This is a genomic window from Bacteroides sp. 1001136B_160425_E2 (assembly GCF_015559655.1).
Classification (GTDB): domain Bacteria; phylum Bacteroidota; class Bacteroidia; order Bacteroidales; family Bacteroidaceae; genus Bacteroides; species Bacteroides luhongzhouii.
In genome coordinates this window covers 1-57,671 of the sequence record NZ_JADMQH010000026.1, presented here as the reverse complement: position 1 = coordinate 57,671, position 57,671 = coordinate 1, and the positions used below count along the sequence as shown (strand labels likewise).

Sequence of the window (57,671 nt, the reverse complement as noted above, 5' to 3'; positions counted from 1 at the left end):
AGGAAAGAATAAAAAGAATGTGGAACTTTTGGTAGCTATCGGAAACGCATATCTGGATGCTGACAAACTTCCCGAAGCGCAAGAATATGCAACTCTTGCCAGAAAAGCGAATGGTAAATCAGCTCTTGCTTCTGTATTGGAGGGAAATATCGCCATGAAACAGAAAAACGGAGGTCTTGCTTCTCAAAAATATGAAGAGGCGATTTATTTCGATCCGAAATGTACGGAAGCTTATCTGAAATATGCAGATGTTTATAAGTCAGCCAATGCAAATCTTGCCATTGAAAAGCTGAACCAATTGAAGGCCCTGGAACCGTCCAACACAGCCGTAGACAAAAAACTAGCCGAGATTTATTATTTAAAAAATGATTTTAGCAAAGCGGTGGAATCTTATGCGAATTTTGCAATGGGACCTACTGCCACAGAAGAAGACTTAGTGAAGTATGCGTTTGCTTTATTTTTGAACCATGATTTTGAAAAATCACTCGAAGTGGCTAATATGGGATTGCAAAAGAATGCCCATCATGCTGCGTTCAATCGTTTGGCAATGTATAACTATACTGACTTGAAGCGTTTCGACGAAGCGATAAAAGCGGCAGACATCTTCTTCAATGAATGTGAAAAAGCCGATTATTCTTATTTGGATTATATGTATTATGGACACTTGCTGGAAAGTCTGAAAAAATATGATGACGCAGTAATACAATATGAGAAAGCGGTAAAGATGGATCCGACAAAGACGGATTTATATAAAAATATCTCTTCTGCTTACGAACAGAAGAATGATTATAAAAAAGCAATCAGTGCTTACCAGAAATATTATTCATCCCTTGATAAAGAAAAACAGACTCCGGACTTACAGTTTCAGGTTGGTAGACTTTATTACGGTGCTGGTACGCAACCTGATTCATTGACAATCACTGTTGAAGAACGCAAGCAGGCGTTGATGTCCGCCGATTCTGTTTTCCATGCAATTGCAGAAGCGGCACCGGACAGCTATTTGGGTAACTTCTGGAGAGCACGTGCCAATTCAGCACTGGATCCTGAAACCACTCAAGGGCTTGCGAAACCTTTCTATGAGGAAGTGGCTGCTTTATTGGAAAGCAAAAATGATCCTCATTACAATTCAGCTTTGGTTGAATGTTACAGTTATCTTGGATATTACTATTTGTTAGCGATCGAGAATCCGGCATTGAAGGCCGAAGCAAGGGCTAATAAAGATAAATCCATAGAATACTGGAATAAAATTCTGGCTATAGACCCCGCTAATGCTACTGCTAAAAGGGCATTGGACGGCATCAAATAGTGAATAATTTTAGTTGTTTGTCGTGACAGGAGGAGTGGAGAGTGATCTTAGCTCCTCCTTTTTTTGCACTTTTTTCTCCTTTTCTATTGGAATATTCAAAAGATTATCTACTTTTGTGGTGTACTATTACACTAATACACTAAAAGATCATTATTCATTAAACAGAAATACTATGATTACAGTAGAAAATCTTTCATTTACTTATCGTAAATCGAAGCGTGCGGTACTACATGATTTTTCGCTTTCGTTCGAGTCCGGCAGGGTATATGGCCTGTTGGGAAAGAATGGCGCGGGAAAGTCTACTCTTCTCTATCTGATGTCCGGGTTATTGACTCCTAAAAACGGCAAAGTGGTGTTTCACGATACAGATGTGCGCCGTCGGTTACCGATTACTTTACAGGATATGTTTTTAGTCCCCGAAGAGTTTGAATTACCTTCAGTCTCTTTGGTCAGCTATGTGGAGTTGAACAGTCCTTTTTATCCCCGTTTCAGCAAGGAAGAGATGATTAAATATCTCCATTATTTTGAGATGGATATAGATATTGATCTCGGATCACTTTCTATGGGACAGAAAAAGAAAGTATTCATGAGCTTTGCGCTTGCTACAAACACTTCTCTTTTGTTGATGGACGAGCCGACCAACGGACTGGACATTCCCGGCAAAAGTCAGTTCCGTAAGTTTATCGCATCGGGTATGTCGGATGATAAGACGATTGTAATTTCTACGCATCAGGTTCGTGACATCGATAAGGTGCTCGATCATGTATTGATTATGGACGACAGCTGTGTATTGCTGGATGAATCTACAAGTAATATTTGCGACAAGCTTTTCTTTGTGGAGAGTGACGATCGGGAATTGGCGAAAAGTGCTCTTTTCGCAATCCCTACTATCCAGGGAAATTACCTGATACTTCCTAACGAAGAACAGGAAGAATCGGAATTAAACCTGGAACTTCTTTTTAATGCTACGCTGGCGGCTCCTGAAGAGATAGCCCGATTGTTTCACACTCAAAAATAAAAGACGATGATAAAAGATACTTTTTTCAGTTTGCCTCGTTTTATAAATCTCTGCCGCAAGGAGATGGTGGAGAATTGGAGATCGAATGTGCTTCGTATGGTGTTGATGTATGGAGTGATGGCAGTGGTAATGGTTTGGAATGGATATTTTGCGTATAGAGGTACTTATGATTATGAGAACGATCCGGCATGGGTATTTCTTCTGGTTGTTTTTATCTGGGCTTTATGGGGCTTCGGCGGTTTGAGTGCTTCGTTTACAATGGAAAGGATGAAATCGAAAACGAGCCGCACTTCCATGTTGATGGTTCCGGCAACTCCTTTTGAGAAATTCTTCTCCAGATGGTTTGTATTCACAGTGGTGTATCTGGTTGTTTTCCTGATTTCTTATAAGTTGGCAGACTATACACGTTTGATTATCTATTCTTTAGCTTATCCGGAAAAGGACTTTATCGCCCCTGTTGCTTTGTCGCATTTGGTTGGAGACGAAAAATATTATACTTTGTGCAACAGCGGGTTGGAATTTGGAGCACTGATGTCAGGCTATTTCTTTGTTCAATCTTTATTTGTGCTGGGTAGCTCTATTTGGCCAAAGAACTCTTTCCTGAAAACATTTGCGGCAGGAACAGTGATAGTTATGGTGTATTTTTTAGCCGGCATTTTGATGAGCAAGATTCTGTTGGAAAACGGCCAATATTATTCGGGCGGCATATTCGAGTCCAAAGATACTATTTTGTCGATCATAATTGTTGCCGGCATCTTTTTTGCGTTGATGAATTGGACACTGGCTTATTTCCGCTTTAAAGAGTCCGAAATTATTAATCGAATGTAATACTTAGCCTATGAATTTTAAAGAAAGTAAAGCTATTTATTTACAGATTGCAGATAGAATCTGTGATGAGATATTGCTGGGGCAATATCCGGAAGAGGAGCGAATCCCTTCTGTCAGAGAGTATGCTGCTATTGTGGAGGTGAATGCTAATACGGTGATGCGTTCCTTTGATTATCTTCAGGTGCAGAGTATTATTTATAATAAACGTGGCATTGGGTATTTTGTAGCTTCGGGAGCGAAAGAGCTGATTCATTCTCTCCGTAAGGATACTTTTTTAAAGGAAGAACTGGACTATTTCTTTCGTCAGCTGTATACGCTTGATATACCGATAAAAGAAATAGAGACAATGTATCATGAGTTTATAAAAAAGCAAAAATAGAATAAAGACGAATATTATGAAACGTACTACTTATATATTTATAGGCCTTCTCGTTTCGGGATTGATTGTAATTGTGGCAACAATTATTTTCATATCTATGTCAGGGAAGTCGTATCGGGAAAATGGAGCCTTTTTGGGTGATGAACAAGTGACAATGGACTTGAATGGCGTGCATGTTGTTAAGGTATTTGTCAGCCAGGATGGAGTACCCGAAGAGAGACGTGTGTTTGTAAGCGGAGAAATGAAAATAGAATCTCCTTCCGCTTCGTCAGGGAAAGAGCAAATTTCGTATCCTGGGGGGAAATATTTGAATGTAATCCAAAAGGATGATACTCTGTTTATGAAGCTGGATTTTAGTGCGAACAATATTCCTGATAAGTTTCAACACCAAGATTATATTTACTCAACTGGTTTTAACGTAAAATTGGCTGTGGACTCGCTGGCTGGCATAATCACTGATACGGAAGGTTTGAAATTAAACCTGAAGGGTGTTGAAATGGATTCATTGATTGTCCGTGGGCGCTATAATGTATTGCTTGATTCTTGCCAATTTCGTTCGCTTGATATTCAGGGGAATGTGAGGGAATTTCATGCAAAAGACAGTAAAATAGAAAACTTCTATCTGAATTTAGATGGTGTGTGGAGATGGACATTTGCGAATACGGAGGTAGGAACGGAATATCTGGCTGGTAGCGGTCGTCATTCTAACGATTTGCAAAAAGGAGAATGTAAGCGGGTTGTCTGGACTCCTCTGACAGAAGATGCATGCTTGCAGATGAATATAGAAGAAAAGGCGGAGATTACAATAACGCCGGAATGAATGAAGCGAAATAGGTATGAAGATATAAAATATTGCACGAATTACTAGACAGTATCTAAACTGGAAAAGGAGCAATAATGGCTTTTAAAGTGCCTCCTAAAAGTAAGATGAAAAACTTTTAGGGGCATCTTTATTCCGTTGTTGCTCCTTTCAATATTGAGGGTTATATCGTCAAATTACAATGCTTTTGTCAAAGTGAAGCAATCGATATCCGGTGCCCAGTTGTAACTATTACCCATGCGAATGGTGTTGTAACCGGCTTTTAGCTCAACGGGAACTGTGATTTCGTTGTGGTTATTATCCTCACCCAAAGAATCGATTTTGGTAATAATACCGTTGACATCCAATTCTATCTGGCGACCTTTACCGTAGGAGTAATGAATAGTCATGTTATAGCGTCCGCCATCTCCGCTGTACACTTCCTTCCATTCGGCATAATTTTCCGGTTGTCCACCCAGGAAACCTACTTTCATTTTGCCGGAAGCTTCCTTGTCATTGGCATAAAGAATACCTTTAGGATTTTTGCCAAGGTCGTTGAAAAGAGGCAAGTAAGCCCATTCCGCTTCGTACAAAGTCGGTTCCAGACGTGTTTCGCCTTCCATGCGGAGGAACATGGCACTGTGTGCCGGAAGCGTTTGTTCGAAAGCATCGGAGAAGTTGCCTAAATCGCTATGTTTTACGAGATCACGTACTTTTACGTTTCCTCCAAATTCCAATGAAGAGAACGGGACGGAGAAACTGCATACGGTATCGGAAGGATTGTAGAGAGCCACAGCACGTACGTTTCCACGTTTCTGCTCAATATCTTTCACGAGTACATAACCTTCATTTTCATGTTGCGCTACATAGGCCTGCAAGCCCAGCGGGTCTTGGTTGAGGGCAATCAATTCTTTATTTTTCAGCAGTTCGAGAGAAGAGTCCGGTATGTTTTCCAGGTTACATCCGATAAGCAAAGGAGAGCTCATGATACACCATAAACCGAAATGAGCTTCTTCTTCTGTCGGGGTAAGACCTTGTCCGCCCACTTTGCTGTCGTTACGGAATCCGATAACCATCATATCCATGTCATTGTAATGTCCGTTGCCGGCATAGGCAGACAGGTAAAGATTCTTGCCGACTACATATTTTAATGAGCCCCAATGTGCGTTAATATCCCCGCTGATACGCCAGGAGGTTGCTGCATCTTTAGCCCAAGTGCCCGGGAAGGCCCATCGGCAGATATTGATGGAAACATCTTTGTTTACTTTGTCTATACTGTTCCGGATTGAGGTGTAGCGTTCCTTTTCACTGAGTCCCAGCGCGTCTCCTCCGCAATAATCAATTTTGATAAAATCGAACCCCCAATCGCCAAAGTATAATTGGGCGTCTTGCAGTTCGTGTCCATAGATGCCTGCTCCTATACCAGCTGTGTCACTGTCCCACATGGAACCGCACGTACTATTACCCGCATCGGTATAAAGGCCGGCTTTCATTCCCAGGCTGTGAATATGGTCCGCTACCGGTTTCATGCCGTTCGGGAACCGTTTTTCATTTCCAAGCATAATTCCGTTGTCGTCACGTTTTCCGAAATAGCCGTCATCGATATTGACATAATGATATCCGGCATCTTTCAGACCTTTTTTCACCATCAGGTCAGCCTGATTTTTGATAATGTCTTCACTGATGTCTACACGAAACGCATTCCATGAACTCCATCCCATGATAGGAGGATTGACTGCCTTTTCATTTTCCGAAAGAGTGGTTTGAGTCTTTGTGCAGCTGATGCACATAAAAGAAGTTACTGCTACTGTAAAGAGATAAATACTGTTTTTCATGATATAATAGGTTGGTATTTTCTTTTGTATAGCCGTCCCGATTTCGTCCCGGTGAGTAAATAGAAATAAAGGGCAACTTACTGTATTCCAGAAAGCTACCCTTTATTTTGTCGGAATGAGGCGACTCGAACGCCCGACCCCTACGTCCCGAACGTAGTGCGCTACCAACTGCGCTACATTCCGATTGCTTACGAAGTGGTGCCACCAGGAATCGAACCGGGGACACAAGGATTTTCAGTCCTTTGCTCTACCAACTGAGCTATGGCACCTTTCTCGTTTGCGGGTGCAAAGATAAGTATATTTTTTAATACCGCAATAACTTAGCGGGAAAATTTCGCCAAATTCTGACCGGTGAAAATATAAATGTATTTTTGTTGGAATAAATATGTAGATACCCCATTATTTATGCAACATATTTTATAAATTTACGCACTGAAACTATCAAAACATTATAAACACTCTAATCCTATGTCATCACTGGCAATTATTATTATAATAGTTCTATTAGCTGCCTTTATTTATGTGTGGGCAAAGTGCCAGTCACTCCAAAAAGAGGTACATTCGAAAGAAAACAAAGAGAATGAACTTAAAAAGTTGGCTTTGGTTTTGCAGAACATCAATGCCTACTTCTTATTGATTGATAAGGATTTGGTAGTCTGTGACACTAATTATTATTCTTTGAACCGTCTGCCTGTTCAGGTAGGTGGAGTTACAAAAAGAGTGGGGGATTTGTTGCATTGTAGAAACGCGATTACAGCCGGTGTATGTGGTCGGCATGAACAGTGTAAACTATGTTGTATTCGTGCGTCTATCGGTAAGGCTTTTTACAAGAAAGCAAGCTTTAAAAATCTGGAGGCTTCGATGAAGCTGTTGAGTGAGGATGAGACGACAGTAACTCCTTGCGATGTATCGGTATCGGGTACTTATCTGAAGATTCATGGCGAAGATTATATGGTGTTGACTGTTTATAATGTGACGGAACTGAAGAATGCGCAAAGGTTACTGACCATTGAAAGAGAACATTCCATTTCTGCCGATAAATTGAAATCAGCCTTCATCGCTAATATGAGCCACGAGGTTCGTACGCCATTAAATGCTATTGTCGGATTTTCCGGTTTGATGGTGTCGGCATCCAGTGAAGAGGAGAGAAAAATGTATGCTGATATTATTGTAGAGAATAACGAACGGTTGTTGCGCTTGGTGAATGATATTTTCGATCTTTCTCAAATAGAATCGGGGACAGTTGATTTTGTTTATACGGAGTTTGATGTCAATGATTTATTGAGAGAGTTGGACGGAATATTTAAGATGAAATTGAATGACTCGTCGGTGGAATTGATTTGTGAGGCACATGTAGAACCTATTATGATGTATTCGGAACGGGAACGCATCATTCAGGTATTGTCTAACCTCTTGCATAATGCGATGAAATTCACCACGTCGGGTGAAATTCGTTTTGGTTGCCGCCTGGAAAGCACGGACGAGATTTACTTTTTTGTGTCCGACACCGGCATTGGTATACCGGAAGAAGAACAGAAAAAGATATTCTCACGTTTCATAAAACTCGATCGTGAAATGCAGGGGACGGGACTTGGACTGACTCTTTCGCAAACAATTATCCAAAACCTGGGCGGAAATCTTGAACTCGATTCGGAAATTAACCGGGGATCCACTTTCAGCTTTGTGTTGCCACGGGTGATTAAGCCGGAATTGATTAAGCCCGGCCTATAAAGTAAATCGCCCTTACTACAGTTGTAAAGTGTATCTCAAAAGTGTTAAATCTGACTTTTGGGGTGCAGTTCACTTGACTGTAGTGAGGGTGATTTTATAAATTCAAGGCTTTTCGAATTGTCTTGAACTTCTTGATGAACAAGATGAATGTTTAGTCTTTACGACTTAGGTACATCCTTATCTTTGTCTCCGGTTCCCGGAGATGCTTTGCTGGCAGAGGAACTTCCACCGGAAGCGGTTGCGCCGGGTTTAGCTGTACTTGTCCCGGTTGCTCCTCCTGTATGTGCAGAAGTTGCATTGGCAGGACGGGGAGCATTAACGCTGCTTGCACTAACGTTTGCGGTGGCAGGTTGAGCCTGAACTTCCCAATGGAACGGTTCGAAATTGGAATTCGGGTCTACCCAAGACGGTTTCTTGGAAGCGTAGATGATGAACGGAGCAATAACGACGATAATTGCACCGATAATCAGTACGGAGAACCAAACGGTGTTGCTACCGGTAGAGATTTGGCTGGGCGGGATGAAGCTAAGGATGAAAGCAAGCAATGATCCGCAGAAACCAAGACCGCCAACAAACCACATCAGACCGTTGCCGGACTTACCGATACGGAACGGACGGTTAAGTTTCTTCATCTTATAACGCAATGCGATAGCTCCGGAGAACATCAACAAATACATAATCAGATAAAGAATAACTGTCAACTGTGACAGAATCTGATAGAAACTCTGTACGGAAGGCATAACGACAAACAACAAACTTAAGATGGTTACAGCGATACCCTGCACGAGTAAGATGTTTTTCTGTACACCCAGTTTGTTTGTTTTCTGAAAGAACGGAGGCATATAACCAGCTTTACCTACGGCAAATATACCTTTTGACGGACCGGCAACCCATGTCAATACGCCAGCCAATACACCGAAAGCAAGGGCAACGGCAATGATTGGTGACAACCAGGAAGCATGAATATATTTGAAATAATTGTCGAAACCGACGAGCAGGCTTTGAGTCAGGTTGATATCTTTAGCAGGGATAATCACACCTAATGCAAAAGTACCTAGAACGAAGATCAGCACTGTGATCAGCGCACCGATGAATACGGCTTTCGGATAGTTTTTAGAAGGGTTCTCTACGTCTTTTACGTGGATACCGCCCATTTCCATACCAGCATAAAACAAGAAGATACTGGCAGCAAGAACGACATTATCAAAGTTGGTAAAGTCGGGGATGAAGCTACTGTGGAAATCCATATTGGATTGTCCGCCGGTTGCCAGGTAAATGATTCCTAAGATAATCAACAGACCAGCCGGAATAATGGTACCAACCATACCACCGACTTTGGCTACTTTACCTACCCAGCTCATACCTTTCAGAGAAATGAAAGTGGCCAGCCAGTAGATGATCAGTACTACAATAAGCGTATAATACTTATTGTTTGCCAGTGACATGTCATGTACGTCGTTCATTCCGATAAAAGCGATAGATACGGCACCAAACGTTAATACTGTCGGATACCAGATCGTACTTTCAATCCATTGCACCCAGATGGCGAGGAATCCCAGTTTCTTGCCGTAGGCCTCGCCTACCCACCGGAACACACCACCCTGCTTATCCTGAAACATCGCCGCCAGCTCGGCTGCAACGAGCGATGTAGGGATTAGAAAGACAATAGCCGCAAAAAGATAATAGAAGGCCGAGCTCATTCCATATACGGCCTCGGCTGGTAGTCCACGCAAGGATACTACTGCCGTAACATTCATGATAGCAAGGGTAAACACACCCAGCTTCACTGCATTTTTAATATTTGCCATAAGTTAAGGTTTTAAGTGAAAAATATTTTAAAGTCAGTGTTATAACAACATTTTGCGTGAGATGTTTCCGCAATCTCTTTCAAAGTTCGTTAATTAACATCGCCGGAACGGGATATTGTAACCTTGGATTTACCTGTTTTGAAACAATTACTTTTCTCGATTGTTTCTAAACAATCTAAATTATATATGAACCATTTTATTATAAACTAAGTAGTTATGAAATCAGCACTTTCAGATTTTATTTTCGGAAAAAAGGGGATCTACGGTATTCTTCACATTATTATATTAGTGATGTCCCTGTTTCTGGTCATCAGTATCTCGGTGGATACTTTTAAGGGAATTCCTTTCTATACACAGTCTTCTTACATGAAGGTACAGCTATGTATCTGTCTTTGGTTTCTTTTCGATTTTGTGTTGGAGTTCTTCTTGGCAAAACATAAAGGACGCTATTTGCGGACACATTTTATCTTTTTATTGGTGGCCATTCCTTATCAGAATATTATCGCATATTATGGATGGACGTTTTCGGATGAGATCACCTATATGCTTCGTTTCATTCCTTTATTAAGAGGCGGTTATGCGCTTGCTATTGTGGTCGGCTGGCTGACTTACAATCGGGCTTCGAGTTTGTTCGTCTCTTATCTGACGATGCTGCTGGCAACAGTTTATTTCTCCAGTCTGGCATTTTTTGTGCTCGAACATCGGGTGAATCCATTGGTGAATGATTATGGAGATGCCTTGTGGTGGGCTTTTATGGATGTCACTACCGTAGGGTCGAATATCGTAGCGCAGACTGTGACCGGGCGCGTGCTTTCCGTTTTGCTGGCTGCCTTGGGTATGATGATGTTCCCTATCTTTACAGTTTATATTACAAATTTGATTCAGCAATCCAACAAGCGTAGAAAACAATATTATGAAGAAGAGGAACAACAGAAAAAGGCTTCCGCTCAAAAGGAATCGGCAGAAAAAGCTGCCGTACAGAAAGCAAATACATAATATGCTTGTGTGGGGATAAAGACTGATGGAGCGACGTCGGGCGTAAAATGTTGAAAACCAATAGGAGATTACTTTTCTTAAAGAAAAAGGTTACTATCGGGAGATAGTAACCTTTACCTACTTATAAAAGAGATCGAGAGAGAGTTTTAGTCAACAACGGTGATATGGTTGTTGCTAAACACATTTAATTCCAGCTTGTTCATGATGTATTGAATAGCTAACTGCGCTTTCACGGAGTTGCCCGATCCATCCAAAGGAGGAGCAAATGCAGCAATACCGAACTGTCCGGGCAGTACACCCATCACACCACCGCCCACACCTGTTTTGGCAGGGATGCCGGAAGTGTACATCCAGTCGCCGGTATGTTCGTAGAAACCTACTGCGGCAATCATGGCAGTGATTTTAGGAGCCAGCGTGGCATCAAAAACTTCTTTCTTGGTCACCGGATTTACGCCACCGTTGGCGATTGTGCCGGCTGCAATGGAAAGCTGCAATGCAGTCACTCCCAATGAGCACTGACGGGTGTAGAGGTCTAATGACATATCCGGATCATCATAAATCCGATTATAATTTTTCAGCAACCATGCGATAGAACGGTTGTTGAAGTTGGTATCCGATTCGGACTTGTACAATTCATCAATCAACTGTGGGGCGCTGCCGCATAAATCGGTCACGTTTCCTACGATGGCATCCCATTTCTTGGCAGAGTCGCCAATGGGCTGCACCATGCTGCAGGCAGAGATAGCTCCGGCGTTTACCAACGGAGTAGACGGATGGTCGTTCTCCAGCAAGATGGCGATAATTGAATTGAAAGGCAAGCCTGTTGCGTCGGCTCCAATCTTGTCCAGGATTTCTTTGGCACCATATTGGCGCAGTGCCAGAATAGCCGTATGTACTTTGGATACGGATTCTATACCGAAGCGGTAGTCAGTATCTCCCACATGGATGGTCTTCCCGTTGAGCAGGCAGACACTGATTCCAAAGAGATCTTTGTTGACATTTGCCAGGTAGGGGATATAGTCGGCGTTCTTGCCGCCGGTATTGGTCTTTACCTGATCGTATGCCTCCTGTACCACTTCTTTCAATTGAGCGAGTGTTACTTTTTTATCCATAGATTCTTTTTATTTTTTCACGGTTTTACGATGACCGCCGTGGTTGAACATCTTAGCTTCTACCGGAAGATTCTTTTCTTGAGCCATACGGGTAGGAGTAGGATATTCCAGTTTTTCGAGTTCGGCGATAGCGTTGTTGATGTCGCCCAGTAGCATATCTGCCATATCACGGCTGAATCCCTGACGGACAACGACACGCATCACTACATAATCTTCCAGTTTGGAAGGCAATGTGTAAGCAGGAACCATCCAACCATGTTGAGACAGTTTGTCTTGCAAATCGTACAAAGTCCATTTAGCCTTCTTTGCATATTCCGGTTTCAGATACCAGATGAATAATGGGTTCACAACATCTTCAGAGTAGTTGACAAACGGAACCATCTTGGCTATTTCGCTGTGGATATATTTAGCAATTTGCAGGGAGTTGTACTGTACTTCTTTGTAACCCTGGAATCCTAAACGGATGAATTGATAATATTGTCCCAGGATTTGTGCGGCCGGACGAGAGAAGTTCAAACCTACCTGTGTAATGTTGGCACCCAGGTAATTTACGCTGAATGACATTTCTTCGGGCAGATATTCTTTGCCTTTCCAGCAGACCCATCCGAGTCCCGGATATACCAAGCCAAACTTATGACCGGATACGCTGATAGAAAGTACCCATTTCAAACGGAAGTCCCATTTCTTTTCCGGATACAGGAACGGAAGGATGAAACCACCACTGGCGGCATCTACGTGGATAGGAATGTCATAACCGGTCTTGGCATTGTAGGCATCCAGTGCTTTGTCCAATGCTTCGACGTCATCATTCAGTCCAGTCCATGTAACGCCTTGAATCGGTACGATACAGATGGTGTTTTCATCACACATTTTTAAAGCTTCTTCGGGGTCAAGAGTGGTTTTTTCGAGTGTCAAAGGCACTTCACGCATTTCAATCTGCCACAACTGTGCAAACTTTTCCCAAACAACCTGGAAACCTGTAGAAATAACAAAGTTTGGTTTATCAAACGGTTTGCCCTGTGCTTGTCTTTTCTTGCGCCAACGCAGCCAAGCAGCTACACCACCCAGCATACATGCTTCTGAAGAACCGATAGCCAACGCACCTGTTTTCCAAGTGTCTTTTTCGGGGGAGTTCCACAAGTTGGCAACGATGTTGATACATTTACCGTTCATCACTGCGATACGCGGATATTCTGTTTCATCAATGTAGTTGATGTTAATGGCCTCATTCATCAGCTTAGTGGCGTATTCATCCATATAAGTGGTAACGAAAGTAGCCAGATTCAGACGTGGTTGGGTTTGAGCAAATGTTTCATCTTTCACCATTTGATAGGCGACTTCAGGAGTAGTAGGTCCATCAGGTATTTTCTCCACCGGAGAGGGTTGTAACATTCTGTCTGAACCAAATACATCGGTTTTTGCATCACCTTTTCTGAAATTTAAATCTTCCATACTAATTTGTTTTTTTAAAGGTTTAGGGCGATGGGGATTTTCCCCGTCGAATTTCCCACAACAACAGCAGATAGTTTTGAAAGTTTCCGGGTTTTACATTATTTGGCGTTTATTAAGGAGGGGAGTCTTCTTGTTTGGAAGAACTTATGAGGAGTATCTTTTCCCTTTCGAGAAGAGAATATTCTCATCGTAATGAGAAAAAATACTCAATACTATGAGAAAATTTTCTCACTGCGATGAGAATTTTTTCTCATAACAGTGAGAATAGTTTGAGAATATAACCTTCTTCGTAGTATCTTGTAGCGGGTAAACTCCCTGATTAAGGTTGACTACTTTTTATCTTATCACTGAATTGACTTGATAAGAATAGTCCCGATATCTCTAAATGAAGTATGTTTATTGCCTATTTGAACTTTATAAAGCGACTATTGTTTTCTTCAAACCTAAACTTTTAACGAATAAGCATTATGAAGATACAGACGGGACGAGGAACAATTCCTCTTATCACTTTAATTGCCATCTGGTCTATTTCGGCATTGACTTCATTGCCGGGACTAGCTGTTTCACCTATATTGGGTGACCTTACGAAGATATTTCCGAAAGCTACGGATCTGGACATACAGATGTTGACCTCACTGCCATCATTGCTCATCATTCCTTTTATATTGCTGGGGGGTAAGCTGACAGAGAAAGTCGATTATGTCCGTGTATTGAAAGTTGGACTCTGGCTTTTTGCCGCAAGCGGCATTCTGTATCTGATTTCCAATCGAATGTGGCAGTTGATTGTGGTAAGTGCCTTGCTTGGTATCGGCTCCGGACTTATTATCCCTTTATCTACCGGCTTGGTTTCCAAATATTTTGTAGGGACTTATCGGGTGAAACAGTTCGGATTGAGTTCGGCCATTACTAATTTCACGTTAGTGATAGCAACTGCCGTGACGGGCTATCTGGCAGAAGTCAGTTGGCACCTGCCTTTCCTTGTCTATCTCCTCCCGTTGGTTTCCATCCTGCTGGTAGGACATTTGAAAGAAGACCGCTCTGGAGAAGTCGCTTTTACAGCATCTTCTTCGTCTGCAGCAGCTACTACGGCGACGGAGACGAGTCCGACAGAAGACAGCAAAGCTGCCCGGCAGTCTGCCATAGACATAGGAGGCAGCAAATATGGTATTCACATCAAACATCTGATAGAACTGATGCTTTTCTATGGAGTGATTACATATATTGTGGTAGTAGTGATCTTCAATCTGCCTTTCTTAATGGAAAAGCATCACTTCTCCAGTGGTAATTCCGGACTGATGATTTCGCTTTTCTTCCTGGCCATCACCGCTCCGGGCTTCTGCCTGGATAAGATTGTAGGCTTGTTTAAAGAACGTACGAAGACATATAGCCTGTTGTCGATAGCATTAGGCCTATTGTTAATTTGGATAGCTCCGATTGAATGGTTGATTATTCCCGGATGTATTCTGGTCGGTTTAGGGTATGGCATTATCCAGCCCATGCTCTATGATAAGACCACACAGACCGCATTGCCGCAAAAGACCACGTTAGCTTTGGCATTTGTGATGATGATGAACTACCTGGCTATTTTGCTCTATCCCTTTATCGTCGATTTTTTCCAATGGGTATTTCATACCCAATCACAAGAGTTTCCGTTTATTCTTAATCTGCTGATTACCATTGTGACTCTTTTCTGGGCATACCGGCGCCGTCATACCTTTTTGTTTAACGACCAATTGAAATAAAAAATGAAGAATAAGAAACTGGAAGCCAATCTTAGTATGGCCGTCTCGAAAGTTTTTAGCGGTTTAAATATGAATGCCCTGAAGTATCTTCTGCCTTTGTGGATGAGTCCGCTGACAGGGGCAACCCTTCGCTGCACATTTGCGGCAGCAGCCTTTTGGGTAATCGGGTGGTTTATGCCTCCGGAGAAATCATCTGCCAAAGACAAATGGCTCCTCTTCCTGTTGGGAGCCTTGGGGCTTTACGGCTTTATGTTTCTCTACCTGGCCGGATTGAGTAAAACAACCCCTGTTTCCAGTTCCATTTTTACCAGCCTCCAGCCTATCTGGGTTTTTCTTATGATGATATTCTTTTATAAAGAGAAGGCGACCACTAAAAAAATCATAGGAATTTCTATCGGTCTGATAGGAGCATTGGTTTGTATCTTAACCCAGCAAAGTGATGATTTGGCGTCCGATGCTTTCACGGGAAATATGCTTTGTCTTCTTAGTTCTGTGGTATATGCTGTCTATCTGATTCTTAGTCAGCGTATTCTGACTGCCATCGGAGCAGTAACAATGTTGCGATATACTTTTTCCGGTGCTGCCGTATCCGCCATGATCGTAACGTTTATTACAGGAATCGATGCTCCGGTATTCTCCATGCCATTCCATTGGACACCTTTCCTTATCTTGATGTTCGTATTGATTTTTCCGACCACCATCAGTTATATGTTACTGCCTGTCGGTCTGAAATATCTGAAAACAACGGTGGTTGCCATTTATGGTTATCTGATTCTGATTGTAGCAACTATTGCTTCCCTTGCTTTGGGGCAAGACCGTTTTAGCTGGACGCAAACGTTTGCCATTATTTTTATCTGTATCGGAGTTTACCTGGTTGAAGTAGCCGAGAGTAAAGAGAAATAAAAGAAAAAGGCATTCTGTCACAGAATGCCTTTTATTATTTCATCATCATGTTTTATAGAGAGGAGTTGATCGCTTGTGCTATGGATTTGAATTCTTCATCTGACAATTTCAGTTTAGGATTCGAAAACAACATATCCGATTCCTTTTGAATAGGAATTAAATGAATATGTGCATGAGGAACTTCCAGTCCGATAACCGCTTCGCCCACCTTTTTGCAGGGGAAAGCTTTTTCAATGGCACGGGCCACTTTCTTTGCAAATACATGCATAGCAGCCAGGTCCTCATCGCTCAAATCGAAAATATAGTCTACTTCCTGTTTGGGCACCACCAATGTGTGTCCCTTTACCAACGGATTGATATCGAGAAACGCAAAAAACTTTTCGTTTTCCGCCACCTTGTAGCAGGGGATTTCGCCTGCGATGATTCTACTGAATATTGTTGCCATAACTTTTATTGATAAATTAAGGCAAGCCCCATAAGGAGACCTGCCTTTACGTTAAATTGATATGTTTACTACTTCCAATGCAATTTTACCTTGTGGAACAGTGATTTCGGCTACATCACCCACCTTCTTGCCAAGCAGACCTTGTGCAATTGGGGTGTTAACGGAAATCTTTCCTTCCTTCAGGTTAGCTTCACTTTCGGAAACGATGGTATAAGTCATCTTCATACCGTTCTTTACATTCTTCAGTTCCACTTTATTTAAAATCTGTACAGAATCTGTTTTCAGTTTAGATTCATCAATGATTTTTGCGTCTGCAATGGTAGCTTTCAATTTGTTGATGCGCATTTCAAGCATACCCTGCGCCTCTTTGGCAGCATCGTATTCTGCATTTTCAGACAAGTCTCCTTTATCTCTGGCTTCGGCTATTGCCGCAGAGATCTTCGGGCGTTCCACTGTTTCCAGTTCCTTCAGTTCCGCCATCAGTTTCTTGTAACCTTCTTCTGACATATAAGCCATGATGTTTTCCTCCTTTAATTGTTTTAAATGGTCATATAAACAAAAAAGAATTCCAACATGAGCCATGTTGGAACCCTCTTATCATTATTTCTTTGCAAAGATAGACTTTTAAGTGATACGTGTCAAGCGAAAAAGGATGCTATGTAACATATTTAAATGAAATATGCTAAATTATAACAACTTAGAGCAATGACTTGACAGCTGCTTCCAAATCCTTGATATCTTCGCCACGAAGCTTCAATTCGTTGTTACGATTAATCAAAAAGATAGATGGAACCTGACGAACATTATATACAGCTACGTTTGTAGAATATACTCCGTTTCCATCGCGTACACAAACCCAGGGAAGATTGTCTGCCGCAGTTTTCCAGTAGTGTTCGTCCGCATCGAGAGATACCTGGTATATTTCCAATCCTTGTTTTGCGTATTCATTATATAGTTCGCGAAGCATCAGGTTATGAGGAGATCCGGCAGGCGACTGGAATACAGAGAAATCGAGCAATACGACTTTTCCTTTCAGGTCGGTCAGCTTGCGCACATTTCCTTTCACGTCACGCAGGGCGATGTCGATAATTCCGGTTTCCACTATTTTCTCTTGGGGAATCTCCAATGCTTTTGCCTGTGGCTGGCGTGTGTTCTTCATCCCTTTGATTACAATATTATAAAGGTTTTTAGAACGTACAGCGTTAGGGAACGCATTGTTGAGGCTCGTAGCAACAGCAGCGAAACATTTCACATCGTCTTTATTGTTCAACGGATCGAATATCAGATAATTATTGAGTTTCTGGAACAGGGCAAAGTAAGCGGCTGCCGTGTTGGGAGCAGCGAAAATATAGTTCACTTTGACATCTTCCTTATAATTGTTGAGCAATGTTGCCAGACTGTCTTCGAACACATCATGTCCCATTCTGTTACTGCGTAAAGCTACCAGCAAGTCGTCCACCTCTTTTTGAAGGCGGATCTGCTTCAACGTCAGCTCTTTTATCTTGTTGCTGTTTTCCGAACCTTCCACCGTGTAAGTCGTGGAGAAATCCACATACGGAGCTTTGATCTGAATCGTTTCGATAGAATCTACAGAAAAGTTGATGATTTTGTCGTCAATCCGCAAGCGATAAAATTCGGGTGATTCGGGACGAGGCTGCTTGAAACTGAATGTGCCTTCCCCCTTCAGCTTCACTGAATCGAGCGGAACAATACCTTCCAGACCGGAAGCTTCGAGATAAAGCATTTTACCGTCGGCTCCTGATACATCCCCGTTCACCTGGAATTTAGGACCGGAACTACAAGCTGTAATAGTAAGTGCGGCGAGCGCTGCAAAAGTAACCTTTTTCATATAGTGTGTGTTATTAACGAGATGCAAATATACTTCTTTTCGAGATTAGTCAAAGCATTTTGCCGTGTTCTTCATCCTAATTTTGAAAAAAAATCAGTTCACTACTAACTTTTTACCTCATTTCCACCTGATTACCACGATAAATGTATATCTTTGCAGGAATTTTGAAAGAAAAAGTATAGATAAAACAATTTTTATGATTAACCCAATTGTTAAGACAATCGAGTTACCTGATGGAAGAACCATCACACTCGAGACGGGAAAGTTGGCAAAACAGGCAGACGGTTCTGTAATGCTCCGCATGGGCAACACCATGTTGTTAGCTACTGTTTGTGCCGCTAAAGATGCAGTTCCCGGAACAGATTTTATGCCTTTACAGGTAGAGTACAAAGAAAAATTTGCGGCATTCGGCCGTTTCCCTGGTGGTTTCACCAAGCGAGAAGGTAGAGCTTCTGATTATGAAATTCTGACTTGCCGTCTTGTCGACCGTGCTCTCCGTCCTTTATTCCCCGATAATTATCACGCAGAGGTATATGTGAACATCATCCTCTTTTCTGCTGATGGTGTGGACATGCCGGATGCATTGGCAGGACTTGCCGCTTCTGCAGCACTTGCCGTTTCAGATATTCCTTTCAACGGACCGATCTCTGAAGTACGTGTAGCGCGTATCGACGGACAGTTCGTTATCAATCCGACTTTTGAACAACTGGAAAAAGCTGACATGGACTTGATGGTAGCCGCTACTTATGAGAACATCATGATGGTAGAAGGTGAAATGCATGAAGTATCCGAAGCTGAATTGCTGGAAGCAATGAAAGTAGCTCACGAAGCTATCAAGATTCATTGCAAAGCGCAGATGGAGTTGACTGAAGAGGTTGGAAAAACTGTAAAACGCGAATACAACCACGAAGTAAATGACGAAGACTTGCGCAAGGCTGTTCGCGAAGCATGTTACGACAAGGCTTATGCAGTTGCCGCTTCAGGAAACAACAACAAACACGAACGTTTTGCTGCTTTCGAAGCGATCCGCGAAGAATTCAAAGCTCAATTCTCTGAAGAAGAGTTGGACGAAAAGGCTGCATTGATCGACCGTTACTACCACGATGTAGAAAAAGAAGCCATGCGCCGTTCTATTCTTGACGAAGGTAAGCGTTTGGATGGTCGTAAGACTACTGAAATCCGCCCGATCTGGTGTGAAGTAGGTCCTCTGCCTGGCCCTCACGGATCTGCTATCTTTACTCGTGGTGAAACACAGTCATTGACTTCTGTTACTCTGGGTACAAAACTGGATGAGAAGATTATCGATGATGTTTTGGAACACGGAAAAGAACGTTTCCTGTTACATTATAACTTCCCTCCTTTCTCTACAGGCGAAGCAAAAGCACAACGTGGTGTGGGCCGTCGTGAAATCGGTCACGGTCACTTGGCTTGGCGTGCTTTGAAGGGACAGATTCCTGCTGATTATCCGTATGTAGTACGTGTGGTTTCAGATATCCTCGAATCTAACGGTTCTTCTTCTATGGCTACCGTATGTGCCGGCACATTGGCATTGATGGATGCAGGTGTGAAGATCAAGAAACCGGTATCGGGTATCGCTATGGGACTGATTAAGAATCCGGGCGAAGAAAAATATGCTGTATTGTCTGATATTCTGGGTGACGAAGACCACTTGGGAGATATGGACTTCAAGGTGACCGGAACAAAAGATGGTATCACTGCTACACAGATGGATATCAAGGTAGACGGTCTGTCTTACGATATTCTGGAACGTGCTTTGAACCAGGCTAAAGAAGGACGTATGCATATCCTTAATAAGATAACTGAAACAATTGCCGAACCACGTGCCGACCTGAAAGAACATGCTCCACGTATCGAAACGATGACAATTCCTAAAGAATTTATCGGTGCTGTGATCGGCCCTGGTGGAAAGATCATCCAAGGTATGCAGGAAGAAACTGGTGCTGTGATTACTATCGAAGAAATTGATGGTATGGGACGCATCGAAGTTTCCGGAACAAACAAGAAATGTATTGATGATGCAATGCGCATGATTAAAGCAATCGTTGCTGTTCCTGAAGTAGGCGAAGTTTATAAAGGTAAAGTTCGTTCTATTATGCCTTATGGTGCATTCATCGAATTCTTGCCGGGCAAGGATGGTTTGCTGCACATCTCCGAGATTGACTGGAAACGTCTGGAAACAGTAGAAGAAGCCGGAATCAAAGAAGGTGATGAAATCGAGGTAAAACTGATTGATATCGATCCGAAAACTGGTAAATTCAAACTTTCTAGAAAGGTTTTGTTGCCAAGACCGGAAAAGAAGTAAGAAAACGTAGCTTCTATATATAATGAAGGCTGTTTCAAATTTAATTTTGAAACAGCCTTATTTTTTATTAGTATCATTCGGGGTTGAACTGTTTTATATATAGAGTTAGTATATCTTAGATTTATCCAGTTTATTAAAACCCTTAAAAAGATGAAAGACACCTTGTTATATCCTCCCCAAAAAAGAATCGGAAAGTACCCCCATACTTCCCGATTCGAAACAGTCAAAAATCGACCTTAATCAATTTATTAACTTAACACGTCGCAAAGATATGAGAAAAATTTCTTTGAAAGAGCTTTTTTGCTCAAAAAGTTTATGGTACAGGCAAATATACCAGTTAATAAGGTCGTTTTTCTTTCTTTAAAACCAAAGCTTCATTCCTTTAAAAGGAACGGCCCCTTCCTTTAAAAGGAAGAGGCCGTTGGTTTTAAAGAAACCGGTGGGGTGTTTATATAGAGATTAGGATTAATGATTTTTCAATTATATAAATCCGTTTACAAGTTTGTTTTATACTCCTCTTTTATTCGTTTTATGTGTGCGAAGTTCTTTTCCAGTAATTCATTTAACTCATAATCTGAAAAACAAGCTCCTAAATGGATCGTGCTTTCTGCTTCAAAATCAAATGATTCGTTGTCTTCATTCACCACAATTTCAATTTTCCCTTGTGTATCTGTAGAGATCACCGTATTGTATTTAGTCATCAATTCTTTGAGCTCTTTTATGAACCTGCATTCTTTGCTTGTCAATATTCTTTTCATGTTCGTAAGCTCTTTTGTTTTGTTGCCCTTTCGTGCGGTAAAGTTCGTGATAATTTAACACATTATGCGCTGTTTGAAGTATTCATTTTATTCTATTTGTCAGGTTGTAATATTCCTTTTATCCATATTATCACATCTATTCGTTTTTTTCGTATATTTGCTTCGAGCGAAACTTTTCATTTGTATATTTGTTGGATTTTAAAAAGAAAGAAAATAAAAATGGAAACAGAAGAATTGACAATTGGGAGAGTCCATCACGGACGCAATATACGTCGTACCCGTATTGAAAAGAATATGAACCAGGAGGGTTTGAGTGAATTAGTACATCTCTCACAACCTGCTGTTTCTAAATATGAGAAGATGAAAGTGATTGATGATGAGATGTTGCAACGCTTTGCACGTGCATTGAATGTCCCTTTCGATTATCTCAAGACTTTGGAGGAGGATGCACAGACGGTGGTGTTTGAAAATAATACGGTGAATAATTCAGAACAAAGTGCAGGTGGGGCAAACATCAGCATGGGTATAGTTAAGTCTGATACCGAAGATAGTATTAATGATAGTCGAGTTAACAATTTCAATCCTATCGACAAAATCACTGAACTCTACGAGCGTCTTTTAAAAGAAAAGGATGAAAAGTATGCAGCATTAGAACGCCGTTTGCAGAATATTGAAAAAAGTCTGCAGAAATAAGGGACAGATAAATTGAAAGGAATCGCAATATGATGAAACAAATACCTTACGGAATAACTGATTTTAGCCGAATTCAGAAAGAGAATTATTATTATGTAGATAAGACAATGTTCATTGAAAAAATAGAGATGCAACCGCCTTATCTGTTTCTGATACGTCCCCGTAGATTTGGGAAGAGTCTGACTTTGGCTATGTTAGAGGCCTATTATGACGTAAATCATGCTGAACTGTTTGACGAGTTGTTTGGTCAGCTATATATAGGTCAGCATCCGACGAAGCTCCACAATCAGTTTCTCATCATGCGATTTAATTTTTCGGAAGTGAGTTCCAATGTCAACGAAGTAGAGCTATCATTTAAGCTACATTGTTGTAGCAAACTTAAAGATTTTGTCTTTAAGTATGAAGATTTGTTAGGAAAAGAAATTTGGGATGTTCTTGATGAGAAAATACAAAAAGAACCCGGTGCTTTTCTGTCTGCGATTAATTCCTATGCTACCCGTAAGAAAAATATTCGTATTTATTTACTCATTGATGAATATGATAATTTCACCAATACCATTCTTTCGACTTACGGTACGGAATTTTACAGGAAAGCAACGCATGGCGAAGGTTTTATTCGTGGCTTCTTTAATGTGATAAAATCCGCTACTACCGGAACCGGAGCTGCTCTTGAACGGTTGTTTATTACCGGAGTGAGTCCGGTGACGATGGATGATGTGACTAGTGGCTTTAACATCGGAACCAATATCACAAATGATTCATGGTTTAATGATTTGGTTGGATTCAGTGAGAATGAGTTACGTGAGATGTTGAAATATTATAAAGGGCAGGGAGTGCTTCAAGAATCTATAGATGAAATAGTTGCCATGATGAAACCCAATTATGACAATTATTGCTTTAGTGAAGATACATTGGAACAGTGTATGTTTAATTCTGACATGGCACTTTATTTTCTGAAATCTTTTGTACTTCATCATAAAAAGCCTAAAGAAATTGTAGACCCTAACATTCGCACTGACTTTAACAAGTTGGCATATTTGATAAAATTAGATCACGGATTGGGAGAAAATTTTTCTGTTATAAAGGAAATAGCCGAGCAAGGAGAGATTGTTACTGACATTGTTACTCATTTTTCTGCATTGGAGATGACGGATCCCAGTAATTTCAAGTCTTTATTATTCTATTTCGGACTTCTTTCCATCAAAGGTGTGGACATGGTGGGAAGACCCATCCTGCATGTACCGAATTTAGTTGTAAGAGAACAGCTGTTTAATTTCTTGATACAAGGCTACATCAAACATGATATCTTTAAAATTGACATGAACAGGATGAGTGCTTTATTTGAGAATATGGCTTTCAGGGGAGACTGGAAACCTTTGTTCGATTTTATCGCCAATGCTGTTCGTGAGCAAAGCCGTATCCGTGAATATATTGAAGGTGAAGCGCACATTAAAGGCTTCTTGCTTGCCTATTTAGGGATGTATCGTTATTACCAGCTCTATCCGGAATACGAATTGAATAAGGGTTTTGCAGATTTCTTCTTCAAACCTAGTCCGTCGGTTCCCGTACTGCCTCCTTTCACCTATTTGCTTGAGGTGAAATATGCAAAAGCCGGTGCTTCGGAAAAAGAAATACGTGCCCTTGCTGATGAGGCACGCGAACAGTTACTTCGTTATAGTGAAGATGAGCTGGTGGCAGAAGCCAAGGCGAAAGGTGAGCTGAAGTTAATTACTATTGTTTGGCGTAGCTGGGAGCTTGCCTTATTGGAGGAAGTAATTTTTTCTTAAGAAATAAGTATCATAAATGTTACTGTAAAGTTTGTGGTTCATCCATTTCACCAGATTCTTGAAACGCTGATAAATAAGGAGATAGCAGGTAAAAGTATGGAGTAAAATAAGATGAAACCGATGGAACTGATGAATCAATAATTTGCATTACTTATAAACTTGTATGGGCAACTCTCCTTTCAAAGCTCCTATTGCATTAAAAGCTAATGACTCCATTTCATTCTCTCCCGGATAAACATAGATGGGAGCTAGGAAAGAGATTCTTTTTTTCAGCCTTGAAACCACATAGTCCGAATAAGCGATTCCTCCTGTCAGGAGGATAGCGTCTATTTTCCCGCAAAGTACAGTAGCACTGGCTCCTATCGCTTTTGCAACATTATAAATCATGGCGTCCAGTATTAATTCCGCCTTTTTATCTCCTTCTTCTATCGATTGGATGATGGCAGGCACATCGGTCGTACCTAAATGAGCAGTCAATCCGGCACGTCCGGAGATACGTTTCTTCAATTCGTCTTTGGTATGCTGACCGCTAAAGCAAAGGTCGATTAGTTGACCGGCAGGAAGTGTGCCGGCGCGTTCCGGTGAAAAAGGCCCTTCACCGTCCAATGCATTGTTGGCGTCGATGGCTCGTCCGTGATGATGGACTGCGACAGAAATGCCTCCTCCTAAATGGCAGATGATTAAATCCAACTCTTCGTATTGCGTCCCTTGCTCTTTGGCGAAACGCCGTGCGATTGCTTTTTGGTTCAAGGCGTGCCAAATGGTAATTTTCGGCATTAAAGGAGAACCTGTAATGCGAGCTATATCTTCCAGTTCATCCACCACTCCCGGATCAGCGATGAATGCCGGGCAGTTGGGCAGGGTGGCGGCCAGTTCGCTGGCAATCAGTCCTCCCAAGTTGCAAGCATGGGTGCGCATGGCATGTACTGTATCACGTTTCATAGCATCGTTCACCTCATACACTCCGCCCGGTATCGGTTTCACCAAACCTCCGCGTCCGATGATTGCGTCAAAAGAAAAAGGAATCTTGTTGTTCTCCAATTCTTGTAATACCAGATTTTTCCGAAATTCAAACTGATCTATTACCTCGGGAAAAGCGGACAGTTCTTCTACGGAATGTTTTATATTGCTAATAAACAGCGGAGTCTCGTTTTCGTAAACTGCTATCTTTGTAGAAGTAGAGCCGGGGTTGATAACCAGTATTTTCATGAATGGTGAGTTTTAAGTGATGAATTTAGAATGATGAGTTCGTGACCTGATTAGCCTGTTTTCTGCACTCGCAATCTCCTGATACTTGTAAGCACGCCATCGCAATGCTATAATATTTGGACAAGCCGGAATCACTGCGCGACGGAAGTACTACAGGACAAATAGGACCTTGCAGCAATCCTGCCATTTCTGCCTTTGCAAACAGGGAGACAGATTTGTAGAATGCGTTGCCCGATTCGATGTTCGGGAATATCAATACGTCTGCCTGTCCGTTGATAGGAGATACAATCCCTTTAATATCACCACTTGCCTGTTCGCACGCAGTACGTACGTCCAGCGGACCGTCAATAGTCACATTTCCGAATTCTCCCGCTTCGGCAAGCTCTACGATATTCACATAATCTAATGAATGAGGGAACTTGGCACTCACTTTTTCTGTACAATGAATCAATGCAACACGCGGCTGATCGATGCCAAAATGACGGCAGGTACAGATAGCATACCAAATCATCTCTATACGTTGTTGTAACGTAGGCCGCGGAATGACCGCGGCATCCGAGAAGAAAAGCAGTTTATGATAAGTAGGAATTTCCATCACTGCCAGATGCGTGAGGATTTTACCTTTTGGCAACAACCCTTTTTCCTTGTCGAGTATAGCATGTAATAAATTGTCTGTATTGATAATCCCTTTCATCAAAATATCGGCTCCCCCTTCGCGAACGATACGGACAGCCTCGCGTGCCGCTTCGTCCGAATTTTCTATATGGATGGTTTTTACATATTCAGGATATTGTTTGAGTGTGGGATACTTCTTCAGAATTGTAGAATCTCCAATCATTAGAAATTCTGCAATTCCCTCTTCCAGCGCACGAGAGATGGCATACTCTGTGTTAGGATCGTTGGCACAGACCACGGCAATTCGTTTTCTATGGTTTAGCTTTTTGAGATGGGCCGTTAGCTGGGCAAAATTTAGAATAGGTTCCATAACGTTAGATTTTTAGCAAATATCAGAAAAATGATTGAAAAAATAACGATTATAACCCGAAAAAATGCATCCATTATGTAACATTTTGCTATATTTCATTTGTTTTGGCTGTTGGATGTGCATGGAACCGTTTTTTCCTGTATTTTTGCAAATGAAAACAAATGTGTTCGGGCAGTCTGGTATTTTATCAATGAAAGTCAATTAAATAAGAATATATATGGATATTCAATTTCCTCCCTTTTTGCAGAAAGGTGATAAAGTGGTTATCGTATCACCTTCGAGTAAGATAGACCAACAATTCTTGAAAGGAGCCAAGAAACGGATTGAATCATGGGGCTTGAAAGTGGCTATGGGAAAATATGCCGGAAGTTCATCCGGGAGATATGCCGGAACAATCAGGCAACGGCTGAAAGATTTACAGGATGCGATGGACGACCCTGAGGTGAAAGCTATTCTTTGTAGTCGCGGAGGGTACGGGGCGGTACATTTGATCGATAAAATTGATTTTACGGCTTTTTATGAACATCCGAAATGGTTACTGGGTTTTAGCGATATAACAGCGTTGCACAATCTGTTTCAGAAAAATGGATATGCCTCCCTGCATTCGTTGATGGCTCGTCATCTTACGGTAGAACCGGAAGATGATCTTTGTACGAACTATCTGAAGGATATCTTATTTGGAAATATCCCTTCTTATACGTGCGAGAAGCACAAACTGAATAAGCAGGGAATTGCACAAGGCGTTTTGCATGGTGGCAATATGGCGGTAGCATACGGTTTGCGGGGAACTCCTTATGATATTCCGGCAGAAGGGACGATATTGTTTATTGAAGATGTCAGCGAACGTCCGCATGCCATCGAGCGTATGATGTATAATTTGAAATTGGGAGGCGTACTTGAGAAATTGTCCGGGCTGATTATCGGGCAATTTACAGAATATGAAGAAGACTGTTCGCTGGGTAAGGAATTGTATGCGGCTTTGGCGGATTTAGTAAAAGAGTATGATTATCCGGTCTGCTTTAATTTTCCGGTAGGACACGTGACTCATAATCTTCCGCTTATAAACGGCGCAAAAGTGGAACTTGTGGTCGGAAAGAAAAATGTGGAACTGAAGTTTATATGTTAATAAACCATTCCATCTGAACGATGCTGTGATGAAAATGACTAATTTTGAGACCCCTAATAGATGAAAAGACGATGAAAAAGAAAACTATGATAGTATTAATGAGTGCCTTTTTGTTATTATCAGCATTCTCTTGCGGAGGAGGTAATAAGGCAAATAGTACGAGTGAACAAAGCGAAGAGACAGCAGTGAATATACCTCAATTTGATGCGGATAGTGCTTATTTGTATGTAAAGAATCAGGTAGATTTCGGACCTCGTGTTCCTAATACAAAAGAACATGTTGCCTGTGGTAATTATCTTGCCGGTCAGTTGGAGGCTTTCGGTGCTCAAGTGACTAATCAATATGCAGATTTGATTGCTTATGACGGAACGTTGCTGAAAGCGAGAAACATTATCGGTTCTTATAAGCCGGAAAGCAAAAAACGAATTGCTCTGTTTGCGCACTGGGATACACGTCCATGGGCTGATAACGATCCTGACGAGAAGAATCATAAAACTCCGATTTTGGGTGCCAATGATGGTGCCAGTGGTGTAGGTGCCTTGTTAGAAATAGCTCGCCTGGTCAATCAGCAACAGCCGGAACTAGGAATCGATATTATTTTGCTGGATGCAGAGGATTATGGTGCACCGCAGTTTTATACGGGGCAGCATAAAGAAGAATTCTGGTGTCTCGGATCACAGTATTGGGCACGCAATCCTCATGTACAGGGATATAATGCACGTTTTGGCATCCTACTCGATATGGTAGGGGGTGAAGGCAGCGTGTTTATGAAAGAGGGATATTCTGAAGAGTTTGCTCCCGATATAAATAAGAAAGTCTGGAAAGCGGCGAAGAAGATTGGCAACGGAAAGACTTTCATGGATGGCAACGGAGGATTTGTAACAGACGATCATTTGTTCATTAATCGTCTGGCACGTATTAAAACCATCGATATTATTCCATATAATCAGGAGGGTGATTTTACTCCGACATGGCATACCGTCAATGACAATATGGAGCATATAGATAAGAATACGTTGAAAGCAGTGGGCCAGACGGTATTGGAAGTGATTTATAATGAGAAATAATAGCATTGAGAAATAATATAATTAAGGTGTCGATATATTGATATGCCGGTTTTAAATACGGCATCTGTTACTCGCACATTGGTATATTGTCTAATTAAATAATTACTATAATGTCAATTAATGAACTACAAGACGAAGTGATTGCAGAATTCAGTGACTTCGATGATTGGATGGACCGTTATCAACTACTTATTGACTTGGGAAATGAGCAGGAACCACTTGAAGAAAAATATAAGACGGAACAAAATCTGATTGAGGGCTGCCAGAGCAGGGTATGGCTTCAAGCGGATGATGTAGATGGTAAAATCGTTTTTAAAGCGGAAAGTGATGCATTGATAGTAAAAGGAATTATTGCCTTATTGATTAAAGTCCTTTCAGGACATACCCCTGATGAAATCTTGAATACAGATCTTTATTTTATAGACAAGATTGGGTTGAAAGAGCATCTGTCGCCAACGCGTAGCAATGGTTTGCTGTCGATGGTCAAACAAATACGAATGTATGCATTAGCATTTAAAGCAAAAGAGGGGAAGTGAAAAAACTTCCCTTTTTTTATGATAGATATGTTGTTTAGTCGTTTGTGAAAATTTTATAAATTTACATATTCCGTAGGGAATGATATTGGTAGGATAGTGGAAGCTTTTTCTTAATTTTATTATTATTTTTATTTGAAAAATGTGATAAATGTGTCCATTTGATAAAAGATTAAAAAAATATAATAAAATTAATTTCATTTGATATTTCTATATTTTATTCATTTTTTTGTAAAAAGACGAATAAAATGCGCACTTATGAAAAAAAATGTAAAAAGAGGGGCTTTGCTCTGGTTTTGTATGGCTTTCTATATGTTAGTGCAAGCACAAGTAAGGGAAAACCGAATAACCGGGCATGTATATGATTCTCAAAATCTGCCTTTGGCTGGTGCAAACATCAAAGTGAAAAACACTCCTTATGGAACAATCTCCAATGAAAAAGGAGAATTTGTATTAACAGGTAAATGGGAGCAAGGCGTATCAATTGAGTTCTCATTCATTGGCATGCGGCGCAAAAGTGTTACTTATAAAGGGCAGACTAAGCTGGAAGTAACTTTAGCGGACGATACTAACAATATGGATGAAGTGGTTGTGACTGCTAAAGCTAATATTAATGAGATAGATATTCGTGCTCGTTCCGGTGTAGTGCAGGAAGTCGATATGCGGCGTATTAATAGCAAGCCGATGATTGACATGGGATTGGCTTTGCAAGGATCTGTGCCGGGATTGATTGTAACGAATACAGGTGAATTAGGCTCTGCTCCGGAGATACGTATCAGAGGGAATTCCTCTTTACGAAGAGGAAATACAACCAACGAACCTCTTTATGTAATGGATGGTAAGGTCATAAGTTCGGAAACATTCTATAATTTGAACCCTCAAGATATTAAGGAAATCAAGGTGCTTAAAGATGCGGCTGCTTGTGCTTTATATGGCATTAAGGCTGCTAACGGTGTGCTGGAAATAACCTCCCAGCGCGGAATTAGTGGACAGACAATGGTCACTTATACATTGGACATGGGAGTCACTACTCGTGGACGCCGGGGAATTTCCATGATGAATTCTGCGGAAAAGTTGGAATTGGAACGTCGCTTGCAGAATCCGGAAACTCCTGGATATCGATATAGTGCAGATTATTATAATAAATATCACGCGGATGATCCGAATCTGCCGCAATTGATAGCGACCGGACAACAAAAATTGGATGAACTGAAAAATGTAAATACAGACTGGTTTCATGAACTTATTCGGAACAGCCTCTATCAAAAGCATAACGTTAGTATTCGTGGAGGAAGTGAACAGACGACTTATTATGTTTCTGCTAACTATACTAAACAGGGAGGACGTCTACCAGGTAACGATAAACAACGTATGAGCTTGCGTATGAACATGGATCAGAAGTTGGGACACATCGGTTATGCATTATTAAGTGTGAATGGCGGTTATGCTAAAACAAATACTCCGAATGGTACAACTTCAGATCCCACTCAACTGGTGTATGAATTGAATCCTTATGAAACAAAAAACAGTGGAGAATTGGTATCCTATCCAGGACGTACCTATAAAGATCTGATGAATCAGTACAGTCAGGAGGATGCAGCAAAAACAGCCGGGATTAGTGGCAGTTTAATTTTGAATCCATTACCCGGACTGGATGTTGCAGCAGTGGCCGGTCTGGACTTTTTGTTGGATGAGACAGAACAATTTACCCCTTCTACTGCTTATTCGGAAATGACAGAGGGGGTTCCGGAGATTAAACGGGGGATTTATTCAAAATCGAAGAATACCACAACTAATGTTTCTACCAATGTTCGTGTAACATATAATAATGTATACGCAGGGAAACATAATGTGACGTTAGGGGCTAATATGGATTATTATCTGACTCAATTGGATAATGTCTCTATTACCGGTTATGGAGTTGGAACTATAAAATCGGCAGCTGCTATCAATCAATCTATTCAAGGAATGCGCCAGCCTGAAGTGGGAGCGTTGAAAGATAAAAATGCGCAATTAGGATTTGGGGCTGTTGCCGGGTATACTTTTGATAATATTTATGACTTTTATGCTACTTATAAAACGGATGCCTCTTCTATTTTGCCTTCCGATAAACGTTGGAACAGTGCTTGGGCTGTGGGGATTGGTTGGACACCCAGTTATTATGAATTTTTGTCAGATAATCCTGTTCTGACTCGCCTGAATCTGAAAGCCTCCTATGGATATACTGCTAATCTGAATGGTGTTTCAGTTTCGTCTACGGTAGCTACTTTCGCTTATTCCACTAACCGCTACGAAGACCAGCGCCCGCTTGATTTAATGGGACTTTATAATAAAGATCTGAAACCGGAACAGACTAAATCCATTGATGCGGGGATCAGTATAGGTCTGTTTGACCGTATTACGTTGGAGGCAAGTTGGTACAACCGGCGTACAGAACAGGCGTTGCTGGATGTTCCGATTCCTTCTTCTACCGGATATACAACATTGAAACGTAATATAGGAATACTTGAGAATAAGGGTATTGAATTGGGGCTGAATGTAAAGGTGCTGGATACAAATGACTGGCTGCTTAGTTTGCGGGGGAATATGGCTTATAATCGTAACAAGGTTATTGATCTTTATTATGCTGATAGAATATATACTTCTGAAGAAGCATTGATTCCTGATTATGAAATAGGTAAATCGTATGATATGATTTATGGTCCTTCTTCTTTGGGTATCAATCCTTTGACAGGTTATCCTATATTTTTGGTAAAGGATAATCTGGAGAAGCCGGCAAGTGAAGCATTGACGGCGGATGACGTAGTGGCATTGGGGCATTCCACCCCTCCGTATAGCGGAAGTTTCGGGTTGTCTCTTTCTTATAAATCATTCGATTTGGATATGGATTTCTATTATGTACGTGGCGGTATTCATCAGTTCAACTATTCGTATGTGCGTGATAAAGATAACTCAAATAAAAATGCCGTTGCCGGACAGACTGATAAAATGTGGTTCAAACCGGGGGATGAGGGGAAAGTTTATCCGACTCCTTTTTACACGTCTTCTACTGCGGAGGAGAATTTGAGCCAATATCCGAACTCGTTGACAGTGGGTAAGAGTGATTATTTGAAGCTGTCCATGGTTTCTCTCCGGTATCGGGTGCCACCCCATTTCTTAAGAAAGACATTGCCGTTTGTGAAATATGCGACATTGGCTTTCCAAGGTTCCAATTTGTTTACGTGGACTTCATATAAGGAGTCGGACCCGGAAAGTGGCACTTTGGCGGGAAGTATGCAGCCTATTTATACATTTAATATGAGTCTGACTTTTTAACGATTAATGATTATGATAAAGAATTTCATTTATATATTTATAGCCATATCAGGAATTGTATCGGGAATGTCGTCTTGCTCACTTGACATTCCTCCTGCCGACCAGTATTCGGATCCTGATGCTATTACCGATGTTGCCACAGCGCGTTCTCTTTTGGCATCTGCTTATTTGCTTTATCCGCATTATGAATATGAACTTTCTATCTTGGGTGATGACTTTTGTCAGACATCTGCCACAGGAAAGGATATGAGCCAGAAAAATCTTTATTTGTGGCAGGATAATTCTATAACTTCTCTGGCAGAAAATATTTGGCTGGAATATTATAATACGATTGCTTCTTGTAATACTTTGCTTGAGCGGGTGAATAATATTGTATTGGAAAATGCTTCGGAGGAGGGAAAAAAAGCAGCTATAATAAGTGAATGTAAAGCGTTGAAAGCTCTTTGCTATTTCAATTTACTAAGGTTGTTTGCACCGGCTTATGACAAAAATCCTCAAGCTGACGGTATTGTTTTGAAAGAACATCTGGGGCTTGAATATCCAAAGCGTTCTTCTATCGAAACCTGTGTGTCGGCTATCCGTACCTTATTGACAGAAGCGGTGGTTTCAGAGAATGCTCCGGCAAACAATGGTTGGTTGTCTCAAACGGCTGTATATTATTTACTTGCTGAACTGGAATTATATGCGGGGCAGTATGGACAAGCTGCGATTTATGCGGAGAAGGTATTGGAGCAGGCAACGGATGACATGTTTACCGTTTCGGGATATAAGCGCTTGTGGGAAACTGCCTCTTGTAAGGAACGTATCTTCGGATTTTATACAGCAAAAAGTTTTTATGCTGACATACAGTTTGATGCGACAAATGGAGACTATTTCGCATTGAATCCTCAAATTGTGTATGGAGAAGGAGATATACGGGAAACATATAATGTGTACCCTTTTGAAATGGAAGGAGAGCAAAGGGACTTATTAGGCAAATACAATAAAGTAAATAAAGAGTCGGAAAGTATACAATATATCAATGTGATGCGTTATGCTGGTGCCTATTTCATAGCAGCTGAAGCTTATAGTAAGACATCAGGTAAGGAGAGGCTGGCAATTCAGAAACTGAATGAATATCTGGAAGCTTGTCAGGCTACCACTCTTGATGAAGGATTGACAGGGGATGCACTGCTACAAGCTGTTCATCTGGAGAAAATGAAAGAATTTGCAGGTGAAGGCATATTGTATTTTGATTTGAAACGTTTACATTCGGGAAGTTTGTCCCGGTTATCAAAATGGGGAAAGAGTGAAGAGGCGAAAGTAGAGAACAGCGATTATCGTTGGTGTTTTCCTATTCCCCGTTCTGAATATAAATATAATGAGAATATTACTCAAAATGAGGGATGGCCTCTGAACAGATAATTTTTCTATCTTAAAAACAAAGAAGATTATGAAATACAAATATTATTCTTTATTCATATTTTTGCTTGGGCTGTCTTGGATGGTTACAGCTTGTAGCAATGATATTGACTATACTTATAAAGGACGCAATTATATACAGATCAGTACTTCTGATGACCCGGCACTTTCGGAGAACGATGATCGTGCTATTTCTGTCGATGTGCTTTTAGCTACTGCCGTAGAAAAAGATGTTACGATTAATTTTGAATTATCAGATAATACAGATGATATTTTGCGCTTGGAGGGCGGAACAGTTCAAATGAAAGCAGGCGAAAAAACGGCAAGTTTTAAAGTACTTTCCAATCGTCAGAGTTTATTGAATAGGCAAAGGACGATTACCTTGAAAGTAAAGGATTATACAGATGAACGTATGCAGCCGTGGAATGATTTGAGGCTGACAGTAAGGCCAAACCCGGCTTTACCCGAATTAACGGAGCAGCAGATAGAATTAATCCATGGATATATGGAGAAATACGGGCTTAATCTTAATCGTTTTATGGGTGAGGTAAGTTGTCGTGTAGAAGTGACTTTTCCAACAGATGAGATTGGAATATTCAGTGATACTGAAACTCGTTCTTTTATGGGAAAAACGATAATAACATTGAGCGAAAATGCTACTGCAGACCGGCCAATACTTAAAATGATTGATAATCCAATGGGGATAACTTCTTTTTTGTGGGAAATATACAGAAAGGAAACTGTGGAGAGTGAATTCTGGATTTATGAAGGAAGTAGGTATATTTCTATGTTGGAAGCGGTTGACTTTGATGTTAATAAGGAAATATTTAGTGTTGTTTTAGATGATTTGGAATTATTGCCGGAGGAAAAAGCTTTCTCGTTTGTCAGACCGGTATTAGATATTTGGGAGGACGAAGTTGAAACAGTACCTTTTGAATATTCTTTTACCGCTTGGAACCGTTGGAAGCAAATGGCTGACGAAGGTGGTACGATTGTGGTTCAAGAAGGTGGTAATATGGTGGAAACGAGTGTCAGTGATTTGATAGAAGAAGGAATAACCTTGAATCCGATTAACTGTCTGGTGTCTGCGTATATTGATGAGGACTATTGGGAGAATGACCCCTCTGACTGGATTGAACCGAAAGGTATGTATGATGAGAAAACTTTTAGTTTCCAGTTTCCTTGGGATCATGTCAATTCGTTGGGCTATACCCAGATCCGCGTAACTTATACATTAAACGAATAAATATAATATATAAAACAACCATTCATGTTTAAACAGACAAGATCTAAATTTATTTTATTCATGGTAGTTCTATTAGGAGGAACGACCATGAATATGCTTGCACGACAACAAGTTTTTCATTCGGAGAAAAAGGTGAATTTACCACCTAATACAGTTGAAGGAACTTTGGCTAACGGCCTGCATTATTTAATTCTTCCTAATGAGGCGCCGGTTCATACAACCGAGTTCCGGTTAGTGATGCGTATTGGTTCCGTACAAGAGTCGGAAAAGCAAAAAGGAGCCGCCCATTTTCTGGAGCATATGTCGTTTGCCGGTAGTAAGCATTTTCCCGGCAGAGGAATGGTCGATTATCTGGAGACTTTGGGTATGAAATTCGGTCGTGATATAAATGCGGTAACCGGATATGATCGCACAATATTTATGTTGACAGTACCAATGGATAAAACAGATGATAAAGTTAGTGGTAAGACTTTGTTAATCCTGAAAGACTGGCTAAGTGGAATCACTTTTGATGAAGAGCGGACGAAGAAAGAACGGGGAGTTATCTTGGAAGAATTACGTGGATATGACTTGGGAGATGACTTCTATGCATTAAAGATTGGTAAAAACCATTTTACGGAGCGTATGCCGTTGGGAAGTTCCGAAGATATTCGCAATATTGATCGTAAAACATTAATCGAGTTTTATCAGCAATGGTATTCTCCACAGATGGCTACTGTAGTTGTGGTTGGTAATATAGATCCTGTATCTATTGAAAAGCAAATCAAGGAAATGTTTTCGTCCATTCCGCATAAGGAAATCAAGGGGTATCATACTTATCCGCTGACCTATGATCCGGGAGTCGCATTATATGAGATTGGGGATAATCTGGAACGTAGTTCGGAGCTGGAGCTGATGATTCCTCACCTTTGTGTGGTCGGAAACACGATTGAAAGTATTTACCAAAAGGAACTGGGTGCTTTATTGATACGTGCGATCAGTAATCGGTTGAAACATCGGAATATCCGGTGTAATGTTTCTGACGCATGGTTTCTTTCTGACAAGAATCATTTTGTTTTTGCCTTTTCCGGAGCAGATAAGGATAATCTTTTGCAACAGGTTAGCGAACTGTCTAATGAAATGGAGTCTATCAGGAAAAATGGCTTTAAGCAAGAAGAAATGGAAGATGCCATTAATGAGCATGTCAAGCATTTGAAGGTTGATAACTCGATTCAGTTATCTTCTAAATGGTGTGATGATTTTGTTGATTATGTTATATCCGGTGATCGTTATATTCAGTCTGACAGTGAAATGGAACAGTTGGCCGGTAAGATACGTGCGACTGAAAGTGCCGCTTTGCAACAGCTGTTGTCTGAATGGCTCTCATATAAAGAACAAGCATTATTGATAGCCTATCGTAATAATGCCGGAAAACAAAATTCATTGCAGAAAGAAGAAGTTGTTCAGGCATGGGATAAAGGAGCCAAGAGCCCGTTTAAGGATTTTGAGTATGTGCAAAAAGATAGAGGAGAGGAAAATGTAGTGACACCTGTTTGTCTGGCAGAAAGTCATCCTTTCAGGGCTTCGGATATAGTTGGTGAGAAAAACTACCCGGATCTTAATGTGACGGAAGTAACTTTGAAGAATGGTTTACGTGTTTTTCTTCGTCCGACAAATGATGAAAATCAATCGATTTTTGTGACAGCTTTTGGAAGAGGGGGAACAGCGGACTTGTCCGATGCGGATTATCCTCTTTATGAGGGAACCGGAGGTTATATGGAAATGGGAGGAGTGGCCTGTGTGCCTTACGATACATTGTCTTCTTTTATGCAACAGGAAGAAATATCAATGAATATTGCCATCAGTAATTATTGGCATGATATTATGGGTATGTCACCTGCTGATAAAGCAAAAGAGCTTTTTAATTTAATGTACGAGAAAATGTATCGTCCGGAACTTTGCTACGAAGATTTTGAGGAGATACGTAAAGATGAAATAGAGCGTTTCGGTAAAGAAACGGTGCTTGAGCAAATGATGAAACGTGCCTCTGACCGTATGTTGACGAATCGTCTGGATTCATTGATGGGAAATACCGTATCTCGTCCACCCCTGACAAAAAAAGATTTGGAGAAACTTGATTTGGACCAAATTGCAAACTATTATCGTTCATTATATAGTAATCCGTCCCAGATGACGTTCGTAGTGACCGGGAAGTTTGATACGGACAGTATTAAACAACTGTTAGCTTCTACATTCGGACGTATACCGGAAGCAAACACGATAGCTTATATCAATAAGCCGTTTAAACTTCCCGGGAAAACTTATATAGAAGAGTTTCCGAATGATAACGATACCCAGACTATATTTGATTATGTTTTTTACGGGAATTACCAACCTTCCTTGAAAAATAGTCTTATACTGAAATTGATGCGCGATATATTGCAAAACCGATTGTTGAGCGTTTTACGTGAGGGGGAAAATATTGTTTATTCTCCATACGCTTCATTATTTTACAATGGGTTGCCACAACAGGTTTTCTATTTCGATTTATCGGCTTCTGTTGATTTTAAGAACACAGAGAAAGTGGAAAATCTTATCAAGCAGATAATTAAAGAGCTTCGTACGAATAAAGTAGATGAAGATGAATTGGAGGCTTTGAAGAAGTCTTTTCTGGTTACTAAGCGAAAAGTGCTTTCTGATGAGGCTTCTGCCGAATGGCGCACCAATCTTGTGAATTTATTGAAAAATGGTGAATCTGTTGCTGATTTTGAGCAGTATGAACGGTGTCTCAATAGTATTTCTACGGTGGATATTCAGAGGGCGTTCAGAAATTTAATGAATCCGGATAAATTTGTATTGTTATATATAGGAAAACATCAAAAATATGAATAAGTTATTTTTTTCAAGAATTTGTGGTATATTACTTCTATGTTTTGTAGGAGGAGTGACCGTTTTTGCTCAGAAGGGGTATAAAAAAGCATATACATTGTTTGATGCCGATGGTAAGGAAATAGGCTATGATGAGCTTATTGAAGCGTTGGTACAGCCGGATGTCGTGTTTATTGGTGAGATTCATAATTGTTGTATCACTCATTGGCTGGAGTATGAAATAACCCGTTCGCTATATGCTATTCACAAAGATAAGTTAATGATGGGAGCTGAAATGTTTGAATCAGACAACCAATTGATTTTGGATGAATACATGCGTCGGCTCATTTCTTATGACAGATTTGAAACGGAAGCTCGTTTGTGGGATAATTATAGTACAGATTATTCTCCATTTGTCTTTTTTGCAAAAGAGAAGAAGATTCCGTTTATTGCAACTAATGTACCTCGGCGTTATGCGAATGTTGTAAAGAATAATGGCTTACAGTATTTGGATTCATTATCTGATGAAGCAAAACGGTATTTACCGCCGCTTCCTGTGCAATTTACTTATAAAGAAGAGGACGGAGGAGCTTTTGCATTAATGCAGATGATGGGTAAAAGTAAAGGTAACCAAGAATATCTGGCACAGGCCCAAGCTATCAAAGATGCGACAATGGGATGGTTTATAGCCCGTAATATAAAAAATAAATTCCTGCATTTTAATGGAAATTATCATTCAGATTTTAAAGAAGGAATCATTCCTTATTTGCTTCAATATCGTCCGGGTACAACAATTAAAACAGTTTGTGCGGTCCGCCAGGAAAGTATAGACCAACTTGACGAAGAGAATAAAGGAAGAGCAGATTTTTATATTTGTGTTCCTGAAGATATGACTTCTACTTATTAGCAGTCATGCGTTGCATATATAGAATAACTCCTGCCAGTATGAAAATCGCACAGAAAAAGATAATTAAATAGGGGGTGCCGTTTATCAAATCATCCATGTTTTCTGTTTCGGGATATTGGATACTAAGATATATTGCTAAGGAGTTATTCAGTATATGCATGAGTATGCAAGGTATCAGGCTACCGGTTTTATAGTATGTCCATGCCAGTAGGATACCAATCAGAAATGCGGGAAGTATCTGGGCCGGATTAATGTGAAAGACACCGAATAGAAGTGCTGAAATGAGGATAGCTTTTGTCGGGGTGTATTGTTGCAGCAAAGCTTTGGTTATGGATCCGCGAAACAAGATTTCTTCAAGTATAGGACCGATGATAGCTATTGCGAGAATACCGCCCCAACCGGATTGGAGAATGTCGAAAGATTGCTCCATGATGTTGGGTATCCAGTCTAGCAGTCCCATAAGTGCAGATACCAGAAAGCCAGCGGTGAGAATAGCTAGACCGCTACAAATTAGGTATGGCGCTGATACGAGTGACCATGTTGTCTTTTGTGTACTGATATAGCCGGCTTTCCATAGATAAATACCCATCATAATCTGACCGGCTAATTGGGCCGGAATCATGATCATTTGCGTCAGAGCAACCTTGTCTAAATTTCCTGTGGAGACTAATAAATAGATCGTACAGGGAATCATAATCAGGATAGGGGCGACAATCTGTGCAATGAGAAGGTCAATTAATATCAGTTTGATAGCCGTTTTCATTGGTCTTTATTTAGTTGTAAAGAAACTATAGATAAACATAGCTAACATTGAGATAGCTATTACCACCAAAGAGATGCTCATAAATGACTTTTGCATAAGAATCTATTTTAAAGTTATTATTATCGGTTATTGTATTATTTATTTTGTTTCTCTGCTGTTGCTGCCTGCCTTGTTGGCAAGAAGAATAGCTTCCGTCTCTTCGGCATCTTTATGGAGTTGCGTTATTAACTCGTCAATACTGGAGAATTTCAGTTCGGGACGCGTCCGTTTTACGAAAGTAAGCCGGATGAATTTATCATATATGTCCGAATGGAAGTGAAGGATATTCACCTCAATGGTTCGGTTAGGCCCATTATCAATCGTCGGGCGGACACCTATGTTTAACATTCCCATATATGTTTTTTTGTCGAATGTCACCCATACGGCATATACACCGTCCGCGGGGATCAGTTTATCAGGATCATCCACGCTTAAATTGGCCGTTGGAAAACCTATTTTCCGCCCTACCTGATAGCCGCCTACTACTATTCCGTCAAGGAAATATTCATATTTCAGGCAATCGGCAGCCAGATCCACTTCTCCTTGATGAAGAAGTTTACGGATCAGGGAAGAACTTACCGGAACGTTGGGTACGTTCTCTATTTCTATATTGCTGGTATATGCTTTGGCGCGGATCACTTCTATACCAATTTCTTTCCCGTAGCGTACATAATCCTCGAAGCCTTCGCTGCGGTTGTGCCCGAAACGATGGTCATAGCCGATAACCAGGTATTTTACCTGATAACGTTCTTTTAACAACTGTGTCATGAATTCCCGGGCGGTAAGCCGGGAAACTTCCGGGGTGAAATCAAGCATCAGGCAGTAATCTACCCCGATGTCTGCAAGCAGACTTATTTTTTCTTCCGGGGTGGTCAGAAGTTCCGGACGGTAATCCTCATTCATCACTTTGCGGGGATGAACGGGGAAGGTAACCAATGCAGAGCGTAGACCTTTGGCGGCGGCTATCTCCTTCACTTGCTGAATCAGATAGCGATGTCCTGCATGTACTCCATCAAAGAAACCGATGGTAGCTACACTGGGTTCCGGGGTAATAGCCGATGTGTCACGTATAATCTGCATATCTCTAAAATTATTTGCTGTTGAAAAGATGGCTCCAGTCTTCGCCTGCTTTTGCAGTATAAGTGATAATTCCTAAATCCTGTGCTGCCTTACAGTTCATCTCGGAATCATCGATAAAGAGCGTTTCTTCCGGCTCGATACCGGCATCCTCTATGATTGTCTTGAAGATCTCCGCTTCGGGCTTGGCCATTTTCATTTCAAAAGAGAGATACGTTTTCTCAAAATAGTCTTCTACCTTAAATGTGCGGTAGGGAAACAGATGAATACATGTCCAGTCCCAATGGATTTGGTTGGTATTACTCAATAAATAGACGACGTATTTCTCACGTAATTTTAATAATAAATCAAGTTTGTGTGTCGGTATGTCTACCAAAAAACTATTCCAGGCTGCATCTATTTGTTTGTCGCTCACTGCTTTGCCTATCATCTTACGAACTCCGTCGCGGAATTCGGCGGGTGTAATTAATCCTTTTTCCTGTTGCATCAGGAGCCCGTTCGGATTATGGATATCCAGTAAGTCCTCCACGTTCCGGAGCCCTAATTTCTGAAAGTTCTCAATGCAACGTTGGCGGTTGAGATTGATAAGTACACCACCCAAATCAATAAGAAGGTTTTTTATTCCTTTACTTTTCATTTCTGTTTTTTTTGTGAATAATACGTTGAACAAGGCGAATAAGTTCTCCAACCCATAACACCGTGGACGAAACGCCTATAATAAGAAGCCAGGTTTGCCAGTCAAGCGGTTCCGTACGGAATACAGCTCCACCGAACTGTACGATTAGGAATTGTCCGGCAAGGATAGCCAGTACAATGAGCTCCATACCGTACGACTTGGAAAGTCCTTTGAATGCCGAATCGGTAGTGCCGAATACACGGGCATTGAACAGATTCCAAAATTGCAGCATGACAAAGAAGGTGAAGAAGATGGTCAGGTTGTGTATGTTCATACCTTCCGTGCTGTGGTCGAAATAATAAATCATTCCGAGTAGTACGATGAGGAAGATGGAACCCACACCTAATATATTAGACCGCATTGCCTTACTGATAATAAAATCAGTGCCGCGACGAGGTTTCTCAAGCATCACGGTTTCGCTGGGGGGAATGGAAGCAAGAGCCAAAGCGGCAAAAGTGTCCATAATCAGGTTCACCCATAACATTTGTGTGACAGTCAGCGGAAGTTCCGTACCGATCACAGAACCCAATAGAACTATGAGCAGTGCTACGAAGTTGATCGTTAGCTGGAAAACAATGAAACGCTGGATATTCTTATACAGGGAACGTCCCCACATAACAGCAGTTCCGATACTGTTGAAGGAGTCATCGAGCAGGGTAATATCGCTGGCTTCTTTGGCTACAGAAGTACCTGTACCCATTGACAAACCTACTTGGGCATGATTCAAAGCCGGGGCGTCATTGGTTCCGTCTCCGGTTACGGCTACGACTGCTCCTTTTTGCTGAAGCAGTTGCACCAGGCGTTGCTTGTCAGTCGGGCGGGCTCGGGACATGATTTTTAAGTCCATCACTCTATCCAGTGCTTCTTCATCGCTCAATTCGGCAAATGCAACACCGGTGATTCGGTTCCGCTCGGTATCTGTTTCGGGGTTCCAAAGACCTATCTGGCGTGCGATTTCCGTTGCAGTTCCCGGAGTATCACCGGTCACGATCTTGATGCCGATACCTGCAGACTGGCATTTAGCAACCGCGGCAGGTACGTCCGGACGAATCGGGTCGGAGATGGCAACTACTCCCAAGAAATTCAGGTCATTGGCTGAAACCAGTTCCGTACAATCATTAGGCTCATTTTCTCCGACAATCTTGAATGCAAATCCAAGTGTACGCATAGCCATATTCTGATAGCTCAACAGTTGTGCTTCTACTGTGGAGCGATATTCTACGGCGTCTACTTGCCGTCCATTCAGGACTACTTCTTTACACTTACCCAAAACAATTTCCGGAGCTCCTTTTATATAAAGAATTTTTTTGCCGATTAGTGGTGATTCAACAAGGGTTGCCATGAATTTCCGTTCGGTAGAGAAAGTGAGTTGGTCGAGGATGTGTGCTTTCTCGCGAAGTTCCAGATAATTTTTTCCTTGCTTGTTAAGCCAAAGCAATAAAGCTACTTCGGTGGGATTTCCTACTCCTTTCGGCTTCTCACCGGTCGTTGATTCTTCGAGGAAAGCGGTTGAGTTAGCGCTTATTCCTTCTGCAATGAGTGTGCTGATATCATCGTCGGACAAAACACTGCCATTTTTGATGCCGTAAAAATTAGGCTCGTGTACTTGCATCAGGTTTTGAGTCAGTGTACCGGTTTTATCCGTACAAATCACGGTGATGGCTCCCATTGTTTCGCAGGCGTGCATTTTCCGCACCAGGTTGTTGGTAGAAAGCATGCGACGCATGTTTAATGCCAGGCTAAGAGTGACGCTCATTGGCAATCCTTCAGGCACAGCTACTACAATCAGTGTAACTGCCATCATAAAATATTTCAGTGTTCGTTCGAAAACAGGAAGCCACTCATGCCATCCGTTCAGTGAACCGAAATCAAAGAATAATAATACGTCTTTGACAAAGAAAATAAGGAAAGCGAGACCGGCCACAGTAAAGCCAATCTTTCCGATGAGGTTTGCAAGTTTAGTCAACTGTATGTTCAGCGGAGTAGGTTCGAGGGTCTCTTCTGTGCTTTGTCGGGCTACTTTCCCGATTTCAGTAGCATCTCCCACGTGCAGAACGCGCATGGTGCCGTGACCGTCTACCACTGTCGTTCCACGCATCACCAGATTGGAAGCATAAGTTGCCTCCTCATCAAAGTCAGCTTCTACAGTTGTTTTATTAATAACAGGTTCACCTGTCAGATTTGATTCGTTTACTTGCAAAGAAATGGCTTCCAGTAATTCTCCATCGGCCGGGATTTCTTCACCCGTTTCCAAAATTACAATATCACCTACCACTATGTCTTTGCGGGGAATTTCCTGGACACGTCCGTTTCGGATCACTTTTACCAATGTTTCTTCATTGACTGCATTCAGCAGATCAAACTTTTTGCTGGCATCATACTCGAAAAAGAAACCGATTCCGGTGGCCAGTAAGATAGCTGCTATAATTCCGATTGTTTCAGCGTATTCGTTCTCGATGATGGAAATGATTAATGAGAAAACGGCTGCTACTAACAGTACGCGTACAACCGGGTCTTCAAATTTTTCCAGATAAAGTTTCCAGAGGGAAGGACGCTTGGGAGGTGTTAACAGGTTAATACCGTTTTTCTCCCTGCTTTGTAGGACTTCGTCATCCGTAAGTCCTAAATGATAATAGTCATTTTTATTTGTACTCATGCAGATACATGCGTTTAGTTTGAACCGCAAAAATACAACATAAAATTGTGATAAAATGTTTAATTAAAACTTTTTATGAAGTCGAATTTGTTACCGTGGTTTACCACATGTTCGATAAGGAATTGTAAACCAGAATGTAGAACCTTCACCTTCTACGGAATCCGCACCGATCTGACCGCCTAGTTTGGCGACAATGGTTTGAGAAATAGAGAGTCCCAGTCCGGCTCCTTTCTTATCTTTGTTCAGTTTCACAAAGCGCTCGAAGACATCCGGTAATTTCTCTGCCGGGATTCCTGCTCCGGTATCCTTGACATAAAAGTAGAGTTCGGTATCTCTTGCTTCATATCCGATGCGAATACTACCTTCGTGGGTGAACTTAATGGCGTTGCCGGCAAAGTTGGAAAGTACCTGCGCTACCCGGTTGCGATCCGTTTGAATCATGCACGAAGAACGAGATGATTCCGCTATAATTTGTATCTTTCCTCCGGCGTCATTGACTCTCATTTGGAAAAGTTGTTGTAAATCTGAAAGTAATAGATTGACGTCAACTGTTGTCTGTACAAATTCCAATGTTCCGGCTTCGATTTTAGACATATCCAGAATATCGTTGACCAACTGCATCAGGAGGTCGGCATTCATTTTTATGATTTCCTGGTATTGAGCCTTTTCCTCTTCGGTATTTGCGCTACCTAGTACCTCTGCAAATCCGGTGATGGCATTGAGAGGGGTGCGGATTTCATGGCTCATATTAGCTAAAAAGGCAGATTTTGAAATATCCGCTTTTTCAGCTTTTTCTTTGGCTAGTCTCAATTCCTCTTCGGCTTGTTTCCGCCGGGTGACGTCATGTACGGTGATGACCATATTCTCTTCTTCATTAAGAAGGAAGTAGGAGCCGGATATGACTGCGTTACATTCCACAGTCGTATTATCAGATGTGACTACGGATAAAGTTGCTTCGAGATCCGTGAAGTTCCGTCTCTGTTCAAAGGCCTGGCGTATGGCAGTACGTATCGGACAGGAACCGCAAAAACTATGTGTGCCACAACCTCCTTCGGCTGCCAATGCGTTACGGCATTGCAGCAGGTCGCCCACTCTTTTTTCTTCTGTTCCTTTCTTGGTTCCGGTTTTCTGATAATAATTGGTCTTCAGCACTTTAAAATCGTTGTCTATTAGCAGAATAAAGGCATGCACATTCTTTAAGATAGCAGCAGCGATATGGCTGGTACGTTCCAACTTTCTGGATTCACGGAACAATCGTTGTTGCATCCGCAGGCATTTCCTACGTTCCCATAAAAAACTGATTAGTAGGATTGCGCATAAAACTATTAAGGTAGACAATAGTGCTATAAGCATAGTGTTATATTGTTGTTTTAGCTTGATAATATGACTACAAAGATAGTTTTTTTCTTTAGTTTGGAAATAGTGTTGAACAAATATCTTGCTGTTTGTGTTATATTATTCAGAAAACCATTTAAAAATACGAACGTTATGAAAAAGTACATTTGCACGGTCTGTGAATATATTTACGACCCCGAACAAGGAGATCCGGAAAGCGGAATTGAACCAGGAACAGCATTTGAAGACATTCCAGATGATTGGACTTGTCCATTATGCGGAGTCGGCAAAGAAGATTTTGAACCGTACGAAGGATAAAACCAAGAGAGAGAGAATTATTAAAAGGAGAATCAGTTATGCTATGACAGACCTGATTCTCCTTTTTATGATTCAATTAAGCTCTCTCAAGAAGCTTTTTTCTCTTTCACATCGCTGCTGGCTTCTACTACATTTACTACATAGTCGCCCAGTTTTTCACATTCGGCGATAATATCCATGTAATAAACTCCCATCTGATAATCGTATTCTTTGTTGTTTACGTCCAGAATATTCTGATTTTTCAGTTGGTTACGGTAGTTATTAATTTCATTTTCGATGTTGAAGGACTTATTGATGTCAATGTTCTGATGTTCCGGTTTTTCTACAACCACAATCATTTGAGCAAGTGCGTCGTTAGTCAGCTTCATCATGAGGTGGATATGTTCATATTGTTTCTCGGTAAAATCCTGGTTGGTCTGACGTTTCCGGTTGATGGTACGTGCCAGATTATAACAACTGTCACCGATACTTTCAATTTCCGTCACTTCACGCAGCATAGCGCGTATCTGTAGTTTACTTTCAGAACTTAACCGGCCTTCAGATACCTGATTCAGGTAGTTAGCTATTTCAAGCTCCATGTTGTCGCTGATATTCTCATATTTCTCAATCCGACTGAACAGCTTGTTGAAATCGTCATCCTTTTCTGTGTGTAGCAGATCCTGTACCATACCGAACATCCGGTGTGTACGTTCTGCAAAAAGATGGATTTCTTTGCGTGCCTGAAGGATAGAGAGTTCAGCGGTAGAAAGCATACCACCAGTGATAAACCGCAAACGAGGTTCTTCGTCCTCTTCTTTGGGATGGATTAAAGCGCATACAGTACGTTCAATCAGTTTTACGGCCCATATCAGGATACATACGTTGCAGATATTGAAAATCGAGTGGAAAGCAGATAGCTTGTAGGAGATGGCAACTTCCGGATTACTACTTTGGAAAAAGGTGTCTACTACCCAGTTTACCAACTGCATGAAAGGATGGAAGATAATCAATACCCAGATAACACCGAACACATTAAAAACAAAATGGGCCAATGCTGCCCGCTTAGCCTGTGTGTTGGCTGTAAGTGCGGCAAGATTGGCCGTGATAGTGGTTCCGATATTTTCTCCCAAAACGAGTGCTGCTCCCAGTTCCAGACTGATCCATCCATTGGCACACATAATCAATGTAATTGCCATGGTGGCTGCGGAGGCCTGTACAATCATCGTCAATATAGTACCGATGAGTAAGAACAGAATGATGGAGAAGAATCCCATGTCTGTGTAGTTCTGTACGAAGGCAAGCATTTCCGGGTTGGCGTTCAGGTCGGGCGCGTTTGCTTTCAGGTAAGAAAGACCCATGAAAAGGAAAGAAAAACCGAAAATGAATTCACCGATGGACTTGCGGTTGCTTTTGCCGGAGAAGATGAGCGGAAGGGCGACGGCTAAGAGCGGGAGAGCGAAGGCTGCCATATCAACCTTAAATCCGAAAATTGAAATGATCCAGGCAGTCACGGTAGTACCGATATTAGCACCCATAATGACGCTGATGGATTCGGCAAGTGTGAGCAATCCGGCGTTTACGAAACTTACGACCATCACTGTCGTTGCTGAAGAAGACTGGATAAGAGCTGTTATTAACACTCCTGTTAAAACTCCCGTTACCCGATTGGTAGTCATTGCCGTTAGAATACTTCGCAATCTGTCACCCGCGACCTTTTGTAAGCCCTCGCTCATAATCTTCATTCCGTAAAGGAAGAGTCCTAATGAGCCTATGAGCTTTAAAAAATCATAAAAAGAATATTCCATCTATAATATTTTTAATGGTTATTTGTTCTCTATCTGATTATAAGTATATTAGTCCCAAATTATTCACCTTTTAACGAACTCGATGAAACAGATGTTACAAATATGTTGCAAAAATAACAATATTTCCAAAGAATTCCCTATCGGAAGCTCACTTTTGGATATTTATTACGGTTTTAATCTTAATTTTCCTTATCAAGTAGTAAGTGCCAAGGTCAATAATCGTTCCGAGGGACTTAATTTCAGAGTTTATAATAATAAGGATGTAGAGTTTCTGGATGTGAGAGATCAGTCCGGTATGCGTACTTATGTCCGTTCGCTCTGCTTTGTATTGTTTAAGGCCGTCACGGAACTGTTTCCCGACGGAAAATTGTTTGTAGAACATCCTGTTTCAAAAGGCTATTTCTGCAACTTGCGGATTGGACGTCCCATCGAACTGGAAGATGTGACACGCATCAAACAACGGATGCAGGAGATTATCGCGGAAAATATTTCTTATCACCGCATTGAATGTCACACGGCTGAAGCTGTGCGTGTTTTCAGCGAGCGGGGAATGAATGATAAAGTGAGATTGCTGGAAACTTCCGGTTCGCTCTATACCTATTATTATACATTGGGGGATACCGTTGATTATTATTATGGGAACCTGCTGCCTAGTACAGGATATCTTAAATTATTCGATATCGTGAAATATTACGATGGATTGCTTCTCCGGATTCCGAGCCGGGAAAACCCGAATGTGCTTGAAGATGTGGTGAAGCAGGAGAAAATGCTGGATGTCTTTAAAGAATATCTGAACTGGAGTTATATCATGGGGCTTAATAATGCCGGAGATTTTAACCTGGCCTGTGAAGAGGGACATGCAACCGATCTGATAAATGTTGCAGAAGCACTGCAGGAGAAGAAAATAGCCCAGATAGCCGATACTATATTCCATCGTGGTGAAAATGGTAACCGGGTAAAACTGGTATTGATTGCCGGACCGTCTTCTTCGGGAAAGACAACTTTTAGCAAACGGCTTTCTATCCAGCTAATGACCAATGGACTGAAACCATTCCCGATCTCTTTGGATAATTACTTTGTGGATCGTGAAGAGACTCCTCTGGATGAAAACGGAAATTATGATTATGAATCATTGTATGCACTTGATTTGGAACTGTTCAATCAACAGTTGCAGGCACTCCTGCGCGGTGAAGAGGTCGAACTGCCCCGTTTTAATTTCTCTCTTGGCAAGAAGGAGTATAAAGGTGATAAACTGAAAATAGAAGATAATACGATTCTGATTCTGGAAGGTATTCATGCCCTGAATCCGGAACTGACACCGCATATACCGACTGAACGGAAATTCAAGATTTATGTTTCAGCATTGACCACCATCTCTTTGGATGACCATAACTGGATTCCGACAACCGACAACCGTTTGTTGCGTCGCATTATCCGTGACTTCAATTATCGGGGATATTCGGCACGTGAAACCATATCACGCTGGCCTAGTGTACGTGCCGGTGAAGATAAATGGATTTTTCCCTATCAAGAGAATGCCGACGTAATGTTTAATTCAGCGCTGCTTTTTGAGTTTGCAGTACTCCGCCTGCATGCCGAACCTATTCTGATGGGGGTCCCGCGCAACTGTCCGGAATATTGCGAAGCATACCGGTTACTGAAGTTTATCAAATATTTTGTTCCGGTACAGGATAAGGAGATTCCACCAACCTCTTTGTTGCGTGAATTTTTGGGAGGTAGTAGCTTTAAATATTAAGTATAAAAATTAGGATATATTCGTTATTTGTGTTTTCTTTGCATGAAATATGAATTACCTTTTGTTGTAGTAAGGCAAGAGAATACAAAATAAACAATATTTGAATAGGATTCTTTAGGGGAGAATACTGTATAATGACTGTTATACTAAACTATAATATTGAACCTTTGGTTACTTTTGCTGTTATAAAAGGACTGCATGCAACAAAAAAAATGTGAATATGATTTTTTATAATAGTCTTTTAGCAAAGTGGTTCTTGGGAAAAGGAAAGAAACACTATTTTATGTTAGGCTGGTTTTTCTTTACCCAGTATAAATATCTGGAAGTTTGGGAAGATATGGAGTTACGGATACATGCAAAGCAATATTGGGAATGCTTTTCTCTGACTCTGATACCAGCGTTGATTTTGTCTTTGCTGTTTTCATGGTGGTGTATGATACTACCATTCATAACTTATGACCTGCTTTATTGGTTTGAAAAGATCATCTGCCACCATTCTATATTTAATTGGGAGGCGATAAAACATTGTGGCGATACGCTTTATCTCCGAAAGAGAAAAGCGTATGCCTGGAAGAAAGGTTATGGGAAAAAAGAGTTGCCCGTATCCAGATGGAATGATTGATTCTTTATTTCAAATGCTTCTTTATCCAAAGCAGATGTCCATACTCCGTATCGTTAGAGGTCCAATGCTCATTAATAGGAGTAATCAGGGCTTCTTTCGGACAGTTTAGTACATTGTATACAATATAACTGGTGGTCGGAGGACAGGTGTCATCATTGAATCCCCATGTTATATAGGTGTCTGCTTTTATCAATTTAGCAAAGTTCACTACATCATAATAGGCCATTGTCTTTATTTTCTCGGGGGTATCCATATCCACCGAATTTCTAAAGAAATGCGGATATCCACCGGCACGTCCGGCTTTATAGCCTGCCATATCGCTTAATGCGGGATGATTGGCGACACAGGCTGTCACCCGTTCATCCAGTCCGGCAGCGATTAATGCCAGGGCGCCTCCCTGGCTACCTCCTTGTGCGATCACATTTTTGCCATCCCATTCCGGTAGGGACGTTAGAAAGTCGATACCGCGTACGCAGGCCAGATATACCCGCTTCATATAGTAATTATCACGACTGTCGAGCCCATTGGTCAGATAGCCGTTTTCTCTGCCATTGAAAGCGTTGCTGATTTCTTTAAATTCTTCATCAGTCATTTCCGGATTCAGGCCGTGTATCTCGAACTCAAAACGGATGCATCCTTGCTCTGCATAATATTTATGGCGTAGAGGCTCTTTGATGGTTTTGATACCAGCTCCCGGAGGGCACAAGACAACCGGAAACTTTCCTTCTTTTTTCGGGTAGAATAAATATCCGTAGACGCATTGTCCACGTTTGTTTAGCTGCAATTTTACGAGATAACAGTCTATTTTATCAGTGGAATATTTTTCGACATGTTCTTTGGTATACGTTAGGGGAAACTCCTTTTGTTCCGCTTTAGCCTTTTCCCAAAATTCCTTGAAATCGGAAGGCATGGTTGTATATGGGCGAAGTTTCTCCGGTGAAAATCCTACTTTTATATGATGTGAATAGGTCTTTCCATCTACGGTTGCTTTCAGGCGACAGTCGCGGAATCCCGGCTCTTTCATTGTGCCCACGGGAATCATCCCCCTGCCATTCTTTAAAGTTACACTTCCTTTTGTATCGGCAACAGGCATCATATCACCACCTATTTCATAAGTGACGGTTACATTATCCCTGGGAATACCGTATTTGTAGAATTGTACTTCCACAGTTGCCTTTTCTCCGGTTTTATAAAGCCAGTCGGCATGATTGGGCACGGTGACCCAAAGCACATCGCTTTTATAAGGATAGTTTTCAGCTACGGCGGACAGTAAGGTAAGTGACAATAGCCATACAGATAAAAGTAGTCTTTTCATGGTGTTATTCATTGTTTTTATCTTAAAGCTTCCACCTCTTCCGGTGTCAAAGGAATTTTCTTGCCTAACCGGCGGGCGCCGGTTTCTGTAATCAGATAATCTTCCTCATTACGGATACCGCCGAAGTCCTTATAAGTCTCCACTACTTCATAGTTGATAAAATCAGTAAATTTCTTTTCTGCTTTCCACATGTCGATCAATTCCGGAATAAAATAAATACCCGGTTCTACTGTGTGTACAAATCCCGGTTCCAACGGAATGGCGAGACGTTGCGATTTGCGACCGAACTGTGTGCTCTTCGGCTGGCCATTATATCCTACCCATATTTCTCCCAGATTTTCCATATCGTGTACGTCCAGTCCCATCATGTGTCCTAATCCATGAGGATAAAATAGCGCATGGGCACCTTCGCGGACCGCATCTTCCGTATTTCCTTTCATCAATCCGAGTGTCTTCATCCCGTCTACCATGACACGGGCAGACAGTTCGTATACGTCCATATAAGGAATACCCGGACGAAGAGCTTTTACAGATTCCAAATGCATCGCATTCTGGATCTCGTATACTTCGCGCTGACGGGCTGTAAACTTTTTGTCGGCAGGAATGGTAGACGACATGTCGCCTGCATAGCCTGATTCTACTTCTGCGCCTGCATCAATTAGAAACAGATCACCCGATTTTACTTTATTCCCATGATAATGGTTGTGTAAGGTCTGTCCGTTGATAGTGGCAATGGTGGCGAACGAAAGCTGGCAGTTGTTAGATTCGGCCACCCGGTTCATTTCCGCTACCACCTCGTATTCATACATGCCCGGACGAAGCACTTTCATGGCAGTGATGTGCATATCGGCAGTTACATCGCAAGCCTTCTCTATTTCTACAATTTCTTCAGCAGATTTATAATTACGTTGGGCGATAACGGCACGGATGAATGGAACAGAACCTTCCTGACGTGTAGGGGGAATACCCAACCAATCCATCAGTTTCAACTTATGCTCGGGACGGTAAGGCGGCAGATAATGAACCGCTTTCCCTTTTTGGACGCACTTGTGGAGATAGCTTGTGATTTCTGCGGACGGCATCAGATTTTTTACGCCCACACGTTCACATTTTTCGTGTAATGTAGGTTGCGATCCCATCCATACGATTGCGTCGATAGACAGTTCATCTCCAAAAATGATTTCTTTGTCTTCATCAATATCAATAATAGCCGAAAGGCCGGCGCATGAAAGTCCGAAATAATAAAGGAAAGTGGAATCCTGACGATAACGGAAGGTGTTATCCTCGTAGTTCAGTCCACACTCGTCATTTCCGAGAAATAACAATACCCCGGAGCCTAAATTTTTTTTTAGCAGGGCTCTTCGCTGCATATACGTTTCTTTGGCAAACATATTGTCCTAATTTTTAAGTTCGTGCAACAAAGATAACGAATTTTGTGTTATAGGATTAAAAATTATCTCCCTAATCTGTGTAATCTCTCGTTAAAAAGTTACTTTTGTAGCGAGAAATAGTAGAAAGCAAAAACGAATATGGCACAAGGTTCCCGTCAAATACAATCTCAGGCGCAACAGCAGGTACAAACGCTTTCGCCCCAGCAGATTCTGGTCGTGAAACTGTTGGAGCTTCCCGCAGTAGAGCTGGAAGACCGTATCCATGCTGAACTGCTTGAAAATCCGGCACTTGAAGAAGGTAAAGAAGAAAGCGTTGCGGATGAGTATTCTGATTCCGATACTACGGAAGATGGCATGGATAGCGATGCCAATGATTATGATTCTTTGAGTGATTATCTGACTGAAGATGATATTCCCGATTATAAATTACAAGAAAACAATCGCTCGAAAGATGAACAGGCAGAGGATATTCCGTTCTCTGATTCCACCTCTTTTTATGAAATCCTGAAAGAACAGTTGCGTGAACGCAACCTGACTGAACATCAGCGTGACCTGGTGGAATATCTGATCGGTTCATTGGACGATGACGGACTGCTCCGTAAGTCATTGGAGAGTATCTGCGATGAACTGGCGATTTATGCCGGCATTGAATCGACAGAAGAAGAACTGGAAGAAGCACTATGTATCTTGCAGGACTTTGATCCCGCTGGTATCGGTGCCCGTAGCCTTCAGGAATGTCTGTTGATACAGATTTGCCGGAAGAAGGATGAGGAGAAGAAGCCCAACCCGATATTGGAACTGGAAGAACGTATCATCAGGGAGTGTTATGAAGAATTCACCCGTAAACACTGGGAGAAGATTATAAGAAAACTGGATATTGATGAAGAGACTTTCCAGGAAGCTCTTAATGAGATAACCAAGCTGAATCCCCGTCCGGGTGCTTCTTTGGGAGAAGCGATCGGCAGGAACCTCCAACAAATAGTTCCCGACTTTATTGTGGAAACGTATGATGACGGAACCATCAATGTAAGCCTCAATAACCGTAATGTCCCCGAACTCCGTATGAGTCGTGACTTCACGGAAATGGTGGAGGAGCATACCAAAAACAGGGCTAATCAATCAAAAGAATCCAAAGAAGCGATGATGTTCCTGAAGCAGAAAATGGATGCGGCACAAGGATTTATCGATGCTGTGCGGCAACGTCAGAATACCCTGATGACTACCATGCAGGCTATCATTGACTTACAACGTCCTTTCTTCCTTGAAGGAGACGAATCTCTGTTGAAACCGATGATTTTGAAAGATGTGGCTGAACGTACCGGACTGGACATTTCAACGATCTCCCGTGTGAGCAACAGTAAATATGTGCAGACAAATTACGGTATTTATCCGCTCAAATTCTTTTTCAGCGACGGGTATACCACAGAGGACGGTGAAGAAATGTCTGTCCGTGAGATACGCAAGATCCTGAAAGAGTGTATTGATGGGGAGGACAAGAAGAAACCGCTGACAGATGATGAATTGGCGGACATCTTGAAAGAGAAAGGTTATCCCATTGCTCGTAGAACGGTAGCCAAATACCGTCAGCAGTTGAATATTCCGGTTGCGAGACTTCGAAAATGAGAACGAATATAAAGTATTAAGTATAAAGTATCAAGTATTAGTGCTGATGGACAGAGAGAGAGAACATATCATAGCGGATAAGACAATGTTGCAGGTGGCGAGAGCTACTTCGATGGTCTTTACTCCATTTTCTATTCCGTTTTTATCGTTTCTGGTGTTATTCCTGTTTTCTTATCTTCGTATCATGCCGATACAATATAAGTTGATCGTGTTGGGAATTGTTTACTGCTTTACCATACTGACACCTACCATTACCATTTTCCTGTTTCGCAAAATAAATGGTTTTGCCCGTCAGGAGTTGAGTGAGCGTAAGAAACGTTATGTACCGATTCTGCTGACTATCATCTCGTATGTGTTCTGCCTGTTGATGATGCGCAGGCTGAACATTCCCTGGTATATGACAGGCATCATCCTCGCTTCTTTGGTGGTTTCTATTATCTGCATCGCAGTGAATTTGAAATGGAAATTGAGCGAACACATGGCAGGAATGGGCGGAGTGATCGGCGGACTGATTTCTTTCAGCGCTTTGTTCGGTTACAATCCGGTCGGATGGTTATGCTTGTTTATATTGATTGCCGGTATATTAGGCTCTGCACGAATTATCTTGGGACATCACACGTTGGGTGAGGTGCTTTCCGGTTTTGCGGTAGGCTTGATATGTGCCCTTTTGGTACTTCATCCGGTGAGTAACATCTTATTTCGAGTATTTTTATTTTAAAACAGTATAAATCCTAAAAACTAATTATTATGAACTTTCCACAGAATTTGAAGTACACGAGCGAACACGAATGGATTCGCGTTGAAGGAGACATTGCATACGTAGGTATCACTGATTATGCTCAAGAACAATTGGGTGATATTGTGTTCGTAGACATACCGACTGTTGGTGAAACGTTGGAAGCCGGTGAAACATTCGGAACCATCGAAGTAGTGAAAACAATTTCCGATCTTTTCCTGCCTGTAGCCGGTGAGGTGCTCGAACAAAACGAGGCATTGGAAGAAAATCCGGAACTGGTTAATAAAGATCCGTATGGTGAAGGTTGGCTGATTAAAGTGAAACCGACAGATATAAAAGCTGTGGAGGACCTGCTGGATGCCGAAGCGTATAAAGCGGTGGTGAATGGGTAAGGTTTTCTTCACTACATCAATCGAATAATGTAAAAGATACTATAATCCGAAGCCGGCTTTACCCTCTTTTTTTAGGAAGAGGGTTGAGAAGTGGCTCTTTAATTTTTATTCTATGACTCCAATTGTAAGTATTATCATGGGTAGCACGTCCGACCTTCCTGTTATGGAGAAGGCTGCGCAACTGCTGAATGATATGCATGTACCGTTCGAAATGAACGCGCTTTCTGCTCACCGCACGCCTGAAGCTGTGGAAGAGTTTGCCAAGAATGCCCGCAACCGTGGCATTAAAGTTATTATTGCCGCTGCCGGAATGGCTGCTGCCCTTCCCGGTGTAATTGCAGCCAACACTACACTGCCGGTGATCGGAGTACCCGTAAAAGGTTCCGTGCTTGATGGTGTAGACGCGCTTTATTCTATCATCCAGATGCCTCCGGGCATTCCTGTGGCAACGGTTGCTATAAACGGAGCGATGAATGCCGCTATCCTTGCCATTCAAATGTTGGCATTGAGTGACGAGAAATTGGCAGAAGCTTTTGCTGCTTACAAAGAAGGGCTGAAAAAGAAAATCGTAAAAGCAAACGAGGAACTGAAAGAAGTTAAGTTTGAATATAAAACAAACTAATGTGATTTACGATTTGACAATTTACGATTGACGATTGAAATATCTTCGTGAATCGTATGTTGTCTTTGTACATGGTATCTTGTCTTTCACATTGTGCATAAAGTATTTTTAATCGTAAATCGTAAAATCGTAAATTAAAATGGTTGATCTATTCAATTATTTTCGAAGAGAAACCACAGAAGTAAATATTGGGGCTGTGCCGTTGGGCGGCCCCAATTCTATTCGTGTCCAGTCGATGACCAATACGTCTACGCAGGACACGCAGGCTTGTGTGGAACAGGCGAAACGTATTGTTGACGCAGGTGGCGAGTATGTCCGCCTCACAACACAGGGTATTAAGGAAGCGGAGAATCTGATGAATATCAATATCGGACTGCGTAGTCAGGGATATATGGTTCCATTGGTTGCCGATGTGCATTTCAATCCGAAAGTGGCGGATGTAGCTGCTCAATATGCGGAAAAGGTGCGCATCAATCCGGGAAACTATGTAGATGCTGCGCGTACTTTTAAAAAACTGGAATATACAGACGAGGAGTATGCGCAGGAAATACAGAAAATCCATGACCGGTTTGTCCCGTTCCTGAATATCTGTAAGGAGAATCACACTGCGATCCGGATCGGTGTGAATCATGGTTCTTTGTCCGACCGCATCATGTCACGCTATGGTGATACTCCCGAAGGAATGGTGGAATCCTGTATGGAATTCCTTCGTATCTGTGTAGCGGAAAACTTCACAGATGTGGTGATTTCCATCAAAGCCTCCAATACAGTGGTCATGGTGAAGACCGTTCGTCTGTTGGTGGACGTCATGGAAAAAGAGGGGATGACTTTCCCGCTACACCTCGGAGTGACAGAAGCCGGAGACGGAGAGGACGGGCGTATCAAGTCGGCTCTCGGCATCGGCGCATTGTTGAGCGACGGGTTGGGAGATACCATCCGGGTATCTTTGAGTGAAGCCCCCGAAGCTGAAATTCCGGTAGCCCGTAAATTGGTGGATTATGTTCTGTTGAGGCAGGATCATCCCTATATTCCGGGATTGGAAGCACCGGAATTCAACTATCTGTCTCCTGAACGCCGAAAGACAAAAGCAGTCCGTAATATTGGAGGCGAACATGTGCCCGTAGTCATTGCCGACCGCATGGATGGAAAAACGGAAGTAAATCCGCAATTCACTCCGGACTATATTTATGCCGGAAGAGCCTTGCCCGAGCAACGGGAAGAAGGCGTGGAATATATTCTTGATGCGGACGTATGGCAAGGAGAGGCTGGAACCTGGCCTGCTTTTAATCATGCGCAACTACCGTTGATGGGGGAATGCGATGCAGCGCTTAAATTCCTGTTTATACCCTATATGGCCCAGACGGATGAAGTGATAACCTGTCTGAAGTACCACCCGGAAGTGGTAATCATCTCTCAAAGCAATCATCCGAACCGTTTGGGTGAGCACCGTGCATTGGTACATCAGCTAATGACGGAAGGTTTGCAAAATCCGGTTGTCTTCTTCCAGCATTATGCGGAAGATGATGCGGAGAATCTGCAGATAAAATCCGCAGCCGATATGGGAGCCTTGATCTTTGACGGTCTTTGCGATGGTATCTTCCTGTTCAATCAGGGTAGCTTGAGCCATGCCGTTGTTGACGCCACAGCTTTCGGAATCTTGCAGGCCGGACGTACTCGTACCTCTAAGACAGAATACATATCTTGTCCCGGTTGTGGCCGTACGCTTTACGACTTGGAGAAGACAATTGCCCGTATCAAGGCAGCTACTTCACATTTGAAAGGCTTGAAGATCGGCATTATGGGCTGTATCGTGAATGGTCCCGGTGAGATGGCGGATGCTGACTACGGTTATGTAGGTGCCGGACGGGGTAAAATCAGTCTTTATAAAGGCAAGGTCTGTGTAGAAAAGAATATTCCCGAAGAAGAAGCAGTGGAAAGATTGCTGGAGTTTATACGGAATGACAGGAAGAGAACTCTTAAATGATATATTTCATGGGGTGTACTTGCTATGAGTATCACCCCATGAATCTTTAATGAGTAGGGATATTCCTGAAATAGGAAAATTTAAGGCAACTAATTCATTGCGAGTTAGTTGCCTTTTTTGTATCTTTAAGCATTCCCCCCAAAAAACGGTTTGACGGCCAAAACGGGGGTAATCTAAAATAA

Annotated in this window: 46 protein-coding genes and 2 tRNA genes (1 of these 48 running past the window's edge); 28 read left to right on the top strand and 20 right to left on the bottom strand. The window is 41.7% G+C overall.

What is annotated here, in order from left to right:
- From I2I04_RS21085 to I2I04_RS21065, 5 genes are all read left to right on the top strand, one after another.
- Positions 1 to 1,306, top strand: the 3' portion of a protein-coding gene (locus tag I2I04_RS21085; protein WP_195655822.1) for a tetratricopeptide repeat protein. The gene continues 161 nt to the left of window position 1, outside the view; 1,306 of the gene's 1,467 nt are visible here — the last part of the coding sequence; the start codon falls outside the window, past its left edge; the stop codon is at positions 1,304 to 1,306.
- 172 nt (positions 1,307 to 1,478) lie between these two features.
- Positions 1,479 to 2,324, top strand: a complete 846-nt coding sequence (locus I2I04_RS21080) for an ATP-binding cassette domain-containing protein (protein WP_143260180.1) — start codon at positions 1,479 to 1,481, stop codon at positions 2,322 to 2,324.
- Positions 2,325 to 2,330: 6 nt separating this feature from the next.
- Positions 2,331 to 3,152: a hypothetical protein gene (locus tag I2I04_RS21075; protein WP_195655821.1), complete on the top strand. Its 822-nt coding sequence runs from the start codon at positions 2,331 to 2,333 to the stop codon at positions 3,150 to 3,152.
- Positions 3,153 to 3,162: 10 nt separating this feature from the next.
- Complete coding sequence (locus I2I04_RS21070) at positions 3,163 to 3,531, top strand: GntR family transcriptional regulator (protein ID WP_195655820.1); 369 nt, start codon at positions 3,163 to 3,165, stop codon at positions 3,529 to 3,531.
- 16 nt (positions 3,532 to 3,547) lie between these two features.
- On the top strand, positions 3,548 to 4,351 hold the full coding sequence (locus I2I04_RS21065; protein ID WP_195655819.1) for a hypothetical protein: 804 nt from the start codon (positions 3,548 to 3,550) through the stop codon (positions 4,349 to 4,351).
- A 176-nt stretch (positions 4,352 to 4,527) separates the two neighbouring features.
- Here the strand turns inward: I2I04_RS21065 and I2I04_RS21060 are convergent, their stop codons facing one another.
- The 3 genes from I2I04_RS21060 to I2I04_RS21050 all read right to left on the bottom strand — a co-directional run bounded on the left by I2I04_RS21060 (position 4,528) and on the right by I2I04_RS21050 (position 6,434).
- Positions 4,528 to 6,165: an alpha-galactosidase D gene (locus tag I2I04_RS21060; protein WP_195655818.1), complete on the bottom strand. Its 1,638-nt coding sequence runs from the start codon at positions 6,163 to 6,165 to the stop codon at positions 4,528 to 4,530.
- Positions 6,166 to 6,275: 110 nt separating this feature from the next.
- A tRNA-Pro gene (locus I2I04_RS21055) sits at positions 6,276 to 6,348 on the bottom strand.
- 13 nt (positions 6,349 to 6,361) lie between these two features.
- Positions 6,362 to 6,434, bottom strand: a tRNA-Phe gene (locus tag I2I04_RS21050).
- A 199-nt stretch (positions 6,435 to 6,633) separates the two neighbouring features.
- Between I2I04_RS21050 and I2I04_RS21045 the strand changes: the two genes are divergently transcribed.
- Complete coding sequence (locus I2I04_RS21045) at positions 6,634 to 7,896, top strand: sensor histidine kinase (RefSeq protein ID WP_195655817.1); 1,263 nt, start codon at positions 6,634 to 6,636, stop codon at positions 7,894 to 7,896.
- Between the two features lie 158 nt (positions 7,897 to 8,054).
- Here the strand turns inward: I2I04_RS21045 and gadC are convergent, their stop codons facing one another.
- Positions 8,055 to 9,704 (bottom strand): putative glutamine/gamma-aminobutyrate antiporter GadC, encoded by a 1,650-nt coding sequence (gene gadC, locus I2I04_RS21040; RefSeq protein WP_195470561.1) that lies wholly within the window; start codon positions 9,702 to 9,704, stop codon positions 8,055 to 8,057.
- 216 nt (positions 9,705 to 9,920) lie between these two features.
- Between gadC and I2I04_RS21035 the strand changes: the two genes are divergently transcribed.
- Positions 9,921 to 10,700, top strand: coding sequence for a potassium channel family protein (locus tag I2I04_RS21035; RefSeq protein ID WP_143260186.1), 780 nt, complete (start codon positions 9,921 to 9,923; stop codon positions 10,698 to 10,700).
- A 146-nt stretch (positions 10,701 to 10,846) separates the two neighbouring features.
- Here I2I04_RS21035 and glsA read toward each other — a convergent pair whose 3' ends face one another.
- Together glsA and I2I04_RS21025 are read right to left on the bottom strand one after the other, a co-directional pair.
- Entirely contained in the window at positions 10,847 to 11,812 is a 966-nt protein-coding gene (gene glsA, locus I2I04_RS21030) for a glutaminase A (protein WP_195655816.1), read from the bottom strand.
- Positions 11,813 to 11,821: 9 nt separating this feature from the next.
- A complete protein-coding gene (locus I2I04_RS21025) occupies positions 11,822 to 13,264 on the bottom strand; it encodes a glutamate decarboxylase (RefSeq protein ID WP_143260187.1) in 1,443 nt (480 codons plus the stop codon).
- A 467-nt stretch (positions 13,265 to 13,731) separates the two neighbouring features.
- On the opposite strand from I2I04_RS21025, the gene I2I04_RS21020 reads away from it, so the two are divergent.
- Positions 13,732 to 15,006, top strand: a complete 1,275-nt coding sequence (locus I2I04_RS21020; protein WP_143260188.1) for an MFS transporter — start codon at positions 13,732 to 13,734, stop codon at positions 15,004 to 15,006.
- Positions 15,007 to 15,009: 3 nt separating this feature from the next.
- Positions 15,010 to 15,909, top strand: a complete 900-nt coding sequence (locus I2I04_RS21015; protein ID WP_195470563.1) for a DMT family transporter — start codon at positions 15,010 to 15,012, stop codon at positions 15,907 to 15,909.
- A gap of 52 nt (positions 15,910 to 15,961) precedes the next feature.
- Here I2I04_RS21015 and I2I04_RS21010 read toward each other — a convergent pair whose 3' ends face one another.
- The 3 genes from I2I04_RS21010 to I2I04_RS21000 form a co-directional block, all read right to left on the bottom strand.
- Positions 15,962 to 16,354 carry an HIT family protein gene (locus tag I2I04_RS21010; protein WP_008026146.1) on the bottom strand — a complete coding sequence of 131 codons (393 nt, stop codon included), beginning with the start codon at positions 16,352 to 16,354 and terminating at the stop codon, positions 15,962 to 15,964.
- A 51-nt stretch (positions 16,355 to 16,405) separates the two neighbouring features.
- Complete coding sequence (gene greA / locus I2I04_RS21005) at positions 16,406 to 16,870, bottom strand: transcription elongation factor GreA (RefSeq protein ID WP_032811363.1); 465 nt, start codon at positions 16,868 to 16,870, stop codon at positions 16,406 to 16,408.
- Positions 16,871 to 17,051: 181 nt separating this feature from the next.
- On the bottom strand, positions 17,052 to 18,203 hold the full coding sequence (locus I2I04_RS21000; RefSeq protein WP_195470564.1) for a TlpA disulfide reductase family protein: 1,152 nt from the start codon (positions 18,201 to 18,203) through the stop codon (positions 17,052 to 17,054).
- A gap of 196 nt (positions 18,204 to 18,399) precedes the next feature.
- Between I2I04_RS21000 and pnp the strand changes: the two genes are divergently transcribed.
- On the top strand, positions 18,400 to 20,526 hold the full coding sequence (gene pnp, locus I2I04_RS20995; protein WP_004311937.1) for a polyribonucleotide nucleotidyltransferase: 2,127 nt from the start codon (positions 18,400 to 18,402) through the stop codon (positions 20,524 to 20,526).
- Between the two features lie 494 nt (positions 20,527 to 21,020).
- Here pnp and I2I04_RS20990 read toward each other — a convergent pair whose 3' ends face one another.
- The gene (locus tag I2I04_RS20990) at positions 21,021 to 21,284 is read right to left on the bottom strand and encodes a hypothetical protein (RefSeq protein WP_195655815.1); all 264 of its coding nucleotides are present in this window, start codon (positions 21,282 to 21,284) and stop codon (positions 21,021 to 21,023) included.
- Positions 21,285 to 21,503: 219 nt separating this feature from the next.
- On the opposite strand from I2I04_RS20990, the gene I2I04_RS20985 reads away from it, so the two are divergent.
- Together I2I04_RS20985 and I2I04_RS20980 are read left to right on the top strand one after the other, a co-directional pair.
- Positions 21,504 to 21,977, top strand: a complete 474-nt coding sequence (locus tag I2I04_RS20985; RefSeq protein ID WP_004316645.1) for a helix-turn-helix domain-containing protein — start codon at positions 21,504 to 21,506, stop codon at positions 21,975 to 21,977.
- A 29-nt stretch (positions 21,978 to 22,006) separates the two neighbouring features.
- Positions 22,007 to 23,764: an ATP-binding protein gene (locus I2I04_RS20980; protein WP_195655814.1), complete on the top strand. Its 1,758-nt coding sequence runs from the start codon at positions 22,007 to 22,009 to the stop codon at positions 23,762 to 23,764.
- A gap of 147 nt (positions 23,765 to 23,911) precedes the next feature.
- Here the strand turns inward: I2I04_RS20980 and buk are convergent, their stop codons facing one another.
- On the bottom strand, positions 23,912 to 24,973 hold the full coding sequence (gene buk, locus I2I04_RS20975) for a butyrate kinase (RefSeq protein ID WP_143260193.1): 1,062 nt from the start codon (positions 24,971 to 24,973) through the stop codon (positions 23,912 to 23,914).
- A gap of 25 nt (positions 24,974 to 24,998) precedes the next feature.
- Positions 24,999 to 25,958: a phosphate acyltransferase gene (locus I2I04_RS20970; protein ID WP_195655813.1), complete on the bottom strand. Its 960-nt coding sequence runs from the start codon at positions 25,956 to 25,958 to the stop codon at positions 24,999 to 25,001.
- Positions 25,959 to 26,175: 217 nt separating this feature from the next.
- On the opposite strand from I2I04_RS20970, the gene I2I04_RS20965 reads away from it, so the two are divergent.
- The 8 genes from I2I04_RS20965 to I2I04_RS20930 all read left to right on the top strand — a co-directional run bounded on the left by I2I04_RS20965 (position 26,176) and on the right by I2I04_RS20930 (position 38,400).
- Positions 26,176 to 27,084, top strand: coding sequence for an LD-carboxypeptidase (locus I2I04_RS20965; RefSeq protein ID WP_195470567.1), 909 nt, complete (start codon positions 26,176 to 26,178; stop codon positions 27,082 to 27,084).
- A gap of 71 nt (positions 27,085 to 27,155) precedes the next feature.
- Entirely contained in the window at positions 27,156 to 28,151 is a 996-nt protein-coding gene (locus tag I2I04_RS20960; RefSeq protein WP_143260196.1) for a M20 family metallopeptidase, read from the top strand.
- 110 nt (positions 28,152 to 28,261) lie between these two features.
- Entirely contained in the window at positions 28,262 to 28,687 is a 426-nt protein-coding gene (locus I2I04_RS20955) for a SufE family protein (protein WP_004316653.1), read from the top strand.
- A 255-nt stretch (positions 28,688 to 28,942) separates the two neighbouring features.
- On the top strand, positions 28,943 to 31,999 hold the full coding sequence (locus I2I04_RS20950; RefSeq protein WP_195655812.1) for a SusC/RagA family TonB-linked outer membrane protein: 3,057 nt from the start codon (positions 28,943 to 28,945) through the stop codon (positions 31,997 to 31,999).
- A gap of 12 nt (positions 32,000 to 32,011) precedes the next feature.
- Positions 32,012 to 33,403, top strand: coding sequence for a RagB/SusD family nutrient uptake outer membrane protein (locus I2I04_RS20945; RefSeq protein WP_143260197.1), 1,392 nt, complete (start codon positions 32,012 to 32,014; stop codon positions 33,401 to 33,403).
- A 28-nt stretch (positions 33,404 to 33,431) separates the two neighbouring features.
- Complete coding sequence (locus I2I04_RS20940; protein WP_195655811.1) at positions 33,432 to 34,646, top strand: DUF4929 family protein; 1,215 nt, start codon at positions 33,432 to 33,434, stop codon at positions 34,644 to 34,646.
- A gap of 60 nt (positions 34,647 to 34,706) precedes the next feature.
- The gene (locus I2I04_RS20935; RefSeq protein ID WP_229127022.1) at positions 34,707 to 37,517 is read left to right on the top strand and encodes a M16 family metallopeptidase; all 2,811 of its coding nucleotides are present in this window, start codon (positions 34,707 to 34,709) and stop codon (positions 37,515 to 37,517) included.
- Positions 37,510 to 38,400: a ChaN family lipoprotein gene (locus tag I2I04_RS20930; protein WP_143260200.1), complete on the top strand. Its 891-nt coding sequence runs from the start codon at positions 37,510 to 37,512 to the stop codon at positions 38,398 to 38,400. Before I2I04_RS20935 ends, I2I04_RS20930 begins: the two co-directional genes overlap by 8 nt.
- On the opposite strand, the gene I2I04_RS20925 is transcribed toward I2I04_RS20930, so the two are convergent.
- From I2I04_RS20925 to I2I04_RS20905, 5 genes are all read right to left on the bottom strand, one after another.
- The gene (locus I2I04_RS20925; protein ID WP_143260201.1) at positions 38,390 to 39,163 is read right to left on the bottom strand and encodes a CPBP family intramembrane glutamic endopeptidase; all 774 of its coding nucleotides are present in this window, start codon (positions 39,161 to 39,163) and stop codon (positions 38,390 to 38,392) included. The genes I2I04_RS20930 and I2I04_RS20925 overlap by 11 nt on opposite strands.
- A gap of 138 nt (positions 39,164 to 39,301) precedes the next feature.
- Positions 39,302 to 40,282, bottom strand: a complete 981-nt coding sequence (locus tag I2I04_RS20920; protein ID WP_195655809.1) for a bifunctional riboflavin kinase/FAD synthetase — start codon at positions 40,280 to 40,282, stop codon at positions 39,302 to 39,304.
- A 10-nt stretch (positions 40,283 to 40,292) separates the two neighbouring features.
- Entirely contained in the window at positions 40,293 to 40,916 is a 624-nt protein-coding gene (locus I2I04_RS20915) for an HAD family hydrolase (protein WP_195655808.1), read from the bottom strand.
- A complete protein-coding gene (locus tag I2I04_RS20910; protein ID WP_195655807.1) occupies positions 40,906 to 43,611 on the bottom strand; it encodes a calcium-translocating P-type ATPase, PMCA-type in 2,706 nt (901 codons plus the stop codon). The genes I2I04_RS20915 and I2I04_RS20910 overlap by 11 nt, the downstream gene beginning before the upstream one ends.
- A gap of 90 nt (positions 43,612 to 43,701) precedes the next feature.
- Entirely contained in the window at positions 43,702 to 44,877 is a 1,176-nt protein-coding gene (locus I2I04_RS20905; protein WP_143260205.1) for a sensor histidine kinase, read from the bottom strand.
- Between the two features lie 222 nt (positions 44,878 to 45,099).
- Here I2I04_RS20905 and rd point away from each other — a divergent pair, with 222 nt between their 5' ends.
- Positions 45,100 to 45,264, top strand: a complete 165-nt coding sequence (gene rd / locus I2I04_RS20900; RefSeq protein ID WP_004306971.1) for a rubredoxin — start codon at positions 45,100 to 45,102, stop codon at positions 45,262 to 45,264.
- Positions 45,265 to 45,350: 86 nt separating this feature from the next.
- Here the strand turns inward: rd and I2I04_RS20895 are convergent, their stop codons facing one another.
- Positions 45,351 to 47,048: a Na/Pi cotransporter family protein gene (locus I2I04_RS20895; protein WP_143260206.1), complete on the bottom strand. Its 1,698-nt coding sequence runs from the start codon at positions 47,046 to 47,048 to the stop codon at positions 45,351 to 45,353.
- 82 nt (positions 47,049 to 47,130) lie between these two features.
- On the opposite strand from I2I04_RS20895, the gene I2I04_RS20890 reads away from it, so the two are divergent.
- Entirely contained in the window at positions 47,131 to 48,804 is a 1,674-nt protein-coding gene (locus I2I04_RS20890; RefSeq protein ID WP_195655806.1) for a nucleoside kinase, read from the top strand.
- Between the two features lie 220 nt (positions 48,805 to 49,024).
- On the top strand, positions 49,025 to 49,426 hold the full coding sequence (locus I2I04_RS20885; RefSeq protein WP_143260208.1) for a hypothetical protein: 402 nt from the start codon (positions 49,025 to 49,027) through the stop codon (positions 49,424 to 49,426).
- A 4-nt stretch (positions 49,427 to 49,430) separates the two neighbouring features.
- On the opposite strand, the gene I2I04_RS20880 is transcribed toward I2I04_RS20885, so the two are convergent.
- Positions 49,431 to 50,741 carry an acetylxylan esterase gene (locus tag I2I04_RS20880; RefSeq protein WP_143260209.1) on the bottom strand — a complete coding sequence of 437 codons (1,311 nt, stop codon included), beginning with the start codon at positions 50,739 to 50,741 and terminating at the stop codon, positions 49,431 to 49,433.
- Positions 50,742 to 50,758: 17 nt separating this feature from the next.
- The gene (locus I2I04_RS20875; RefSeq protein WP_195655805.1) at positions 50,759 to 52,132 is read right to left on the bottom strand and encodes an aminopeptidase P family protein; all 1,374 of its coding nucleotides are present in this window, start codon (positions 52,130 to 52,132) and stop codon (positions 50,759 to 50,761) included.
- Positions 52,133 to 52,270: 138 nt separating this feature from the next.
- Between I2I04_RS20875 and rpoN the strand changes: the two genes are divergently transcribed.
- The 5 genes from rpoN to I2I04_RS20850 all read left to right on the top strand — a co-directional run bounded on the left by rpoN (position 52,271) and on the right by I2I04_RS20850 (position 57,489).
- Entirely contained in the window at positions 52,271 to 53,755 is a 1,485-nt protein-coding gene (gene rpoN, locus I2I04_RS20870) for an RNA polymerase factor sigma-54 (RefSeq protein WP_143260211.1), read from the top strand.
- A gap of 46 nt (positions 53,756 to 53,801) precedes the next feature.
- Entirely contained in the window at positions 53,802 to 54,473 is a 672-nt protein-coding gene (locus tag I2I04_RS20865; protein WP_143260212.1) for a phosphatase PAP2 family protein, read from the top strand.
- A gap of 29 nt (positions 54,474 to 54,502) precedes the next feature.
- Positions 54,503 to 54,883, top strand: a complete 381-nt coding sequence (gene gcvH, locus I2I04_RS20860) for a glycine cleavage system protein GcvH (protein WP_143260213.1) — start codon at positions 54,503 to 54,505, stop codon at positions 54,881 to 54,883.
- Between the two features lie 112 nt (positions 54,884 to 54,995).
- The gene (gene purE, locus I2I04_RS20855) at positions 54,996 to 55,505 is read left to right on the top strand and encodes a 5-(carboxyamino)imidazole ribonucleotide mutase (RefSeq protein WP_004296231.1); all 510 of its coding nucleotides are present in this window, start codon (positions 54,996 to 54,998) and stop codon (positions 55,503 to 55,505) included.
- Between the two features lie 139 nt (positions 55,506 to 55,644).
- The gene (locus tag I2I04_RS20850; RefSeq protein ID WP_195655804.1) at positions 55,645 to 57,489 is read left to right on the top strand and encodes a 4-hydroxy-3-methylbut-2-en-1-yl diphosphate synthase; all 1,845 of its coding nucleotides are present in this window, start codon (positions 55,645 to 55,647) and stop codon (positions 57,487 to 57,489) included.
- Positions 57,490 to 57,671: the final 182 nt, after the last annotated feature.

What these genes read in the sequence shown, in the direction of transcription:
- I2I04_RS20955 (WP_004316653.1), top strand. Translation starts at nt 28,262, where the DNA reads ATGTCAATTAATGAACTACAAGACGAAGTGATTGCAGAATTCAGTGAC.
- I2I04_RS20940 (WP_195655811.1), top strand. Translation starts at nt 33,432, where the DNA reads ATGAAATACAAATATTATTCTTTATTCATATTTTTGCTTGGGCTGTCT.
- I2I04_RS20945 (WP_143260197.1), top strand. Translation starts at nt 32,012, where the DNA reads ATGATAAAGAATTTCATTTATATATTTATAGCCATATCAGGAATTGTA.
- purE (WP_004296231.1), top strand. Translation starts at nt 54,996, where the DNA reads ATGACTCCAATTGTAAGTATTATCATGGGTAGCACGTCCGACCTTCCT.
- I2I04_RS21010 (WP_008026146.1), bottom strand. Translation starts at nt 16,354, where the DNA reads ATGGCAACAATATTCAGTAGAATCATCGCAGGCGAAATCCCCTGCTAC.
- buk (WP_143260193.1), bottom strand. Translation starts at nt 24,973, where the DNA reads ATGAAAATACTGGTTATCAACCCCGGCTCTACTTCTACAAAGATAGCA.
- I2I04_RS20885 (WP_143260208.1), top strand. Translation starts at nt 49,025, where the DNA reads ATGATTTTTTATAATAGTCTTTTAGCAAAGTGGTTCTTGGGAAAAGGA.
- I2I04_RS21000 (WP_195470564.1), bottom strand. Translation starts at nt 18,203, where the DNA reads ATGAAAAAGGTTACTTTTGCAGCGCTCGCCGCACTTACTATTACAGCT.
- gadC (WP_195470561.1), bottom strand. Translation starts at nt 9,704, where the DNA reads ATGGCAAATATTAAAAATGCAGTGAAGCTGGGTGTGTTTACCCTTGCT.
- I2I04_RS20850 (WP_195655804.1), top strand. Translation starts at nt 55,645, where the DNA reads ATGGTTGATCTATTCAATTATTTTCGAAGAGAAACCACAGAAGTAAAT.
- I2I04_RS21070 (WP_195655820.1), top strand. Translation starts at nt 3,163, where the DNA reads ATGAATTTTAAAGAAAGTAAAGCTATTTATTTACAGATTGCAGATAGA.
- I2I04_RS20985 (WP_004316645.1), top strand. Translation starts at nt 21,504, where the DNA reads ATGGAAACAGAAGAATTGACAATTGGGAGAGTCCATCACGGACGCAAT.
- glsA (WP_195655816.1), bottom strand. Translation starts at nt 11,812, where the DNA reads ATGGATAAAAAAGTAACACTCGCTCAATTGAAAGAAGTGGTACAGGAG.
- I2I04_RS20910 (WP_195655807.1), bottom strand. Translation starts at nt 43,611, where the DNA reads ATGAGTACAAATAAAAATGACTATTATCATTTAGGACTTACGGATGAC.
- pnp (WP_004311937.1), top strand. Translation starts at nt 18,400, where the DNA reads ATGATTAACCCAATTGTTAAGACAATCGAGTTACCTGATGGAAGAACC.
- I2I04_RS20890 (WP_195655806.1), top strand. Translation starts at nt 47,131, where the DNA reads ATGAAACAGATGTTACAAATATGTTGCAAAAATAACAATATTTCCAAA.
- I2I04_RS20880 (WP_143260209.1), bottom strand. Translation starts at nt 50,741, where the DNA reads ATGAAAAGACTACTTTTATCTGTATGGCTATTGTCACTTACCTTACTG.
- I2I04_RS20905 (WP_143260205.1), bottom strand. Translation starts at nt 44,877, where the DNA reads ATGCAACAACGATTGTTCCGTGAATCCAGAAAGTTGGAACGTACCAGC.
- I2I04_RS20970 (WP_195655813.1), bottom strand. Translation starts at nt 25,958, where the DNA reads ATGGAACCTATTCTAAATTTTGCCCAGCTAACGGCCCATCTCAAAAAG.
- I2I04_RS20865 (WP_143260212.1), top strand. Translation starts at nt 53,802, where the DNA reads ATGGACAGAGAGAGAGAACATATCATAGCGGATAAGACAATGTTGCAG.
- rpoN (WP_143260211.1), top strand. Translation starts at nt 52,271, where the DNA reads ATGGCACAAGGTTCCCGTCAAATACAATCTCAGGCGCAACAGCAGGTA.
- I2I04_RS20930 (WP_143260200.1), top strand. Translation starts at nt 37,510, where the DNA reads ATGAATAAGTTATTTTTTTCAAGAATTTGTGGTATATTACTTCTATGT.
- gcvH (WP_143260213.1), top strand. Translation starts at nt 54,503, where the DNA reads ATGAACTTTCCACAGAATTTGAAGTACACGAGCGAACACGAATGGATT.
- greA (WP_032811363.1), bottom strand. Translation starts at nt 16,870, where the DNA reads ATGGCTTATATGTCAGAAGAAGGTTACAAGAAACTGATGGCGGAACTG.
- I2I04_RS20990 (WP_195655815.1), bottom strand. Translation starts at nt 21,284, where the DNA reads ATGAAAAGAATATTGACAAGCAAAGAATGCAGGTTCATAAAAGAGCTC.
- rd (WP_004306971.1), top strand. Translation starts at nt 45,100, where the DNA reads ATGAAAAAGTACATTTGCACGGTCTGTGAATATATTTACGACCCCGAA.
- I2I04_RS21015 (WP_195470563.1), top strand. Translation starts at nt 15,010, where the DNA reads ATGAAGAATAAGAAACTGGAAGCCAATCTTAGTATGGCCGTCTCGAAA.
- I2I04_RS20935 (WP_229127022.1), top strand. Translation starts at nt 34,707, where the DNA reads ATGGTAGTTCTATTAGGAGGAACGACCATGAATATGCTTGCACGACAA.
- I2I04_RS20965 (WP_195470567.1), top strand. Translation starts at nt 26,176, where the DNA reads ATGGATATTCAATTTCCTCCCTTTTTGCAGAAAGGTGATAAAGTGGTT.
- I2I04_RS20915 (WP_195655808.1), bottom strand. Translation starts at nt 40,916, where the DNA reads ATGAAAAGTAAAGGAATAAAAAACCTTCTTATTGATTTGGGTGGTGTA.
- I2I04_RS21075 (WP_195655821.1), top strand. Translation starts at nt 2,331, where the DNA reads ATGATAAAAGATACTTTTTTCAGTTTGCCTCGTTTTATAAATCTCTGC.
- I2I04_RS20950 (WP_195655812.1), top strand. Translation starts at nt 28,943, where the DNA reads ATGAAAAAAAATGTAAAAAGAGGGGCTTTGCTCTGGTTTTGTATGGCT.
- I2I04_RS21045 (WP_195655817.1), top strand. Translation starts at nt 6,634, where the DNA reads ATGTCATCACTGGCAATTATTATTATAATAGTTCTATTAGCTGCCTTT.
- I2I04_RS20960 (WP_143260196.1), top strand. Translation starts at nt 27,156, where the DNA reads ATGAAAAAGAAAACTATGATAGTATTAATGAGTGCCTTTTTGTTATTA.
- I2I04_RS20920 (WP_195655809.1), bottom strand. Translation starts at nt 40,282, where the DNA reads ATGCAGATTATACGTGACACATCGGCTATTACCCCGGAACCCAGTGTA.
- I2I04_RS20925 (WP_143260201.1), bottom strand. Translation starts at nt 39,163, where the DNA reads ATGAAAACGGCTATCAAACTGATATTAATTGACCTTCTCATTGCACAG.
- I2I04_RS20875 (WP_195655805.1), bottom strand. Translation starts at nt 52,132, where the DNA reads ATGTTTGCCAAAGAAACGTATATGCAGCGAAGAGCCCTGCTAAAAAAA.
- I2I04_RS20895 (WP_143260206.1), bottom strand. Translation starts at nt 47,048, where the DNA reads ATGGAATATTCTTTTTATGATTTTTTAAAGCTCATAGGCTCATTAGGA.
- I2I04_RS21060 (WP_195655818.1), bottom strand. Translation starts at nt 6,165, where the DNA reads ATGAAAAACAGTATTTATCTCTTTACAGTAGCAGTAACTTCTTTTATG.
- I2I04_RS21035 (WP_143260186.1), top strand. Translation starts at nt 9,921, where the DNA reads ATGAAATCAGCACTTTCAGATTTTATTTTCGGAAAAAAGGGGATCTAC.
- I2I04_RS21080 (WP_143260180.1), top strand. Translation starts at nt 1,479, where the DNA reads ATGATTACAGTAGAAAATCTTTCATTTACTTATCGTAAATCGAAGCGT.
- I2I04_RS21025 (WP_143260187.1), bottom strand. Translation starts at nt 13,264, where the DNA reads ATGGAAGATTTAAATTTCAGAAAAGGTGATGCAAAAACCGATGTATTT.
- I2I04_RS20980 (WP_195655814.1), top strand. Translation starts at nt 22,007, where the DNA reads ATGATGAAACAAATACCTTACGGAATAACTGATTTTAGCCGAATTCAG.
- I2I04_RS21065 (WP_195655819.1), top strand. Translation starts at nt 3,548, where the DNA reads ATGAAACGTACTACTTATATATTTATAGGCCTTCTCGTTTCGGGATTG.
- I2I04_RS21020 (WP_143260188.1), top strand. Translation starts at nt 13,732, where the DNA reads ATGAAGATACAGACGGGACGAGGAACAATTCCTCTTATCACTTTAATT.